General features: G+C 63.5%; 54 protein-coding genes and 1 pseudogene (1 of these 55 running past the window's edge). 46 read left to right on the plus strand and 9 right to left on the minus strand.

Annotation, left to right across the window (positions count from 1 at the left end; genetic code table 11):
• The 10 genes from ACEQXE_RS02975 to ACEQXE_RS03020 form a co-directional block, all read left to right on the plus strand.
• On the plus strand, window positions 1-1,214 hold a 1,214-nt coding region (locus tag ACEQXE_RS02975), incomplete at its 5' end, for a chain-length determining protein (protein WP_370177425.1).
• Between the two features lie 10 nt (window positions 1,215-1,224).
• Entirely contained in the window at window positions 1,225-2,283 is a 1,059-nt protein-coding gene (locus ACEQXE_RS02980) for a capsular biosynthesis protein (protein ID WP_370177426.1), read from the plus strand.
• An 11-nt stretch (window positions 2,284-2,294) separates the two neighbouring features.
• Window positions 2,295-4,112, plus strand: coding sequence for a preprotein translocase subunit YajC (locus ACEQXE_RS02985; RefSeq protein WP_370177427.1), 1,818 nt, complete (start codon window positions 2,295-2,297; stop codon window positions 4,110-4,112).
• A 23-nt stretch (window positions 4,113-4,135) separates the two neighbouring features.
• A complete protein-coding gene (locus ACEQXE_RS02990; RefSeq protein WP_370177429.1) occupies window positions 4,136-5,320 on the plus strand; it encodes an XrtA/PEP-CTERM system-associated ATPase in 1,185 nt (394 codons plus the stop codon).
• 2 nt (window positions 5,321-5,322) lie between these two features.
• The gene (locus tag ACEQXE_RS02995) at window positions 5,323-6,225 is read left to right on the plus strand and encodes an XrtA system polysaccharide deacetylase (RefSeq protein ID WP_370177430.1); all 903 of its coding nucleotides are present in this window, start codon (window positions 5,323-5,325) and stop codon (window positions 6,223-6,225) included.
• A complete protein-coding gene (locus tag ACEQXE_RS03000) occupies window positions 6,222-7,298 on the plus strand; it encodes a FemAB family XrtA/PEP-CTERM system-associated protein (RefSeq protein WP_370177431.1) in 1,077 nt (358 codons plus the stop codon). The genes ACEQXE_RS02995 and ACEQXE_RS03000 overlap by 4 nt, the downstream gene beginning before the upstream one ends.
• Complete coding sequence (locus ACEQXE_RS03005) at window positions 7,298-8,521, plus strand: TIGR03087 family PEP-CTERM/XrtA system glycosyltransferase (protein WP_370177432.1); 1,224 nt, start codon at window positions 7,298-7,300, stop codon at window positions 8,519-8,521. Before ACEQXE_RS03000 ends, ACEQXE_RS03005 begins: the two co-directional genes overlap by 1 nt.
• Window positions 8,511-10,064: an exosortase A gene (gene xrtA / locus ACEQXE_RS03010; RefSeq protein WP_370177433.1), complete on the plus strand. Its 1,554-nt coding sequence runs from the start codon at window positions 8,511-8,513 to the stop codon at window positions 10,062-10,064. Before ACEQXE_RS03005 ends, xrtA begins: the two co-directional genes overlap by 11 nt.
• A 12-nt stretch (window positions 10,065-10,076) precedes the next feature.
• On the plus strand, window positions 10,077-11,975 hold the full coding sequence (locus ACEQXE_RS03015; RefSeq protein ID WP_370177434.1) for an XrtA/PEP-CTERM system amidotransferase: 1,899 nt from the start codon (window positions 10,077-10,079) through the stop codon (window positions 11,973-11,975).
• Window positions 11,976-12,110: 135 nt separating this feature from the next.
• The gene (locus tag ACEQXE_RS03020; protein ID WP_370183187.1) at window positions 12,111-13,055 is read left to right on the plus strand and encodes a crotonase/enoyl-CoA hydratase family protein; all 945 of its coding nucleotides are present in this window, start codon (window positions 12,111-12,113) and stop codon (window positions 13,053-13,055) included.
• 6 nt (window positions 13,056-13,061) lie between these two features.
• Here the strand turns inward: ACEQXE_RS03020 and ACEQXE_RS03025 are convergent, their stop codons facing one another.
• From ACEQXE_RS03025 to ACEQXE_RS03040, 4 genes are all read right to left on the minus strand, one after another.
• Window positions 13,062-13,760 carry a pirin family protein gene (locus tag ACEQXE_RS03025; RefSeq protein ID WP_370177436.1) on the minus strand — a complete coding sequence of 233 codons (699 nt, stop codon included), beginning with the start codon at window positions 13,758-13,760 and terminating at the stop codon, window positions 13,062-13,064.
• Between the two features lie 70 nt (window positions 13,761-13,830).
• A complete protein-coding gene (gene zapE / locus ACEQXE_RS03030; protein WP_370177437.1) occupies window positions 13,831-14,946 on the minus strand; it encodes a cell division protein ZapE in 1,116 nt (371 codons plus the stop codon).
• Window positions 14,943-15,413, minus strand: coding sequence for a PaaI family thioesterase (locus ACEQXE_RS03035; protein ID WP_370177438.1), 471 nt, complete (start codon window positions 15,411-15,413; stop codon window positions 14,943-14,945). Before ACEQXE_RS03035 ends, zapE begins: the two co-directional genes overlap by 4 nt.
• An 18-nt stretch (window positions 15,414-15,431) precedes the next feature.
• Window positions 15,432-16,214 carry a succinate dehydrogenase iron-sulfur subunit gene (locus tag ACEQXE_RS03040; RefSeq protein WP_370177439.1) on the minus strand — a complete coding sequence of 261 codons (783 nt, stop codon included), beginning with the start codon at window positions 16,212-16,214 and terminating at the stop codon, window positions 15,432-15,434.
• Window positions 16,215-16,388: 174 nt separating this feature from the next.
• Between ACEQXE_RS03040 and ACEQXE_RS03045 the strand changes: the two genes are divergently transcribed.
• The gene (locus ACEQXE_RS03045) at window positions 16,389-17,120 is read left to right on the plus strand and encodes an SDR family NAD(P)-dependent oxidoreductase (RefSeq protein ID WP_370177440.1); all 732 of its coding nucleotides are present in this window, start codon (window positions 16,389-16,391) and stop codon (window positions 17,118-17,120) included.
• Between the two features lie 143 nt (window positions 17,121-17,263).
• Here ACEQXE_RS03045 and ACEQXE_RS03050 read toward each other — a convergent pair whose 3' ends face one another.
• Together ACEQXE_RS03050 and ACEQXE_RS03055 are read right to left on the minus strand one after the other, a co-directional pair.
• Window positions 17,264-18,160 carry a haloalkane dehalogenase gene (locus ACEQXE_RS03050; protein ID WP_370177441.1) on the minus strand — a complete coding sequence of 299 codons (897 nt, stop codon included), beginning with the start codon at window positions 18,158-18,160 and terminating at the stop codon, window positions 17,264-17,266.
• Window positions 18,161-18,215: 55 nt separating this feature from the next.
• Window positions 18,216-20,981, minus strand: coding sequence for a ribonuclease E/G (locus ACEQXE_RS03055; protein WP_370177443.1), 2,766 nt, complete (start codon window positions 20,979-20,981; stop codon window positions 18,216-18,218).
• Window positions 20,982-21,459: 478 nt separating this feature from the next.
• On the opposite strand from ACEQXE_RS03055, the gene ACEQXE_RS03060 reads away from it, so the two are divergent.
• The 8 genes from ACEQXE_RS03060 to ACEQXE_RS03095 all read left to right on the plus strand — a co-directional run bounded on the left by ACEQXE_RS03060 (window position 21,460) and on the right by ACEQXE_RS03095 (window position 30,666).
• Window positions 21,460-22,335: an N-acetylmuramoyl-L-alanine amidase gene (locus ACEQXE_RS03060; RefSeq protein WP_370177487.1), complete on the plus strand. Its 876-nt coding sequence runs from the start codon at window positions 21,460-21,462 to the stop codon at window positions 22,333-22,335.
• Window positions 22,336-22,403: 68 nt separating this feature from the next.
• Window positions 22,404-24,896 (plus strand): penicillin-binding protein 1A, encoded by a 2,493-nt coding sequence (locus tag ACEQXE_RS03065; RefSeq protein WP_370177444.1) that lies wholly within the window; start codon window positions 22,404-22,406, stop codon window positions 24,894-24,896.
• A gap of 88 nt (window positions 24,897-24,984) precedes the next feature.
• Window positions 24,985-26,112, plus strand: coding sequence for a peptide chain release factor 2 (prfB, locus tag ACEQXE_RS03070; RefSeq protein ID WP_370177445.1), 1,128 nt, complete (start codon window positions 24,985-24,987; stop codon window positions 26,110-26,112).
• A gap of 54 nt (window positions 26,113-26,166) precedes the next feature.
• On the plus strand, window positions 26,167-26,895 hold the full coding sequence (locus ACEQXE_RS03075) for a class I SAM-dependent methyltransferase (protein ID WP_370177447.1): 729 nt from the start codon (window positions 26,167-26,169) through the stop codon (window positions 26,893-26,895).
• Between the two features lie 207 nt (window positions 26,896-27,102).
• Window positions 27,103-27,612 carry a bifunctional 3-hydroxydecanoyl-ACP dehydratase/trans-2-decenoyl-ACP isomerase gene (gene fabA, locus ACEQXE_RS03080; protein WP_370177448.1) on the plus strand — a complete coding sequence of 170 codons (510 nt, stop codon included), beginning with the start codon at window positions 27,103-27,105 and terminating at the stop codon, window positions 27,610-27,612.
• Between the two features lie 26 nt (window positions 27,613-27,638).
• Window positions 27,639-28,868, plus strand: a complete 1,230-nt coding sequence (locus ACEQXE_RS03085) for a beta-ketoacyl-ACP synthase II (protein WP_370177449.1) — start codon at window positions 27,639-27,641, stop codon at window positions 28,866-28,868.
• Window positions 28,869-28,912: 44 nt separating this feature from the next.
• A complete protein-coding gene (locus ACEQXE_RS03090; RefSeq protein WP_370177450.1) occupies window positions 28,913-29,713 on the plus strand; it encodes an enoyl-ACP reductase in 801 nt (266 codons plus the stop codon).
• A gap of 197 nt (window positions 29,714-29,910) precedes the next feature.
• The gene (locus ACEQXE_RS03095; protein WP_370177451.1) at window positions 29,911-30,666 is read left to right on the plus strand and encodes an alpha/beta fold hydrolase; all 756 of its coding nucleotides are present in this window, start codon (window positions 29,911-29,913) and stop codon (window positions 30,664-30,666) included.
• On the opposite strand, the gene ACEQXE_RS03100 is transcribed toward ACEQXE_RS03095, so the two are convergent.
• Both ACEQXE_RS03100 and ACEQXE_RS03105 read right to left on the minus strand, forming a co-directional pair.
• Complete coding sequence (locus tag ACEQXE_RS03100) at window positions 30,663-31,964, minus strand: ammonium transporter (protein ID WP_370177453.1); 1,302 nt, start codon at window positions 31,962-31,964, stop codon at window positions 30,663-30,665. The two genes, ACEQXE_RS03095 and ACEQXE_RS03100, sit on opposite strands and share 4 nt — an antisense overlap.
• 98 nt (window positions 31,965-32,062) lie before the next feature.
• Window positions 32,063-33,079: a 2-hydroxyacid dehydrogenase gene (locus ACEQXE_RS03105; protein ID WP_370177454.1), complete on the minus strand. Its 1,017-nt coding sequence runs from the start codon at window positions 33,077-33,079 to the stop codon at window positions 32,063-32,065.
• A 94-nt stretch (window positions 33,080-33,173) separates the two neighbouring features.
• Here ACEQXE_RS03105 and ACEQXE_RS03110 point away from each other — a divergent pair, with 94 nt between their 5' ends.
• Entirely contained in the window at window positions 33,174-33,644 is a 471-nt protein-coding gene (locus ACEQXE_RS03110) for an SH3 domain-containing protein (protein WP_370177455.1), read from the plus strand.
• A gap of 133 nt (window positions 33,645-33,777) precedes the next feature.
• Here ACEQXE_RS03110 and ACEQXE_RS03115 read toward each other — a convergent pair whose 3' ends face one another.
• Window positions 33,778-34,974, minus strand: coding sequence for an acetyl-CoA C-acyltransferase (locus ACEQXE_RS03115; RefSeq protein ID WP_370177457.1), 1,197 nt, complete (start codon window positions 34,972-34,974; stop codon window positions 33,778-33,780).
• Window positions 34,975-35,064: 90 nt separating this feature from the next.
• Here ACEQXE_RS03115 and ACEQXE_RS03120 point away from each other — a divergent pair.
• The 26 genes and pseudogenes from ACEQXE_RS03120 to ACEQXE_RS03245 all read left to right on the plus strand — a co-directional run.
• A pseudogene (locus ACEQXE_RS03120) lies at window positions 35,065-36,501 on the plus strand (coniferyl aldehyde dehydrogenase); the annotation flags it as partial.
• Window positions 36,502-36,627: 126 nt separating this feature from the next.
• Window positions 36,628-37,002, plus strand: a complete 375-nt coding sequence (gene ndhC / locus ACEQXE_RS03125) for an NADH-quinone oxidoreductase subunit A (RefSeq protein WP_370177458.1) — start codon at window positions 36,628-36,630, stop codon at window positions 37,000-37,002.
• Window positions 36,993-37,577 carry an NADH-quinone oxidoreductase subunit B family protein gene (locus tag ACEQXE_RS03130; protein WP_370177459.1) on the plus strand — a complete coding sequence of 195 codons (585 nt, stop codon included), beginning with the start codon at window positions 36,993-36,995 and terminating at the stop codon, window positions 37,575-37,577. Before ndhC ends, ACEQXE_RS03130 begins: the two co-directional genes overlap by 10 nt.
• A 1-nt stretch (window position 37,578) precedes the next feature.
• Window positions 37,579-38,436 (plus strand): NADH-quinone oxidoreductase subunit C, encoded by an 858-nt coding sequence (locus ACEQXE_RS03135; RefSeq protein ID WP_370177460.1) that lies wholly within the window; start codon window positions 37,579-37,581, stop codon window positions 38,434-38,436.
• Window positions 38,436-38,969: a hypothetical protein gene (locus tag ACEQXE_RS03140; protein ID WP_370177488.1), complete on the plus strand. Its 534-nt coding sequence runs from the start codon at window positions 38,436-38,438 to the stop codon at window positions 38,967-38,969. The genes ACEQXE_RS03135 and ACEQXE_RS03140 overlap by 1 nt, the downstream gene beginning before the upstream one ends.
• A gap of 17 nt (window positions 38,970-38,986) precedes the next feature.
• The gene (locus tag ACEQXE_RS03145; RefSeq protein WP_370183197.1) at window positions 38,987-40,204 is read left to right on the plus strand and encodes an NADH-quinone oxidoreductase subunit D; all 1,218 of its coding nucleotides are present in this window, start codon (window positions 38,987-38,989) and stop codon (window positions 40,202-40,204) included.
• On the plus strand, window positions 40,201-40,371 hold the full coding sequence (locus ACEQXE_RS03150) for a hypothetical protein (protein WP_370177462.1): 171 nt from the start codon (window positions 40,201-40,203) through the stop codon (window positions 40,369-40,371). Before ACEQXE_RS03145 ends, ACEQXE_RS03150 begins: the two co-directional genes overlap by 4 nt.
• A complete protein-coding gene (locus ACEQXE_RS03155) occupies window positions 40,364-41,032 on the plus strand; it encodes an NAD(P)H-dependent oxidoreductase subunit E (RefSeq protein WP_370177463.1) in 669 nt (222 codons plus the stop codon). The genes ACEQXE_RS03150 and ACEQXE_RS03155 overlap by 8 nt, the downstream gene beginning before the upstream one ends.
• Window positions 41,032-41,205, plus strand: coding sequence for a hypothetical protein (locus tag ACEQXE_RS03160; RefSeq protein WP_370177464.1), 174 nt, complete (start codon window positions 41,032-41,034; stop codon window positions 41,203-41,205). The genes ACEQXE_RS03155 and ACEQXE_RS03160 overlap by 1 nt, the downstream gene beginning before the upstream one ends.
• Complete coding sequence (locus ACEQXE_RS03165; RefSeq protein ID WP_370177465.1) at window positions 41,202-41,381, plus strand: hypothetical protein; 180 nt, start codon at window positions 41,202-41,204, stop codon at window positions 41,379-41,381. Before ACEQXE_RS03160 ends, ACEQXE_RS03165 begins: the two co-directional genes overlap by 4 nt.
• Window positions 41,378-41,566 carry a hypothetical protein gene (locus tag ACEQXE_RS03170; protein ID WP_370177466.1) on the plus strand — a complete coding sequence of 63 codons (189 nt, stop codon included), beginning with the start codon at window positions 41,378-41,380 and terminating at the stop codon, window positions 41,564-41,566. The genes ACEQXE_RS03165 and ACEQXE_RS03170 overlap by 4 nt, the downstream gene beginning before the upstream one ends.
• Window positions 41,566-41,709 carry a hypothetical protein gene (locus tag ACEQXE_RS03175; protein WP_370177467.1) on the plus strand — a complete coding sequence of 48 codons (144 nt, stop codon included), beginning with the start codon at window positions 41,566-41,568 and terminating at the stop codon, window positions 41,707-41,709. Before ACEQXE_RS03170 ends, ACEQXE_RS03175 begins: the two co-directional genes overlap by 1 nt.
• A gap of 34 nt (window positions 41,710-41,743) precedes the next feature.
• Window positions 41,744-43,036, plus strand: coding sequence for an NADH-quinone oxidoreductase subunit NuoF (nuoF, locus tag ACEQXE_RS03180; protein WP_370177469.1), 1,293 nt, complete (start codon window positions 41,744-41,746; stop codon window positions 43,034-43,036).
• 206 nt (window positions 43,037-43,242) lie between these two features.
• Entirely contained in the window at window positions 43,243-43,983 is a 741-nt protein-coding gene (locus ACEQXE_RS03185) for a hypothetical protein (protein WP_370177470.1), read from the plus strand.
• A gap of 256 nt (window positions 43,984-44,239) precedes the next feature.
• Entirely contained in the window at window positions 44,240-46,282 is a 2,043-nt protein-coding gene (nuoG, locus tag ACEQXE_RS03190; RefSeq protein ID WP_370177471.1) for an NADH-quinone oxidoreductase subunit NuoG, read from the plus strand.
• Entirely contained in the window at window positions 46,279-47,325 is a 1,047-nt protein-coding gene (nuoH, locus tag ACEQXE_RS03195) for an NADH-quinone oxidoreductase subunit NuoH (RefSeq protein ID WP_370177472.1), read from the plus strand. Before nuoG ends, nuoH begins: the two co-directional genes overlap by 4 nt.
• Entirely contained in the window at window positions 47,322-47,747 is a 426-nt protein-coding gene (locus tag ACEQXE_RS03200) for a hypothetical protein (protein WP_370177473.1), read from the plus strand. The genes nuoH and ACEQXE_RS03200 overlap by 4 nt, the downstream gene beginning before the upstream one ends.
• On the plus strand, window positions 47,744-48,229 hold the full coding sequence (nuoI, locus tag ACEQXE_RS03205) for an NADH-quinone oxidoreductase subunit NuoI (RefSeq protein WP_370177475.1): 486 nt from the start codon (window positions 47,744-47,746) through the stop codon (window positions 48,227-48,229). Before ACEQXE_RS03200 ends, nuoI begins: the two co-directional genes overlap by 4 nt.
• Before the next feature lie 39 nt (window positions 48,230-48,268).
• Window positions 48,269-48,889 (plus strand): NADH-quinone oxidoreductase subunit J, encoded by a 621-nt coding sequence (locus tag ACEQXE_RS03210; RefSeq protein WP_370177476.1) that lies wholly within the window; start codon window positions 48,269-48,271, stop codon window positions 48,887-48,889.
• The gene (gene nuoK, locus ACEQXE_RS03215; RefSeq protein ID WP_115492329.1) at window positions 48,886-49,191 is read left to right on the plus strand and encodes an NADH-quinone oxidoreductase subunit NuoK; all 306 of its coding nucleotides are present in this window, start codon (window positions 48,886-48,888) and stop codon (window positions 49,189-49,191) included. The genes ACEQXE_RS03210 and nuoK overlap by 4 nt, the downstream gene beginning before the upstream one ends.
• A gap of 7 nt (window positions 49,192-49,198) precedes the next feature.
• Window positions 49,199-51,259 (plus strand): NADH-quinone oxidoreductase subunit L, encoded by a 2,061-nt coding sequence (gene nuoL, locus ACEQXE_RS03220; protein ID WP_370177478.1) that lies wholly within the window; start codon window positions 49,199-49,201, stop codon window positions 51,257-51,259.
• Window positions 51,259-52,890 carry an NADH-quinone oxidoreductase subunit M gene (locus tag ACEQXE_RS03225; RefSeq protein WP_370177490.1) on the plus strand — a complete coding sequence of 544 codons (1,632 nt, stop codon included), beginning with the start codon at window positions 51,259-51,261 and terminating at the stop codon, window positions 52,888-52,890. The genes nuoL and ACEQXE_RS03225 overlap by 1 nt, the downstream gene beginning before the upstream one ends.
• Window positions 52,890-54,353, plus strand: a complete 1,464-nt coding sequence (gene nuoN, locus ACEQXE_RS03230) for an NADH-quinone oxidoreductase subunit NuoN (RefSeq protein ID WP_370177480.1) — start codon at window positions 52,890-52,892, stop codon at window positions 54,351-54,353. The genes ACEQXE_RS03225 and nuoN overlap by 1 nt, the downstream gene beginning before the upstream one ends.
• A 22-nt stretch (window positions 54,354-54,375) precedes the next feature.
• Window positions 54,376-55,089, plus strand: coding sequence for a biotin--[acetyl-CoA-carboxylase] ligase (locus ACEQXE_RS03235; protein ID WP_370177482.1), 714 nt, complete (start codon window positions 54,376-54,378; stop codon window positions 55,087-55,089).
• 19 nt (window positions 55,090-55,108) lie between these two features.
• On the plus strand, window positions 55,109-55,891 hold the full coding sequence (locus tag ACEQXE_RS03240) for a type III pantothenate kinase (RefSeq protein WP_370177484.1): 783 nt from the start codon (window positions 55,109-55,111) through the stop codon (window positions 55,889-55,891).
• 1 nt (window position 55,892) lies between these two features.
• Window positions 55,893-56,861, plus strand: the 5' portion of a protein-coding gene (locus tag ACEQXE_RS03245; protein ID WP_370177486.1) for a ribonuclease J. The gene runs 681 nt beyond the window's last position; only the first 969 of its 1,650 coding nucleotides appear in the window; its start codon is at window positions 55,893-55,895; its stop codon lies off the right edge, out of view.

A 56,861-nucleotide genomic window follows, 5' to 3' on the forward strand; every position in this document is an offset into this window, starting at 1 on the left:
CGCCACGCGATATGGAAGGTGCGATCACCGCGCTGGCCGAAAACGTGAAGGTGAAGAGCGAGGAGGACAATCTCTTCGAAATCACCGCGGAGATGGGCCGCAGCGAGTATACCGACGCAGAGAATGCCAAGCTGGCGCAGGATGTCGTGCTCAAGCTGCTGGAGATTTTCGAGCAGGCCAATGTCGAGGGGACCCGCGGCGAAGTAAGCGATGCAGTCGCGCTGCTCGACCAGCAGCTCGACGCCCGCGCCAAGGAACTGGAAGAAGCCGAAGCACGGCGTACCGCGTTCGAGGCAGAGCATCCAGAACTGATCGGCGGGGCCACCGCCATCTCGTCCAGGTTGCAATCCGCGCGCACCGAAATGCGCGGTGTGGAAGCCGATCTGGCTGCGGCGCAAAGCGCGCTGGCTGCTATCAATGGCCAGCTTGCCGGGACACCGCAGACTATCGCGGGAGTCAGCGGCGGTGGCAGCGCGCTGGACCAGGCAGAAGCGCAGGTCGCGCAATTGCGCGCGCGCGGGCTCAAGAACAATCATCCGGACATGCAGACCGCGCTGCGGCAGGTGCAGATGCTGCGCCAGATGGGCGGCGGCGGTGCCACGGCGGGTGGCATGCCTAACCCTGCTTACAGTTCGCTCGTTTCGATCCGCGCCGAACGGCAGGCGAATGTGCAGGCGCTGTTGGCGCGCAAGGCTGCGCTGCAGGCCGATATATCGATGATCATTGCCGACCAGGCGAGCGAGCCGCAGCTGGCTGCCGAAGCCCAGCGCATCGGGCGCGATTACGAGGTGCTCAAGAACAAGTACGACGAGCTGCTGCAGGACCGCGAGGAGATGGAACTGCGCAGCCAAGTGGAGAGCGAGCGTAGCTCTTTCCGGTTCGACATAATCGACGCGCCGGGCGTTTCGACGCGGCCTGCCGCACCCAACCGCCCGATCCTGCTGCTGGCAGTGATGGTGCTGGGCGTCGGGGCAGGGCTGGGCAGTGCGATCGCGCTGACCATGCTGCGTTCCACCTTCTCGACCGCCGCCGGGCTCAAGAAATCGCTCGGCCTGCCGGTGATCGGGACCATCACCAAAATCGTGCCGCCTTCGCGCCAGGCGAAGGAAGAGCGCCAGTTGCGCCTGTTCTACGCCAGTTCCGGCGCACTGGCCGGATTGCTGGTCGTGTTGCTGGGCATCGAATTTGTCCAGGTTGGCCAGGTGATGGCGTGAGGGAGCAGCAATGACCGAACATCGCCCCATCAAGCCTCCCCAAGAGGAAAAGAGCAGTTCTTTGCTGGAACGCGCCAGTGGTGCGTTCGGCCTGAACGATCTGGGCGCAGCGCCGATGCCGAAAAGCTTCGACGATGTTCCGATGAAGCGCGCGCGTCCGCTGCGTAAATCCGGCAGCGATCAGGCGCCAGCGCCAGCGCCAGCGCCGGCTCCTGCGCCTGCACCCGAACCTGAGCCGACACCGGCCGAAATTTCCGTCGAGGCCCCGGCCGCCGAAGCACAGCTTCCCGTGCCGAGCCAGTCGGCGCCGCCTCCTGCCGTGATCGAGGGTAGCGCCAATGCGATCGCACTCGCCGGAGAACCGGTCGATGTCGATTTCGATCGCTTGCGCAAGAGCGGCTTCGTCGATCCGACGGGGCAGGCTTCCGCGCTGGCCGAGGAATTCCGCATCGTGAAGCGGCAGGTACTGGAGGCCGCTCGCCATGCTGGCACCGGCCTGTCGCGCCGCATCCTTGTTACCTCGCCCCACCAGGATGAGGGCAAGACATTCTGCGCGGTCAATCTGGCATTGTCGCTGGCTGCAGAACGCGATCTGGAGGTCGTGTTGGTCGATGCCGATTTCGCCAATCCGTCGGTCAAGGACGCTTTCGGCCTGCCCGAGCGTGCGGGCCTTATGGATGTGCTCGGCGATGCCGAAAGCGGCGTCGAAGCGCATGTGCTCCAGACCGATATCGATGGCCTGTGGATCCTGCCGCCCGGCCGTCAGGCGAGCCACGCGAGCGAGGCGCTTTCCAGCCGCCGGACCGCCGAAATGTTCGAGCGGCTGACCGCGCAGGCACCCAACCGGATCGTGCTGATCGACAGCCCGCCCGCGCTCGCCGCATCGCCTGCGGCAGAGCTGGCCAAGCATGTCGGCCAGACGATCCTCGTCGCGCGTGCCGATCGCACCGGCAAGAGCGCGCTGGAAGATGCCGCACAGTTGCTGGCTGCCTGCCCCGACATCAAGCTCGTGCTCAATGGCGCGAATTTCAGCCCGAGCGGGCGCCGCTTCGGGAGTTATTACGGATGAGGACCGCCTCCATGACCCGCCTGCCCCACTCGGTATCGGCTCTTGCCACGGTGCTTTGTGCCAGCGCATTCCTGCCTGCCGCGCCTGCTTTCGCCCAATACCAGTGGAGCGATGACGAGGTAAGCTCGAGCAGTGCGAGCAGCAGCCTGCCGCCTGCCCCCAGCACGCCCTACGGCTATCCCGGCGATAGCAGTTCGCAATCGAGCGACGGCTATGGCGATGGTGGCGGCTATGGCGATGGCAATGGCTCGCGGCCATCGGGTGCACCCGTGCGCCAGCGCCTGCGCATCGATCCCTATATCGAGGCCAACCAGGTCGTGACTCAGCGGATCGAGCCGGATAGCGAAACCGCAGTTTATGGAGCGGTTGCCGCCGGTGTCGATGCATCGGTTCAGGGGCGTCGCGGGGGCGGCTCCGTCTCTCTGCGCTATGACCGCGTCATCAGCTATGGCGACGATCTTTCGAACGGTGTTTCGGGTGGCGACAGTGTTTCGGGCATTGCACGCGGCTATGCTGCGCTCACGCGGGGCGTCACGGTGGAAGCGGGCGGCCTTGCCGCGCGCACGCGGGTCGATTCAGGCGGCGGTACCACACTTGCCAGCGGCCAGCCGATCGACGCCGACAGCGAGGCGCGCGTCTACTCGGCCTATGCCGGGCCCAACATCTCGACACAGGTCGGCGTGGCGAACGTCTCTGCCAACTACCGCTTCGGGTATAACCGCGTTGAAGAGCCTGCCGTGGGTGTGGTCGACAACGCGGTGACGATCAGCGACGTGGCGCAGGAAAGCATCGTGCATTCCGCCAGTGCGCGCATCGGAGTCGATCCCGGGAAGGTCCTGCCCGTGGGCGTTGCCGTGGGTGCCGGGGCGTTTCAGGAAGAGGTTTCCAATTCCGACCAGCGTGTGCGCGATTTTTATGGTCGCGGCGATATCACCGTGCCTATCGCTCCCGGTTTTGCGGTGGTCGGCGGGGTCGGCTACGAAAAGGTCGAGGTTTCCAACCGCGACGTCGTGCGCGACGGATCGGGCGATCCCGTCGTCGGTGCCGACGGACGTTACCAGACCGATACCAGCGGCCCGCGCCGGATCGCCTTCGAGACCGAGGGGCTGATCTGGGATGCAGGCGTGGTGTGGAAGCCTTCGCGCCGCACCCAGCTGGAGGCGCATTACGGGCGCCGGTACGACAGCGATTCCTATTATGGCAGCTTCAGCTGGCAGGCATCGTCGCGCACGGCCGTCAATGCCTCCGTCTACAAGGGCATCAGCGGGTTTGGCGGTGTGCTGACCAATTCGCTGGCCAACCTGCCGGTTGGCTTTGTCGCCTCGCGTAATGCGCTGACCGGCGATTTCAGCGGCTGTGTGACCGGCACCGGCACGCAAGGCTCGGCAGACTGCCTGGGCGGTGCGCTGTCTTCGGTGCGCAGTTCGGTGTTCAAGAACCAGGGCGTCAACCTTGCCTACTCGACCACCGAAGGCCGCCTGACGACGGGTATAGCCATCGGCTACGACCGTCGCCGCTATTACGGTGCGCCTGGAACGCAGCTCGCTGCTGCCGATGGGCAGGTGGACGAAAGCTTCTACGGCAATGTCAGCATGGGCGGCCCGCTGGGCTCGCTCGCAGCGTTCAATATCAACGGATATGCAAGCTATCTCAGGCAAGGCTCTACAGCAGTCGAAGACGCGCTGCTGCTGGGGGCTTCGGCCGCCTATAGCCGCACGCTGTTCGGCAAGCTTTCCGCCCGTGCCGCGGTTTCGGTCGATGCGATCGAGAGCGATGCGGTGGACGAAACCAATGCGTCGGCCCTTGTCGGCCTGCGGTACGATTTCTGATCGCCTGAGGGACCAGACCACTTATGTTTGACCAGTATTACGGTTTCTCGGGCCGACCCTTCCAGCTTACGCCGGACCCGAACTTCTATTTCGAGAGCATTACGCATCGAAAGGCACTGAGCTATCTCGGGTACGGAATGGCGCAGGGCGAGGGCTTTATCGTCATCACCGGCGAGATCGGATCGGGCAAGTCGACCATGGTCGCGCACCTGATGCGCAAGGTCGATCCCGAACAGATGACCGTGGGCCAGGTGGTGACCAGCAACCTCGACGGGTCGGAACTGGTGCACCTGGTGGCACAGAGTTTTGGCCTCGATGTCGCGGGGCAGGACAAGGCGAGCGCATTGTCGGCGATCGAGGCTTTCCTGCACGAGGAAGCGCGCGAAGGCCGCCGCTGCCTGCTGGTGGTCGACGAGGCGCAGAACTTGAGCTTCGAAGCGCTGGAAGAAATGCGGATGATGAGCAATTTCCAGCTCGGTTCGCATCCGCTGCTGCAGCAATTGCTGCTCGGCCAGCCGGAATTCAAGCAGACGCTCGCCCAGCATGACCGGCTGGAGCAGCTGCGCCAGCGCGTTATCGCCGCCCATCACCTGACCGGGATGGAGCCGCAGGAAGTGCGGCCTTACATCGAGCATCGCCTCCAGCTGGTCGGCTGGTATGGCAATCCGCGCTTCGAACCGCAGATCCATACCGCAATCCACGAGGCCAGCGGCGGCATCCCGCGCCGGATCAACCAGATCGTCACCCGCCTCTTGCTGATGGGTGCGGTGGAACAGCGCAGCGAAATCGACCGCGTCATGCTGACCGCGGTGATCGACGAGATGGCGAACGACAGCCGTGCGCAATCGGCGGAGAGTGCCCACAAGCCCGATGCCGGTCCGTCTGCCAACTATGCCCAGACGCAGGCTCCTCCGGCGGCGTCTTCGCCTGCGCCCGTACACGCACCTGCACCCACTGCAGCAGCACAGCCGACGGCGGCGCCTTCGTCTGGTTCGAACGAGGGCGAGATGTCCGATCTGCGCGCCGCGATTGCTACACTGTCACGCGCTATCGAGGGCTCGCCCAAGACCGATGGCGATCTGGCCGCGCGCGTCGCTGCGCTCGAAACGCGGCTGGAAGACCAGGAACAGAGCGTGCGCTATGTGCTGCAATTGCTCATCGAATGGCTCGACAAGGAAGGCCGCCAGAAAGAGAACAGGGCCGCGTAGTCATGGACTTCGCGCCGGCACACCAGAAATTCCCCCCCGAACCGAAGGTCGTGAACGGCCTGTCGGTCGATGTGGAAGACTGGTTCCAGGTCGGTGCGTTCGAAAACACGATTGCCCGCGCCGACTGGGATGGGTGCGAGCTGCGCGTCGAGCGCAATGTCGAGGCCATGCTGGCACTGTTCGACCGGGCCGGAGTGAAGGCGACGTTCTTCACGCTCGGCTGGGTGGCGGAGCGCGTGCCGCAGTCTATCCGCGCTATCGTTGAAGCCGGCCACGAACTTGCCAGCCACGGTTACGATCACCAGCGCGTGTTCACCTTCGACCGTGTGCAATTTGCCGAGGACCTGCGCAAATCGCGCGGCATTCTGGAAGACCTGGGCGGCGTAAAAGTGACCGGCTATCGCGCGCCAAGCTTTTCGATCGATGCGCGCACGCCGTGGGCGCATGAGGAACTGGCTGCGCAAGGCTATTCCTACAGCTCCAGTGTCGCGCCCATCGCGCATGATCACTACGGCTGGAGGGACGCTCCGCGTTTCGCCTTCCGCCCCGTCGAAGACAGCGATCTTGTCGAACTGCCAGTGACGACGGCGATGCTGGGCGAGAGGCGGCTGGCGGCTGGCGGGGGAGGGTTCTTCCGCACGCTGCCCTACCATTTCTCGAAATGGGCGATTGCGCAGGTCAACCGCGAAGAGATGCGGCCCGCAATATTCTATTGCCACCCGTGGGAGGTCGATCCGGGCCAGCCGCGAGTTGCGGGCGCCCCGCTGCGCTCTCGCCTGCGTCATTACACCAACCTTTCGCGCATGGAGCGTAAGCTCGAACGATTGCTGGGCGAATTCTCGTGGGGCCGGGTCGACGAGATCGCCCGGATCGAGGCGCTGAAGATCGAAGGCGAAGCGCGATGAATGCACCTTTCGCCCTGGAGCGCTCCGAACCGACCGAGATTGCCGTGGCCGACCTGCGCGATCCTGCGCAGGCTTCCCGGATCGCTGCATTCGTCGACGAACAGGATGGCAGTCCGTTCCACCTGCCCGAATGGCTGGCCGCGATAGAGCGCGGCACGGGGCAGAAGGCGCATGGCATCCTCGCCGAACGGGCAGGGCGCATTGTCGGCTGGCTCCCGCTAACGCTGGTGCACTCGCCGCTATTCGGGCGGGCGCTTGTATCGAGCGGTTTCGCGGTCGATGGTGGCGCACTGGCACGCGAACGCAATGTTGCCCAGCGCCTTGCCGACGCAGCGTGCGAGCTTGCGTTGCGTAACTCCTGCAATGAAGTGGAATTGCGGGGCGGGGAAACCCCGGCTGGCTGGCAGGCGATTTCCGGCAAGCATAGCGGGTTCGTCACCGAACTCGCGCCCGACGACGATGCGCAATTGCTTGCGATCCCGCGCAAACAGCGTGCGGAAGTGCGCAAGAGCCTGAAAAATCCGCTGACGGTTACTGTTGGCACGGGGGAAAACCACCGCGCCGCGCACTATGCCTGCTACGCGGCAAGCGTACACAACCTCGGCACTCCGGTGTTCCCGCGCAGCCTGTTCGATGCAGTGCTGCGCTATTTCGACGAGCGGGCCGACATCCTGACCGTGTGGGAAGGCGAAGAACCGCTCGCCAGCGTGCTGACGCTCTATCATCAGGGTACCGCCTACCCGTTCTGGGGCGGGGGCGTGTGGCGCGCCCGCGAGACCCGCGCGAACGAGCGGATGTATTACGCGCTAATGTGCCATGCCCGCGGTGCGAAGGCGTGCACGCATTTCGATTTCGGCCGTTCGAAGACAGGCAGTGGGCCCTGCCACTACAAGAAAAACTGGGGTTTCGATCCGCAGCCGCTCACCTATTCGCGCTGGATAGCGGATGGCACGCAGGCGCGCGATATCGACCCGACCAGCGATGCTTACGCGCGCAAGATTGCGCTGTGGAAGGCTTTGCCGTTGCCCGTTGCGAACCGCATCGGCCCGCACATCGCGCGGGGGCTGGGCTGATGGGCGAAACCCTTTTCCTTGCGCACCGCGTACCATTCCCGCCCGATCGCGGCGACAAGATCCGATCGTTCCATGTGCTGAGGGCGCTCGCCAAGCTCGGCCCGGTCCATGTCGGCACGTTCGACGACCGTGCGGGCTATGGCGAGCAGTTCCTCTCCGGCATAGCGGCCAGCCACCATCTGGTGCCATGCCGCAAGCCGGACATGCTCGCCGCCGCCGAAGCGATGGCCAAGGGTCGGCCCGTCAGCCTGTCCGCATTCGCCAATGATCGCTTGCACGAATGGGTCGCGCAGGTGCTGCATTATCGCCCGATCGACGCGATCTACGTGTTCTCCGGGCAGATGGCGCAATATATTCCGCCGCATTTCCCGGGGCGGACCGTGCTTGACCTGTGCGATGTCGATAGCGCCAAGTTCGAGGCTTATGGCGAGGCAGGGCATGGGCCCAAGGCGTGGGTTCACGCGCGCGAAGGGCGGTTGCTGGCGGCGGCGGAGGAGCGCTTTGCCCGCGCCGCGGATACGACGCTGCTGATCAGCGAGAACGAAGCAAACCTTTTCCGCACGCGGGTCTCGAACATGCACCAGATCGACCTGCGGGTGATGCGCAACGGGATCGACGCAAAGTTCTTCGCCCCCGGCGCCATTCCCCCCGAGCCGACGCTTTATGGTTCGGGGCCGAACTTCGTCTTCACCGGGCAGATGGACTACGCGCCCAACGTCGCTGCGGTCGAGCGGATGGTGCATCGCATCCTCCCGGGAATTCGCGAAGTGCACGGGGATGCGGAATTCCACATCGTCGGCCGTGCACCCACGCAGGCGGTGAAAGCGCTCGGTAAGCAGGCTGGCGTCACCGTGTGGGGCGAAGTGCCCGACGTGCGACCCTATATTGCGGAAGCGGATGTCGTCGTTGCGCCGCTGACGATTGCGCGCGGCATCCAGAACAAGGTGCTCGAAGCGATGGCTATGGCCATGCCCGTGCTCCTTTCGCCCGAAGCCGCAACCGGCATCGATGGCGAGGACGGGGTGCATTTCACCATTGCCGAAGGCGACCGGACGATGATCGGGCGCGCGCTTGCGCTGCTGGAGGATCGCGACCGGTCGCTCGAAATGGGCGAGGCGGCGCGTGCCTTCGTTCTCGAACACCAGAGCTGGCGTGCGATGCTGGCCGGGCTTGGCGCGCTGCTCCGCCCGCCTGCCGCGGATCCGGTGCGCGATGCCGCGTGACGCGCTGCATCCCCCGCGCAGTCTCGCTCTGACGGCCAGGCTCCAGGCCCTTCCTGCCGCATGGGCGCGTGCGCTTGGGTGGTTGGCCTTCCTGTGGGCATGCGCTTTCCTGCTGACCGCGCCGCAATGGGTGGACATGGCGCGCCAATGGCTGACCGTTTCGGCCTACCAGCATATCCTGTTCGTGCCGCCGATCATCGGCTGGCTGGTGTGGAACCGGCGCGGGGCGCTTGCGGACCTGACGCCGCATGCGTGGTGGCCCGGAATGTTCGCGTTGCTTGGCGCGCTGGCCGTCTGGCTGGTCGGCTCGCTCAGCTCCATCGATATCGTCGCGCAGGCTGGTGCCGTGCTGGTGCTGCAAGCCGTGACGATTGCCTTGCTCGGCCCGCGTGTGGGCGCCGTACTGGCCTTTCCCATCGCATTTGCGGCCTTCCTGGTGCCTTTTGGCGAGGAGATCGTGTTCCCCTTGCAGATGCTGACGGCGAAGATGGTGATCGCGCTCACGCATCTCAGCGGCATCCCTGCTGAGATCGACGGCGTGTTCATCGACACCCCGGCGGGCCTGTTCGAAGTTGCCGAGGCATGCGCGGGCGTCCAGTTCGTGGTCGCGATGCTGACGCTCGGGGTGCTTGCCGCAAAGGTCGGAATGACAGGTTGGCCGCGACGTGTAGCCTTCATGCTGCTCTGCCTCGTGGTGCCGATCCTCGCCAATGGAGTGCGCGCGTGGGGAACGATTGCCATCGCCCAGAAGGTCGGCGTCGAGCGCGCGGCAGGCTTCGACCATATCATCTATGGCTGGGTGTTCTTTGCGCTCGTGGTGGCGCTGGTGATGGCCGTTGCGTGGCGATGGTTCGATCGCGATCCGCTGGCCGAAGGTGCGGAGGCGGGCTCGCTGGCGCATTATCGCGCGGTCCTTGCGCTCAACCGTGGGACATTGCGGGCGAGTACGCTCGCACCCGCGATTGCTGCGATAATTTTGCTGGCAGGCCTGTGGGCCGGCCTTGCGCGAGGGTCGGAGACGCAGGCTCCAGTCCCGCATGCGCCAGAGATCGAGGGCTGGGTGCTCCTCGAAACGCCGGCAAAGCCCGCCTGGCAGCCCAAAGGCGCGCATGCGAGCGAGCGGCTGCACGCAATCTATCGCGACGAGCAGGGATACGAGGTCGATCTCTATCTTGCCGCCTATACCGGCATGGCCGACCCGACCGTGGAGAGCGAAGGGGCGGTGCCGCCCGACACACCGTGGCGGCTGGTGGCTTCTGCACCCGCGCCTGAAAACATAGCTGGAACCGAACTGCTGGCCTTTGGCGCCGAGCGGCGCCTTGCATGGTCTTCCTTCGTTGTGGGCGGGGAGGCGACTTCGAGCGCGCTCGGCTCCCGGCTCGCGGGGCTGGGCGACCGGCTTGCCCTACGCACGCACCCGCGCTGGCTGGTCATCCTTTCCACCTATGACGATGGCACCGATGCATCCGGGCAGGCGCTAGAGCGCTTTCATCGAGCGTCCGGCGGGCCCGCGGCGCTGGTGGAAGCCGCCGTAGCCCGCTAGGGGAGATCAGGCATGTGCGGCATTGCTGGCCTATTCGCGCGTGATCCGCACGCCTCAATCGATCGATCGGTCCTGACTGCCATGCGCGATGCCATGACGCATCGCGGCCCCGATGGGGAAGGCTTGTGGCTGGCCGACGGCGTGGGCCTCGCGCACCGGCGGCTTTCGGTAATCGACGTGGAGGGCTCACCGCAGCCGATGAGGTCTGCCGACGGACGTTCGGTGATCGTCTTCAACGGCGAAATCTACAATTACCGGGCTTTGCGGCACGAGCTGGGCCAGCTGGGCCATAGGTTTGCGACCGAGGGCGATACCGAAGTCATTCTCGCGGCGTACCAGGAATGGGGTGCCGATTGCCTTGCGCGCCTGAATGGCATGTTCGCCTTCGCGATCTACGACACGCATGCGCGCAGCTTTTTCCTCGCCCGCGACCGGTTTGGCGTAAAGCCGCTTTTCACCGCTATCCTGCCTGACGGCACATTCGCGTTCGCATCGGAACTCAAGGGCTTGCTTGCGCATCCTCGGATCGAACGGAAGATCGATCCGCTCGCCATAGAGGATTACTTCGCCTGGGGTTACGTGCCCGATCACCGGTCGATCCTGTTGGGTGTCGGTAAGCTTCCGGCAGGACATTACCAGGTTGTCGAACCCGGCAATGCGCCGCGTCCACCCGTCTGCTGGTATGACATCTCCTTCGCCGACCGGCATCACTTGAGCGAAGCGGACGAGCGCGAGGCGATCCGCGCACATCTGCATGATGCGGTGCAATCGCGCATGGTCAGCGATGTGCCGATCGGAGCATTCCTTTCGGGCGGCGTGGACAGCTCCACGGTGGTCGCGATGATGGCCGATATTGCGCAGCGGCAGGTCACCACTTGCTCGATCGGTTTCGACGTGGCCGATCTGGACGAGACCGAACATGCGCGCCTGATCGCAGACCGCTTCGGCACGATGCATCACGAGAAGATCGTCGATCCGGCCCTGTTCGGCCGCGTGGATCGCATCGCGGCCATGTTCGACGAACCCTTCGCCGATGCCTCCGCGTTACCCACGGCAGAAGTGTGCGCGTTGGCACGCCAGCATGTCACCGTGGCGCTGTCCGGCGACGGCGCGGACGAGGCCTTTGCCGGGTACCGCCGCCATGTTTTCCACGCTGCCGAACAGCGGGCTCGCGATATGGTGCCCGCCACCATTCGGAAGATGGGCTTCGGGCCGCTGGGCGCACTTTATCCCAAGGCGGACTGGGCTCCGCGCCCCTTGCGCGCCAAAAGCACGTTGCAGGCTCTCGCTCTATCCGGCGAAGAAGCTTACGCGAGGGCGCTGAGCATCATGGCACCGGAAGCGCGGAAGGCGCTGTTCTCGCCCGCGATGGTCCGGGAATTGGGTGGGTATCGTGCCGAGCAGCCCCTGGTCGAGCTGATGCGCCGCGCCCCGGCACGCAACGGGTTGGACCGCGCCCAATACGCCGATCTCAAATTCTGGCTCCCGGGGGATATCCTGACCAAGGTCGACCGGACGAGCATGGCCGCGAGCCTCGAAGCGCGCGAGCCATTGCTGGATCACACCCTGGTCGAGTTCGCTGCGCGCCTGCCGGTATCGCGGCGGATTACCGGGGGTGAGGGCAAATATGCCCTCAAACGCGCAATGGCTGGAGAACTGCCGCAGAATATTCTCCACCGACCCAAACAGGGATTCGTGCTGCCGATCGCGCATTGGTTCCGTCATGATCTGAAAGAAGGCGCGCGGGCAGTCGTCCGCAATCCGCGCCTGCTCGACACGGGCTGGTTCGATCGCGAGACCCTCGTGAATTTGGCGGAAAACCACATCTCCGGGCGGCGAGATCATGCGCGTGAACTGTGGCAATTGCTGATGCTGGACCGGAGCATGGCGTCGCTGGCCGAGAAAACGTGAGTCATTTGAGCAACATTTTGACTCGGCCCATCGCAAAAATGACTCAAAATTCGAGATTTGGTAAATAAATCGTTGCGGTCGAGTCCGGCCATCGCTTAGATTCACCCCAATTGCAGGGCTAATGCCCGCGCACAGGTGGCAACGGGGGTCGCATTGAACCGGGTGAGCACCAATTTCGAGCAACACATCATCCTCGACGAATCGGGTAACCCGATGCTCGTCGAAGGTGGGCCTGTCATCGCGCCCGAGCTGTTCGGTCTCGATGAATTGCGCGTCGAATATGATTCGGATACCAAGGCTCTCTGGACGCATATGGTCCCGAGCGGGCGACCTAGCTTCACGCCTTCGATGCTCGCCGATTTCGAGCGTTGGCAGGATCTGATCCAGGCCAATTTCGGTCGCGACGACCTGCGTTTCCTTATCCTCGGGAGCCACGCACCCGGTGTGTTCTGCTACGGCGGCGACCTCACGCTGTTCCGCAAACTGATCGTCGCGGGCGATCGCGCCGCGCTGGTCGATTACGGCCACCGCTGCTGCCGCATTCTCCATCGCAACATCAATACTCTGGGCCTGCCGATGCTCACCATCGGGCTGGCGCAAGGCGATGCGCTGGGCGGCGGGCTGGAAGCCTTGCTTTCGTTCGATTTCATTATTGCCGAAGAAAGCGCTGGCTTCGGCCTGCCAGAGATCATGTTCGGCCTCTTCCCCGGAATGGGCGCGCACGCATTTCTCAGCCGCCAGCTGGGCAGCGTGGCGGCCGAGAAACTCATCACCTCGGGCAAGACCATTTCCGCGCGCGAGATGCTGGCGCTGGGCCTTGTGCACGAGGTCGTGCCCGATGGCACCGGTGAGGAAGCCGTGCAGACCTTCATCGAGAAGAACGCACGTCGCCACGCGGGCCTGCTCGGCTCGCGCCGGGCGACAAAGCGTAGCTGGAACCTTTCGCTTGCCGAGTTGTCCGAGATTACCGAAATCTGGGCCGACACCGCGCTCAAACTGACCGAACGCGATCTCAAGCTGATGGGCCGGCTGGCCGACAAGCAGAGTCGCGTGATGCAGAAGGCCGCCGAACCGGCCTAGCCTCGCCTAGCGCGAGTCGACCAGCACGATTTCCGCTTCTTCGAGTGCTTCGACCCGAAGCACGCCTTCATCCTTCGTGGCGATGCCGTCGCGCGGGCCAGCTTCTTGTCCATTCACCCGGATGCGTCCGGTGGGTGCGACCAGGTACTGGTGGCGCCCCGGTGCTGCCTGCCACTCGGCGGTCTGTCCGGCCTTCAAGGTGGCTGCCGCAACCTTGGCATCGGCGCGGATCGACAATGCGCCATCAGCTTCGGGCGTGCCACTCGCCAGCACTTCGAACCCGCCATCGCGACTTGCCTTGGGGAATTCGCGCTGGTCCCAGCCGGGCGCTTCACCCTGGCTGTCGGGCAGAATCCAGATCTGGAACAGCGTCGTGGCTTCGTCTTCCACGTTATACTCGGCATGGGTGATGCCGGTGCCCGCGCTCATCACCTGCACGTCGCCAGCAGCTGTGCGGCCCTTGTTGCCGAGCGAATCCTGGTGTGTGATCGCGCCCGTTCGCACGAAGGTGACGATCTCCATATTGTCGTGTGGGTGGGGCGGAAATCCGCTTTTCGCCGCGATCGTGTCGTCGTTCCACACGCGGATGCGGCCCCAGCCCATGCGGGCAGGGTCGTAGTAACTCGCGAAACTGAAGTGGTGGCGGGCATCGAGCCAGCCATGGTCGGCGGAGCCGAGGCTCTCGAAAGGACGGATATCGATCATGTCGCTTCTCACATCGGCGGGGATGTCTGGCCGCCGGAACAGCTCTGAATTAGGGCGCCTTTGCGGGTATTCAATCCACCCCGTGGCCAAGCGCCATGTAGTCGGTGCTCTGCATTTCGCGCAGGCGGCTGACCGTGCGGGCGAACTCGAAGCTGCCATCGCCTGTAGGATACAACGACTCTGGCTCCGCAGCGGCGGTGGCGAAGAGCTTTACCTTGTGTTCGTACAGCGCGTCGATCAGCTTGGTGAAGCGGATTGCCTCGTTGCGGTTTTCGGGGCCGAGTATCGGTATCCCAACCACAATGACCGTATGGAACTCGCGGGCAAGCGTGAGGTAATCCGCGGCTCCGCGGTTTTCGCCGCACAGCCGTTTGAAGCTGAATACGGCCACGCCTTTGAGGCACTTGGGAACATGCAGTGTACGCCCGCCACCCAGCTCGAGTTCGCCCGAGGGGACATGCTGGGCGTCTTCCGGCTTGTAGTCGGTCAGGCGGAAGAAGGCTTCGCGCACCTGCTCCGTCGCATCATCGCCCAGCGGTGTATGCCAGGTTTCAAGATCGCCCAAACGATCGAGCCGGTAATCGGTCGGCCCATTGAGCGACAGCGTATCGAGCTTCCGCTCGACCAGTTCGATGAAGGGCACGAACAGCGACCGGTTGAGCCCGTCCTTGTAGAGATCGTGGGGAGGGCGGTTGCTGGTGGTGACGACGGTAACGCCGTGTTCCTCGATTAGCGGGGTGAACAGGCGTGCCATGATTGCCGCATCGGCAGTGTTGGTGACGACCATTTCGTCGAAGGCCAGGCAGCGCACATCCTCGGCAATACGCGCGGCGACCCGTCGCACCGGCCCCTCGGTCTTCTTCGCGCGCTCTTCCGCAATCATTGCGTCCACCTCCAGCATGAAGGCGTGGAAATGCACGCGGCGCTTTTTCCCGATGTCGAGGCATTCGAAGAAGAGGTCCATCAGCATGGACTTGCCGCGCCCTACGCCGCCCCACATGTAGAGCCCGCGCACCGGCTGCGGCCTCTTGCCTAACAGCCCGCCGAGCAGGCCCTTGCGCGGACTACCCGCCTCCAGTTCGGCCTGCACCCGGCCCAGCTGCTCAACCGCTGCGCGTTGATCGGCGTCGTCGCGCAACTCGCCTGCGGCAAGCAGTTCCTCGTAACGGGTGACAACTCCGGTCAAGCGGCCGTGCCACCGCGCGATGCAAGCTTGCGGATAATGCCGGAAAAGCTGGCGACCAGATGGTCTTCCTGGACCACCTGACCGCGCATGAACACCATGCGGCCCGTTTCGCGCACGATCTCGGTCAGCGCATCGAGCGGCTTGTCCGGAATGCCCGCGCCCACGAACTGGGTGGAGAGTTCCAGCGTGACCGAGGGGCCTGCCTCGGCCTCGCTCAAGACGTGAGCCGTCGCGAACAGCGCGATATCGATCAGGGCGAGTGTAGTCGCCCCGTGGATCATGTCCTGCAGATTGGTGTGCCGCAGTTCCGGCATCATGCGCAGGCGGCACTGGTCGCCCTCGCGCCGCACGGCAAGATCGCCCATCACCGCTGCGTTGAAGCGCGTGCGATCGTGCGGGTTCCAGCTGAACCAGCCTTCGCTGCCGGGCAGCTCCTGATAGTCGAAGAACGGGGTCGGCTTGTTCAACGTGCGGCAGGCGCTGGATCAGATCGCGCGTTCGGCGATCATCTTCTTGGTCTCGGCAATCGCCTTCGCGGGGCTGAGCCCCTTGGGGCACACGTTCGCGCAGTTCATGATCGTGTGGCAGCGATAGAGCCGGTACGGGTCTTCCAGCTGGTCGAGCCGTTCGCCGGTCATCTCGTCACGGCTGTCGGCCAGCCAGCGATAGGCCTGCAGCAGGATCGCCGGGCCGAGGAACTTGTCCGAATTCCACCAGTAGCTGGGGCACGCGGTGGAGCAGCAGGCGCACAGGATGCACTCGTAAAGGCCATCCAGGTTCTCGCGCTCTTCCGGGCTCTGCAGCCGCTCCTTGCCGCTCGGCGTCGGGCTGACGGTCTGAAGCCACGGGCGGATCGAGGCGTATTGCGCGTAGAAGTGCGTGAAATCGGGCACCAGGTCCTTCACCACTTCCATGTGCGGCAGCGGCGTGATGCGAACCTCGCCCTTCAGGTCTTCGATTGCGGTCGTGCAGGCGAGCGCGTTCTTGCCGTTAATGTTCATCGAGCACGACCCGCAGATCCCTTCGCGGCACGACCGGCGGAAGGTCAGCGTGGGGTCGACCTCGTTCTTGATCTTGAACAATGCGTCGAGGACCATCGGGCCGCACGCATCGAGATCGAGCTCGAACCGGTCGTAGTGCGGGTTTTCGCCGCTATCCGGGTTGTAGCGATAGATCTTGAACTTCTTGACCCTCGCCGCGCCTTTGGCCGAGTGCACTTCACCCTTGTCGCGGATCTTGGAGTTCTTGGGGAGGGTGAAGGTCGCCATCGTAAAGTCCTGAATTCTGCTTGCCTCTCACCTAGCGCCTGCTGCGCAAGGTGCAAGGGCGCAACCGCGCCAAATCCGGTACGCCTGACACACCTGACACAGTGTCTTAAGGCAGAAATCTCTCGCTCGCGAGGGAGGAGGGAACGTGCAAGCATCTCCGTGGGTCTATCCGACATGGGGCATGTAGGACAGCAGATCGAGCGAGCCGTTGTAATCGGCGCGAGTGGCGGGATTGGCGCGGCGCTCGTGCGAGGCCTGGTTGCGCGCGATGCAGAAGAGGTTTTCGCGGCTTCGCGTACACGCCCGGAAAGCCTGCCGGAGGGTGTCGAATGGCTCCCTCTCGATCTCGACGATGAGGCAAACATTGCAGGGGCGGCGCAAGCCGTGGGCAAACCGCTCGATTGCGTGATCGTGGCCAGCGGAGTGCTGAGCCTGCCGGACGGGACCGGGCCGGAGCGCAGCTACCGGCAGGTCGAGGCAGACGCGATGGCGCGCGTCTTCCACCTCAACACGATCGGCCCTGCGCTGATCGCCAAACATTTCCTGCCACTTTTGCCGCGCGACCGGCGCGCCGTGTTCGCCGCGCTATCGGCGCGGGTGGGCTCGATTTCGGATAACGGGATCGGCGGGTGGCATTCGTACCGGGCGAGCAAGGCGGCGCTCAACATGCTGATGCGCAATTACGCCATCGAGCTCGGCCGCGCGCACAGGCAGGCGATCTGTGTCGCACTGCACCCCGGCACGGTCGATACGGCTTTGTCCGAACCGTTCCAGGCCAACCTGCCAGACGGCCAGCTGACGCCGCCCGATCAGGCAGCGGGGAACCTGCTCGACGTGATCGATGGGCTGACGCCGGACGACAGTGGCTACTTGTTCGACTGGGCAGGGGCGCGGGTGGGGTTTTGAGCTGCCACGACCCCTCTTCGAGGGGGAGACTTGCCGCTGCCCTCTCCCGCTCGTCCTGAGCCTGTCGAAGGGCGAGCGCAGCGCGGACCATTCGCACTTCGACAAGCTCAGTACGAACGGTTGCTACACTATCCGCTGAAAGCCTAAACCTCCGCCCGCTTCGCCGTTTCGATCACCGCCGCAGCAAATCCCTCGGGGTCGTCTTCCTGGATGAAGTGGTGCCCGCGCAGCGTGCGGTGCAGCGGATTGTCCTTCGCGCCGGGCACGCGCGCGCGAAACTTTGCATCGCCGCCACGGGTGATGGGATCACGATCCGAAAAGGAGCAGGTGAACGGCTTGTCGAAGCCTTCGAGCACCTCCCATGCCTTCAGCTGGTCGGGCACGGCCTCGTTCGCTCCCAGTGGGACGAGCGAGGGGAAGATGCGCGCCCCCGCCTTGCTGGCGCGGGTCGGGAAGGGGGCATCGTAGGCTGCCACCTCGGCCTTGCTCAATTCGCGTACCGTGGCCTGCTGCAGGATCCTGCCAATCGGGAAGACCGGGCTGCGTTTGGAAAACGTCCGCCACTTCCTGAAAGCTTCGGGCGCAGGTTCGCCCGCCGGGAGTCCGCCATTGGCGAGCACCACTGCGGCGAACCGATCCGGCGTATCCGCAACCAGCCTGAGCCCGACGAGCGAACCCCAGTCCTGACAGGCCAGCACGATGTTCGACAGGTCCATCGCGTCGAGCCAGTCGCGCATCCACGCGACATGCAGCGCGTAAGAATATTCGGCCTTCTTCGTCAGCTTGTCCGACTTGCCGAAGCCGATCAGGTCGGGCGCCAGCACCCGGTATCCGGCTTCGACCACCGGCCCGATCATGTGGCGATAGAGGTAGCTCCAGCTCGGCTCGCCATGCATCATCAGCACCGGGGTGCCGTCGCGCGGCCCCTCGTCCAGATAATGCACCCGCAGGCCTTCGCGCAGCATGTGGTAATGCGGCTTGAAGGGATAGTCCGGCAGGTTTGCGAAGCGGCTGTCGGGCGTGCGGTAGGCGAGGGGCATCTTCGTGGTGTCCTTTGCTCGTCTCTACCGCACGCCGATAGTCAGGTGCTTCCGATTAGGCTCCGAAGGTGCGCTGCCACCAGCCGCCACGTTTTGGAGCACTGGCATCGCCGCCGTCATTGGCCGCAGCGGCAGGGGATTTCTCTTCCTTTTCCGCAGCTGCCTGAGGATCGGCGGGCGTGTCCTCAGGGCCGGAGACGACCGCGATATCGTCGGTCAACTGCTCCTTGGTAGCGGCCTTGGCGGGCTTTTTCGCCGCCGTCTTGCGGGGTGCGCGCGGCTTCTTGGCCGGTGCATCGCCTTCATCCGCTTCTGCCTTCTTTGTCGTGCGACGACGCGGCTTGGGTTTTTCCTCGGCCGCAACATCTGCCGCTTCGGTTTCACCTTCCGGAGCCTTCTTCGCGCGGCTGGCCCGCTTCTTGGGGGCAGGCTTTGCCTCGGCATCAACGGTTTCGGCGGTTTCATCCGCCTTCTTGGCGCGCGAGCGGCGCTTCGGCTTTTCCTCCGCAACGGCTTCGGCGGTTTCGGGCGAATCATCCGGCCCGGCGACTACGGCCATGTCTTCTACGACCTGTTCGGAAACCTCTTCCTGCGCCTCGGACGGTTCTGCATTGTCCTGCTTCTTGCGCCGACCGCGACCGCCGCGGCTACGACGGCGACGGGGTTTATCCTCGTCATCCCCGTCCTTGCGCGAGGATTCGTCGGTGCCGGACGCGTCGTCGCCATCGTCGGAATCGCTACCCGAGTCCGTGTTGCCATCCTCGTTATCGCGCCGCTTGTTGCGGTTGCGACCGCCCCGCCGCCGCCGCCGCTTCTTCTTCGGGCGATCGTCGGAATCGTGGGAGTTGTCGTTATCGTCGTCGCGATCCTCTACATCGTTCCCGTCTTCAATGTCGTCTTCCGAATCATCGACTACGATCGGATCGAATTTGGGTGCTTCGGTCGGCTTGGGGCCAGAGCTGGAGACGGCCATCTTGGCGCCTTCGTCTTCGCCCTCGGGCACGACCTCCACGGTCACGCCGTAGCGGCACTCGATCTCCTGCAGGTCGGCGCGCTTTTCGTTGAGGAGGTAGACCGCCGCTTCGGTGCTGGCGGACAGGCGGATTTGCGTGCCCTTGCCCTTGGCCGCCTCGTCCTCGATCAGGCGCAACGCCGAAAGCCCGGCAGAGGATGCAGTGCGCACCAGGCCGGTGCCGTCGCAATGTGGGCAGGGGCGCGTGGTCGCTTCGAGCACGCCGGTGCGCAACCGCTGGCGGCTCATTTCCATCAGGCCGAAGCCGGAAATGCGGCCCACCTGGATGCGCGCACGATCGGTCTTAAGCGCGTCCTTCATCGCGCGTTCGACCTTACGGACGTTGGAGTTGTACTCCATGTCGATGAAGTCGATCACGACCAGCCCGGCCATGTCGCGCAGGCGCAGCTGGCGTGCGATTTCCTTGGCCGCTTCCAGGTTGGTCGCGGTGGCGGTCTGCTCGATCCCGTGCTCCTTGGTGGAGCGGCCCGAGTTGATGTCGATAGAGACCAGCGCCTCGGTCGGGTTGATGACGAGGTAACCGCCCGATTTGAGCTGTACGACCGGTTCGTACATTGCGCGCAGCTGGTCTTCCGCGCCGTAGCGCTGGAACAGCGGCACCGGGTCCGAATAGGGTTTTACCCGCCGGGCGTGGCTGGGCATCAGCAGCTTCATGAAGGCCTTGGCGGACTTGTAGCCATCCTCACCCTCGACCACGACTTCCTCGATCTCGCGGTTGTAGATGTCGCGGATCGCGCGCTTGATCAGGTCGCTGTCCGAATGGATCAGCGATGGCGCGCTGGAGCCGAGCGTGCGTTCGCGAATCTCGTCCCACAGCCGGGCGAGGTAATCGAAGTCACGCTTGATCTCGGTCTTGGTGCGGCTGAGACCCGCGGTGCGCACGATCAGGCCCATGCTGCGTGGCAGGTTGAGGTCGCTGACGACGGTCTTCAGGCGCTTGCGGTCGCTCGCGGAAGAGATCTTGCGCGAAATGCCGCCGCCGTGGCTGCTGTTCGGCATCAGCACGGTGTAGCGACCGGCAAGGCTGAGATAGGTGGTCAGCGCCGCGCCCTTGTTGCCGCGCTCTTCCTTGACGACCTGCACCAGCAGCACCTGGCGCCGCTGGATGACGTCCTGGATCTTGTAGCGACGACGCAGCGCCTGTCGACGCGCGCGTGCTTCGTCGACTTCCTTGGCACGGCTGCGGCCCTTGCCACCCTGCCTGCGGGGGCCACCGCGACCGCGACGACCGCCCCGGCCACGCCGGTTGCCGTCGCCTTCGGACGATTCTTCCTCTTCATCGGAGTCATCATCGTCGTCGTCATCGTCGTCGGAAGAAAGCTGGCCTTCCTCGATCGTGGAGACCTTGTCTTTCTCCGACGTGTCGATTTCCTCCAGCCCGTCTTCGGCGAGGTCTTCGGCCAGTGCTTCGGCGGACTGGTCGTCTTCGGCGTCGTATTCGTCGCCCGGGACGTGGCCCGCCTCTTCCTCTTCGGCACGCAGGCGCTCTTCCTCGGCAGCCGCCTCGGCCTCTTCGGCCAGCAGCGCGTCGCGGTCTTCCTTGGGAATCTGGTAGTAATCGGGGTGGATTTCGCTGAACGCGAGGAACCCGTGGCGGTTGCCGCCGAAATCGACGAACGCCGCCTGCAGCGATGGCTCTACCCGCGTAACCTTGGCGAGGTAGATATTGCCCGTGATCTGTTTGTGTTCAGCCGACTCGAAGTCGAATTCTTCTATCCGGTTGCCTTTGAGAACGGCCACACGGGTTTCTTCCGTGTGGCGCGCATCGATGAGCATGCGCATTGCCATTGTAGTGTCTCCACGCGTTGCGCCTGCTCCAGCCCCCTGGGCCTGTCGCGGCGAAGCGCGCTATCTTTCGTGAAAAATTGCCTGGCCCTGCGGCCAGAGCGGGAAGGGACCTCCGCCGCGCATCCCGAAAGAGGGGCGCGGGGAACGAATGTGTCTGCGACCACGCGGACTGCTGCCCGAGTGTTTGGTACGCTCGCGGCCCGCGCCGGACGCTCTGCTGCAAGACCGTGCGGTCTGGCAGTTCGGAGCGGGCGGGGGGTGCGCATTGGTCGCATCAACCTGTAATCTTGCTTTGTCGCCGTGCGGACAATTAGCCGCGCGGCCATGTGATTGCCCCGTTTAGCAGTGCTTCCCGGCTCGAAAAATCGGTCCAGCAGAAGGGACTGTGCGTAACGTGACCCATATTGGCTAGCATCGCGGATGAAGCGCGGCAACTCTATTGCGAAAGCGATGCGTGGCATTTTACTATGCCGACCGGATGGGCCGCTTCTTTCAAATCCTCGCAATCTTCCTTCTGCCAGTGATCCTGGTGGGAGGATTGTTCGTGTTCGGGTTGACCCTGCCGGTCCCCCATCTGGGCCGGGACTACGTCATTTCGCTGACATTGCCGGAGTCCGGGCAGCCGGTCGACTTGCCCACGATCTACGGGCCGCCCGATAATTCGCGCCCGCTGGTGGTGATCGATCCCGGCCACGGCGGGAAGGACCCGGGCGCGGTATCGGGGGGCCGCAGGGAAAAAGACGTGGTGCTTGCGCTGGCGCATGCCGTGAAGGACCGGCTGATCGAGGAAGGCGGTATTCGTGTGGCACTGACGCGCGAAGACGACACATTCCTCGTCTTGCAGGAACGGCCCGAGATTGCCCGCCGGATGAATGCGGACCTCTTCATCTCTTTGCACGCCGACAGCGCGGGTGAAGTCGACACAGCCTATGGCGCCAGTGTCTATACCCTGTCGCGCGAAGCATCGAGCGAGGCGGCAGCGCGTTTCGCAAACCGTGAGAATAGTGCCGACCTGCTCAATGGCGTCGTCGTTAAGAACCAGAGCGACCCGGTGAACGATATCCTGGTCGAGCTGTCGCAGCGGCGCGTGCAGCAAACCAGCCGCGAATTCGGTGAGTTGATCGAGCGTGAAGGGAAGGGCAAACACCGCTTCCACTCGCAGACCCAGCGCTCTGCCGCCCTTGCGGTTCTACGTGCTCCCGATGTGCCTGCCGTGCTGTTCGAAGTCGGGTTCCTGACCAACGCGCAGGACGCGCAGCAGCTTTCCTCGCAAGAGGGGCAGGATCGGTTTGCGCAATTCCTGGCGCGCTCGATCCGTGTCTTTTTCGCCCGCCGCTCGACCGAAGAATCCTGATCCGCACCAATGTTCACCATTGGTTATGGCGGTCCGCGCAAAGCGCATGCTAAGGGGCCTCCCGCATTATGACCGAGATCGACATCGAACATCTGAGCTACCGGATCCGGCGCGGGTCGCAGGATGCCTATGCCGAGTTCAAGCAGACCTGGCGCGACAACTGGGCGATCCGCTGGATCTGCTACGGCTTCGCTGCCTTCGTGGTGCTGGTTGCGATCCTCTGGTTCTTCATCGGTCGCGACCTGCCCGATGCCACCGCACTGCAGGATTACGAAACTCCGCTGCCCACCGTGGTGCGCGGCAGCGATGGCGAGATCGTGGGCACCTACGCACGCGATCGGCGCGTGCAGCTCAACTTCGTCGACTTCCCGACGCCCCTGGTGAACGCTTTTCTCTCCGCCGAGGACGAGACTTTCTGGAGCCATAATGGCGTCGATGTAACCGGCACAGCCAACGCGGTGATCGACTATGCGCGCAAGGCCGGGACGGACGAGCGCGCTGTCGGCGGGTCGACGATCACCCAGCAGGTGGCCAAGAACGTCCTGCTGAGCGACGAATATTCGATCACCCGCAAGCTCAAGGAAATGCTGGTTGCACGGCGGATCGAGCAGACGCTCAGCAAGCAGGAAATCCTGACGCTTTATCTCAACGAAATCCCGCTTGGCCGGCGCAGTTTCGGCGTGCAGGCGGCCAGCCGTGCCTATTTCGGCAAGGATGTCGGCGATCTGGAATTGCAGGAAATGGCGTTCCTTGCGATCCTGCCCAAGGCGCCCGAGCGCTATGGCCGTAAACAGCACGAGGAAACAGCGGTGGCCCGGCGTAACTGGGTGCTCGACCAGATGGTCGACAATGGCTGGGCCCCAGCCGAAGCCGCGAACGAGGCCAAGGCGAAGCCGCTTGGCCTCACCACCGGCGCCATCTCGATCCGCAATGCCGATGCGGGTTATTACATCGAGGAAGTGCGCCGCCAGCTGCTGGACCGGTTCGGGGAGACGGCCGAGGATGGCCCCAACAGCGTTTATGCCGGCGGATTGTGGGTGCGCACCTCGCTCGACCTCGAATTGCAGGATGCGGCGCGCGATGCGCTGCGCAAGGGCATGCAGCGTTATCACGGATCGCGGGGATGGAGCGGGCCTGTCGCCACGCTCGATGCCAGCAAGGGCGATCTTTCCAGCCAGCTCGCCAGCGCCAATATCGGCATCAATTACCAGGACTGGCGGGTTGCGGTCTTCACCAGCCCCGGTGCGATTGCATTTTCCGATGGCGAAATGGGCTCCCTCACCGGAGCGCCCGGTTCGCTCCAGCCCGGCGATGTGATCGCGGTGCGTCCCGCAGGCAATGCCTGGCGCGTGGCGGTGATTCCGGAGGCTTCGGGTGGCATCGTAGTCGAAGACCCGCAGACGGGCCGCATCCTCGCCATGCAGGGCGGGTGGGACAGTCGGCTCGAAAGTTTCAACCGCGCCACGCAGGCACAACGCCAGCCGGGCTCGACCGTGAAGCCTTTCGTCTACGCCACCGGTCTCGATCAGGGGCTCACGCCTGCAAGCCAGGTCGATAACAGCAGCTTCTGTGCCTACCAGGGGCGGCAGTATGGCCAGAAGTGCATTCGCGGCGGTCGCGCAGGCACTTACACGCTGCGCTTCGGGCTGGAAAACTCGCAGAACGTGATGACCGCCAATATCGCAAACGATGCGGGCATGCCGAATGTGATCAAGACTTACGAACGGGTCGGGATCGGCTCCTACGATCCGTATATCGCCTTCGCGCTGGGCGCAGGCGAGACCACGGTCGAGAAGATGACCAACGCGTTCTCCACGCTGGCCAACCACGGCCTCTATAACGAGCCGAGCGTGATCGACTACGTGCAGGATCGCCGCGGCAAGGTGATCTGGCGCGCCGATAAGCGCGAGTGCGAAGGTTGTAACATGGCGGAGTGGGACGGATCCGCGATGCCGCGCCCGGGCCCGATGGGTCGCCAGATGATGGATGCGCGCACCGCTTTCCAGATCAGCCATATCCTCGAAGGCGTCATTACGCGCGGCACGGCCAAGACCCTGCGCGGCACCGGGCTGCCCCTGTTCGGCAAGACCGGCACGACCACCGGTCCGAAAGATGTCTGGTTCATCGGCGGTACGCAGCAGATGATGGTCGGCACCTATCTGGGCTTCGACCGGCCGCGCAACATGGGTGGTTATGCGCAGGGTGGCACGATTGCTGCGCCGATCGTGAAGGACTTCATCACCGCGACGCGCGACCGCTGGCGGTCCACGCCGCCGGTAGCGCCAGCGGGTGTCCGCATGGTCCGCGTGGACCGACGTACGGGCGGGCGCGTGTTCGACGAATGGCCCAGCAATTCGGAAAATGCTGCGGTCATCTGGGAGGCATTCAAGCCCGATACCGAGCCGCCACGATCCACGCTCGCCTCGGAAATCGCCGCACAGCGGCAGGAACTGCTCGATCTGATTCGCCGTGCACGCAGGGCGCAGGCCGAACTTTCGCGCCCCGTCGAGCCCGAGGAGCCGCCCGAGGACTTCGTCGAGGAGCAGGGCGGAATCTACTAGTCTTTGCGGACCATCGTGCGCCGCGCGCGGGTTGCCATCGGGGTGGCCCGGGCCTAGCGCTGCCCGCCCAATTTGCGGAGAGAATGCAATGCGTGCCGAAGGGCAGGCCCATATCGACCGGATCGAAGCTGCGCTGGCGCTGGTGCGACAGTCGCTGGACTGGGAACGCGCGCTGCGTCGGCTCGACGAGCTGAACGCGCGGGTGCAGGACCCGGACCTGTGGAACGATCCCAAGCAGGCGCAGGCCATCAGCCGCGAACAGAAGCAGCTGGAAAGCGCGGTCGACACCGTGCGCGAGATCTCGCAGGAAATGGCCGACGCGGTCGAGTTCATCGAAATGGGCGAGGCCGAGGGTGACGAGGAGGTCGTGAACGACGGCCTCGCCAGCCTCGAGAAGCTGGCCGAACGTGCCGATGCCGACAAGGTGCAGGCGCTGCTTTCGGGCGAGGCGGATGGCAACGACGCCTATCTGGAAGTGCATGCGGGTGCGGGCGGCACCGAAAGCCAGGACTGGGCGGAAATGCTCATGCGCATGTATGTACGCTGGGCGGAAAAGCGCGGTTTCAAGGTCGAAACGGTCGAATACCAGTCGGGCGAGCAGGCCGGGATCAAGTCGGTCACGCTGCATATCAAGGGCGAGAACGCCTATGGCTATGCCAAGACCGAAAGCGGCGTGCACCGGCTGGTACGGATCAGCCCGTATGACAGCAGCGCGCGGCGCCACACCTCGTTTTCGAGCGTGTGGGTCTATCCGGTGATCGACGACGATATCGAGATCGAGATCAACGAGAGCGACCTCAAGATCGATACCTACCGTGCTTCGGGCGCGGGCGGCCAGCACGTCAACACGACCGATTCCGCGGTGCGCATCACCCACCAGCCCACCGGGATCGTCGTGGCGAGCCAGAACGACCGCAGCCAGCACAAGAACCGCGCCACCGCGATGAACATGCTGAAGGCACGCCTGTTCGAGCGCGAGATGGCCGAACGCGAAGCAGCGGCATCGGGCGAATATGCGGAGAAGACCGAGATCGGCTGGGGCCACCAGATCCGCAGCTATGTCCTGCAGCCGTACCAGCTGGTAAAGGACCTGCGCACGGGGGAAACCTCGACTGCACCCGGCGACGTCCTGGACGGGGCGATCGATCCGTTCATCTCTGCTGCACTGGCGCAGCGCGTGACGGGCGAAGCTGTGGAAGTGGAAGACGTGGAGTAGGCAGGCGCGATTGGGCTTGGCCAACACCGTCGCTCCCGGCTAAGTGCGCGAAGGATGATGCGGGCACTATCACATCTGGCATTGGGATCGGCACTGGCGCTTGCCGCGTGCAGTGCGCCCGACGAATCGTCCGACCGGCCCGATACCGCGCGCGACTTCCCCGAGCCGCACCGGCCCGTGTCCGAGCTTGGTGCCAGCCAGTTCTCTACCGAAGACAAGCGCGACAGCCAGGGCGAGGCGCAGAAGGTGATGGACCTCGCCTCGATCGAACCGGGGATGACCATTGCCGATATCGGCGCGGGCGAGGGTTATTACACGGTCCGTCTTGCCGAGCGCGTAGGCAATCGTGGCCGCGTGCTGGCACAGGATATCGACCGCGGCGTGCTGGAAAGGCTGGGCCGCCGCGTGGATCGGGAACGGTTGGACAACGTCTCGATAGCGCTGGGCGCCGAAGACGACCCGCACCTGCCGCTCGAAAGCTTTGACCGCGTTTTCATGGTCCACATGTATCATGAGGTCGGCGAGCCCTACGCCTTCCTGTGGCGCCTGTGGCCCTCGCTCAAAGAGGGCGGCAAGGTGATCGTGGTCGATATGGACCGCCCGACCGATCGCCACGGTATCCCTCCCGGCCTGCTGGCCTGCGAGTTCGAGCGGGTCGGATATCGTCTTGAAAAGACCGAGCAGGCGCCCGAGCTTTCTGGATATTTTGCGCAGTTCAGTCGCGGTGCGATCCGGCCCGACCCGGAAGATATTGAGCCGTGTACGGCAGATGCCGCCGATTGACCGAATGGAAGTCCGAGGCTGATCGGAGGTCGCGGCAGCCGGCGGCAGGTTCGCATGCCAAACCTGTGCAAATTCGTCCTCCCGCGATCCGCTAGACCTCCGGCAATCAATCCGCAGCTCACGACCCGTGCACCCTTTCCAGCATGAATGCGGGGTGTTAGGCGCAAGGTCAGCCCAATGGTTGAAAATCGAGGAGAACCGCCGGGGATGACAGATTTCCCAACCAGTTTTGACCGTGACGATCTGCTGAAATGCGCGCGCGGCGAATTATTCGGCCCCGGCAATGCGCAATTGCCCGAACCCCCGATGCTGATGATGGACCGGATCACCGATATTTCCGGTGACCGCGGAGAGCATGGCAAGGGCCACGTGGTGGCGGAATTCGATATCAAGCCTGACCTTTGGTTTTTCGAATGCCATTTCCCCGGCAATCCGATCATGCCCGGGTGCCTCGGCCTCGATGGCCTGTGGCAACTGACCGGTTTCAACCTCGGCTGGCGCGGCTGGCAGGGGCGTGGCTATGCGCTGGGGGTCGGCGAAGTGAAGCTGACCGGCATGGTGCGGCCCGACCGCAAGAAGCTGACCTATTTCGTGGACTTCACCAAGGCGGTGCAGACGCGCCGCCTGACCATGGGCGTGGCCGATGGCCGGGTCGAAGCCGATGGTGAAGTCATCTATCAAGTCAAGGACATGAAAGTCGCCCTTTCCGATGCTTGATCGGTCAGAGGCGTGAGAGGAATTTGATGCGTCGCGTCGTCATAACCGGACTGGGGATCGTCTCCTCGATCGGCAATAATGCAGATGAAGTGCTTGCCTCGCTCAAGGCGGGCAAGTCCGGCATTACCTTTAATGAGGCCATGGCCGAACACGGGTTCCGATCCCAGATTGCGGGCGCGGTGGACCTCGACGTGGCGGAGCATGTCGACAAGCGCACCTTGCGCTTCATGGGCCCCGGCGCCGCCTATGCGCATATCGCGATGGGCCAGGCGATTGCCGATGCAGGGCTGGAAGAGAAGGACGTTATCAACCCGATGACGGGTGTGATTGCCGGGTCTGGCGGGCCTTCCACATCGGCCATGCTGGCCGCGCACCAGACTGTCCTCAAGACGGGCAATACCAAGCGCATCGGGCCGTTTGCGGTGCCAAAGTGCATGTCCTCTACCGTGAGTGCGAACCTTGCCACGGCCTACCAGATCAAGGGGGTGAACTTCTCGATCACGTCGGCCTGTTCCACCTCGCTGCATTGCATCGGCATGGCGGCACAGCAGATCGCGCTGGGCCAGCAGGATGTGATGTTCGGCGGCGGCGGCGAAGAACTGGACTGGACGCTGTCCTGCCTGTTCGACGCGATGGGTGCGATGTCGAGCAAGTATAATGATACGCCAGAGCGTGCCTCGCGCGCTTTCGATGCGGATCGCGATGGCTTCGTGATCGGCGGTGGCGGTGCCATCCTAGTTCTCGAAAGCCTCGAACATGCGCAGGCGCGCGGGGCGAAGATATATGCCGAAGTCACCGGTTTCGCCGCCACCTCCGACGGGGCGGACATGGTCGCGCCTTCGGGCGAGGGCGGGGAGCGCGCTATGCGCGGGGCGCTCCGCACGCTCGGCGAAGATCGCAAGGTTGGCTACATCAACGCGCACGGCACTTCGACCCCGGTGGGCGATGTGGGCGAGATCGAGGCGGTGCGCCGCGTCTTCGGCGAAGGCTCGACCCCGCCGGTCAGCTCGACCAAGTCGATGACCGGGCACAGCCAGGGCGCCACGGGCGCGCAGGAAGCAGTCTATTGCCTGCTCGCGCTGGAAAACGACTTCATCATCCCCTCGATCAATGTTGAGACGCTCGATCCGGCATTGAAGCCCGAGGAGATCGCTACCGAAATCGTAGAGAACGCGGGCCTCGATTCGGTGATGACCAATTCTTTCGGTTTCGGCGGGACCAATGGATCGATGGTCCTGTCGAAATTTCGCGATTGAGTCTCGGGCGCACCAAAAGCGCCGACAGGTGAGGGTGTTTGGAAATGCCGGAAAGTAAGGGCCTTCTCGCTGGGAAACGCGGCCTCGTGATGGGCGTCGCCAATGATCGATCAATCGCATGGGGCATCGCCAAGGCCTGTGCCGAGGCAGGGGCCCAGCTGGCCTTCACCTATCAGGGCGAAGCGTTCGGCAAGCGGCTGGAGCCGCTGGCGCAGAGCGTCGGATCGGACTTCATGCTGGATGTCGATGTGACCGACGATGCCTCGCTCGATGCCGCATTCGCCGCCCTGCAGGAACGCTGGGGCACGCTGGACTTCCTCGTCCACGCCATCGCATTTTCCGACAAGTCGGAACTGACGGGCCGCATCCTCAACACCTCGCGGCAGAACTTCAAGAACTCGATGGATATCTCCGCCTACAGCTTCATCGACGTCGCGCGCCGCGCGCACCCGATGATGGTAGAAAATGGCGGAACCCTGCTGACGATGAGCTACATGGGTTCGACCCGTGTCACGCCGAATTACAACGTGATGGGCGTGGCCAAGGCCGCGCTTGAAGCGGCGGTGCGCTACCTCGCCAACGATCTCGGCCCCGAAGGCATACGAGTGAATGCGCTCAGCCCCGGCCCGATGAAGACGCTCGCCGGATCGGCCATCGGCGGTGCCCGCAAGACCTGGAAGCATACCGAGACCAATGCGCCGCTGCGCGCCAACGCCACGCTGGAAGCGGTCGGCGGCACGGCGGTGTACCTGTGCTCGGATGCCGGAGCCTGCACCACGGGCGAAATCATCCGCGTGGATGGCGGTTTCCACGTGTTGGGAATGCCGCAGCACGACAATCTTTAAGGCCGGACTGTTCCGCAGCCTTGCATCGCTTTGCGGTCTGCATGACGTGCGGAATATCGCCCATGGTAGGCCGATCGACGAAAACCTGATGCTTGCAGGCCATGTAAGCGCTAGCTTGTAGCGCGAGCCACTCAAGACGCGCATGTGCCTTCAGATGACGCGAGGCGATGGCGGGATTTCGACCGGAGACCGACCCGATGGCACAGTACGCAAAAGGACAGCGCGATACCCGGCGTGACGATACGCTCGCGCCGTCTTTCGGCACCTGGCTGAAGGAACTGCCCAACCTGCCGATCATCTGGTCGAGCCCGGTGCGCCCCGTGCGGCTTGGGTCCGAGCAGCGCCCTGCGGATACCCCAGCGAACCGGGCGCCGGTGCTGGTCTTCCCCGGCATTCTTTCCAACGACGGGGCAACGTCGCTGATGCGGCGCACGCTCGGCGCCGCCGGGTTCGATGCCTATCCGGGCAAGCTGGGCGTGGTGACGGGTATAAAGGAAGCGGTCTTCGCCAAGGCACAGGCCCGACTGGAAGAAGTGCACGCGCGCCATGAAAAGCCCGTCACGCTGGTCGGGATCAGCCTCGGCGGCCTTTACGCCCGTGTGCTGGCGCAGCGACACCCGGAGATGGTCGCACGTGTGGTAACGCTCGGCACGCCGTTCTCGGGCGACCGGCGGGCGAATAATGCGTGGCGCCTGTACGAAGCGATCAACGATCACTCGGTCGACAATCCTCCGCTGCCCGACGACCCGCGCCAGAAGCCGCCGGTGCGCACGATTGCGATCTGGTCACCGCTGGATGGCGTGGTCGCTCCAGCCTGTTCGCGCGGCGAGGAGGGTGAGTGCGACCTCGCAATCGAGGTGCCGGACAAACATTTCCAGTTTTCCGCCAGCCGACGGTCGATCAACCACCTGGTCGAGCTGCTGATTGCGGAGGAAGAAGCGGGGCGGGACTAGTCGCCGAAATGCCAGCCGCGTTCGCCGTGGCTTGTAATGTCGAGCCCTTCGATCTCGTGCTTTTTCTTCACGCGCATCGGTGCGATGATCCCGATACCCAGCGCGAGGATCGCGGTCAGCACCGCGCTCCACAATGCGACTACCGCGATGCCGATGGCCTGGGCGCCGAGTTGGCCAAGCGGGGTCATGCCTTCCGCATACCCCGTGCCGCCAAGCGCGGAGGACAGGAACAGGCCGAGCAGGATCGTGCCGAGGATGCCGCCCACGCCGTGAACCGCAAACACATCGAGTGAATCGTCGATGCCCCAGTTCCTGATCTGCAGCACCGCGCCGTAACAAACGACGGCAGCAAGCGCGCCGAAGAAGATCGAGGCACCCGGCGAGATGAAACCGGCGGCAGGCGTGATCGTGGCGAGCCCGGCGATGGCTCCAGTCGCCCAGCCGACCATCGTGGTCTTGCCGAAACCGATCCGTTCTATCAGCAGCCACACGAGCGCCGCAGCGCTCGCCGCGACATGCGTGTTGATGATCGCACTCGATGCATCATCCGTGGCCGCGAGTGCCGATCCGCCATTGAAGCCGAACCACCCGACCCACAGCAGCGCGGCGCCAACCATCGTCAGCGCCGGGGAATGCGGGATCATCGGCTTGTCAGGAAAGCCCTGCCGCGCACCCATCATGATCGCGACGACCAGCGCCGAGACGCCTGCGGTCGTGTGCACCACGAGCCCGCCTGCGAAATCGAGCGTACCGAACGTGCTGGCGAGCCAGCCGCCGCCCCATATCCAGTGCGCGACCGGAGCGTAGACGGCCAGGCTCCACAGCGCGCAGAAGATCACCACCCAGGAAAAGCGTGCCCGGTCGACCCATGCGCCGATCATCAGCGCGGGCGTGATGATCGCGAAGGTCATCTGGAACAGCACGAAGGTGCTTTCGGGGATCGTGGTGCCGAGCCGGACATTGGTCAGCTCGATCAGCATCCATGCGCGGCCATTGCCGATCCAGCCATTCGCCACGTCGCCGAACGCGAGCGTGTATCCGGTCACGATCCAAAGCACGGAAACGATGGCGGCCACTGCGCCGGTTTGCAGCGCAACCGACAGCACATTCTTGGATCGGACCAGCCCGCCGTAGAACAGCGCGAGGCCCGGCAGGGTCATCAGCAGCACCAGCGCCGAGGATGTGAGGATCCACGCGGTATCGCCCGTGTCGTTCGCGACGATCTCCCCCACGTCCTGTGCCGAGGCCGGGGCGGCAAAAATTGCGGCAAGCAGCAGCGCCGGTGCGAATTTGGTCATCGGATGCGGGTCCCCAAGCTATACCGGGCGCGAGGATGCAGGATATGACGCGCCTTGAACAAGCCCCATAGGCCCGTCTTTCCGCATATGTGGTTAATCTAGAGAAGGGCGTCGAGCACCTGGTCGGGTGGACGGTGGCCATCGGCCCAGATGCGGATATTCGCGATCACCTTGTCCCCGGATGCCGCGCGGCCTTCCGCCGTGGCACTGCCGATATGCGGCAGTGTCATCACGTTGGGGTGCGCGAGGAGGCGTGGATCGACCTGCGGCTCGTCCGGATAGACATCGAGCCCGGCACCCGCGAGATGGCCGTTTTCCAGCGCTGCGACCAGCGCGTCCTGATCGACCAGGTCGCCGCGCGCGGTGTTGATCAGGCATGCGCCGTCCTTCATCGCGCGGATCGCGTCCGCATCGATCATGTGATGGCTTTCCGGGTTGGAGGGACAGTGCAGGGTGAGGATATCCGTCTGTGCCAGCAGTTCGTCCAGGCTCTCAATATAGGTGGCCGCAAACATCCTCTCGACCGCTTCGGGCAGGCGCTTGCGGTTGTGATAGATGATATCGAGCCCGAAGGCCTTGGCGCGGTGTGCCACGGCCTGCCCGATCCGGCCCATGCCGACGATGCCCAGCGTTTTACCCGCCAGCTTGCGGCCCAGCATGGCAGTAGGTGCCCAGCCGCTCCATTCGCCCTGCCGGACCAGCTCCACTCCTTCGCGAATCCTGCGCGGCACCCCGATGATCAGCGCCATCGCGAGGTCGGCAGTATCTTCGGTGAAAACGCTGGGTGTATTGGTAACGGTGATCTTGCGCGCGGCGGCTGCCTTCAGGTCGATATGATCGGTACCCGCGCCGAAACTGGCGATCAGCCGCATCCGCTCACCTGAGGCATCGAGCATTTCGGCATCGATCCGGTCGGTCACAGTCGGCACCAGCACGTCGCAATCGCGCATCGCGTCGATCAGTTCTTGGCGCGAAAGCGGCGTATCGCTGTCGTTGAACCGGCAATCGAACAACTCGTCCATTCGTGACTGGATGGAGGGCGACAAGGCGCGCGTCACGATGACTCGGGGCGAACCTTCGATGCGACGGGTGGGGGCTTCCTGGGTGCTGGCCATTATGCCTGCGTGCTTGGCGCGTGGTGCAAAACTGGTCAAGCGCAGCGCGTCCAAGCTTGTCAGCCGGGCGCCGGATGCAGTACCTCATAGCCCCATGCTGAGACGCGCCATTCCGCTCGCCATGGGCCTTGCCCTCATCACCGCCACGCCCGCCGGCGGGCAGAACGTCGAGACGCCCTATTGGGCGACAATCGACGTGACCGAGGCGAACATGCGCGTCGGGCCGAGTGCGGAATACCGGATCGAATGGGTCTATAAGCGCAAGGGCCTGCCGGTGAAGGTGCTGCGCGTGCGCGAGGGCTGGCGGCTGGTGCAGGACCCGGATGGCGACAAGGGCTGGATCGCTGCGCGCCTGCTAAGCAGAGATCGCGGCGCGATCGTAACCGGCACGGACCTCGCCGCCATGCGTGAGAGCGATGGCGCCGGGTCACCGGTCAAGTGGAAGCTCGAACCCGGAGTGGTCGGCAAGCTGGGCGATTGCGCCGACAGCTGGTGCGAATTCTCGGTCGGCAAGCGATCCGGCTTCGTCGAGGCAAGCCGCCTATGGGGTGCGGGCGAGATTTAGCCAATCGAGTGTACCGACCGCCACAGCCCGTTCGTCCTGAACTTGTCGAAGGGCGGGCGGACCCAGGAGAACGTCTGAAATCCGTTCGCACTTCGACAAGCTCAGCACGAACGGATTTTCTCAGCTCTCAGGACTAGACCATCTCCACCGCAACGGCAGTCGCTTCGCCGCCGCCGATGCACAGCGAGGCGATGCCGCGCTTCTTGCCCTGCTGCTTGAGCGCGTTGAGCAGCGTCACGCTGATCCGCGTGCCGCTGGCGCCGATGGGGTGACCCAGCGCGGTGCCGCCGCCATTCACATTGATCTTCTCGTGCGGGATGCCGATGTCGCGCATCGCGAACATGGCGACGCAGGCGAAGGCCTCGTTCACTTCCCACAGATCGACCTCGTCGGCCGACCAGCCAGCGCTTTCGAGCACCTTGTTGATCGCGCCGATCGGGGCGACGGTGAACTCGCTAGGCTCCTGCGCATGCGCGGCCAGCGCAACGATCTTCGCAACAGGTGTCTGGCCATTTTCCTTGGCGACGCTCTCGCGCGACAAGACCACGGCGGCAGCACCGTCGGAAATGCTCGACGAGGTCGCAGCGGTGATCGTCCCGTCCTTGGCGAAGGCAGGGCGCAGCTGCGGGATCTTGTCCGGCTTGCCCTTGCCGGGGGCCTCGTCATGCTCGACCGTGGTTTCGCCCCGCCGGGTGACAATCGCCACGGGGACGACCTCGCCATCGAAGGCGCCGCTTTCGATCGCGGCGTTCGCGCGGCGCAGCGATTCGATAGAGTATTCGTCCATTTCCTCGCGCGTCAGCTGGTACTCGTTGGCGGTATCCTGCGCGAATGTGCCCATCGCGCGGCCTTCTTCGTAGGCGTCTTCCAGCCCGTCGAGGAACATGTGGTCGTAGGCTGTATCATGGCCAAGGCGCGCGCCGCTGCGGTGCTTCTTGAGCAGGTAGGGCGCATTGGTCATGCTCTCCATGCCGCCCGAGACAACATAGTCCACCGTGCCGCTGGCGAGCGCTTCGGAGCCCATGATGACGGTCTGCATGCCGGAACCGCACACCTTGTTCACCGTGGTCGCCTGTACCGACTTGGGGAGGCCTGCCTTGATGCTCGCCTGCCGCGCGGGTGCCTGGCCCAGCCCGGCGGGCAGCACGCAGCCCATATAGGTGCGGTCGAACTTCTCGACCGGTACGCCCGAGCGGTCCACCGCAGCCTTCACCGCCGTTGCGCCCAGATCGGTTGCCGATGCGTCCGCAAGCGCGCCTTGCATGCTCCCCATCGGGGTACGTGCGTAGGAGAGGATGACGATGGGGTCTGCCGGGGAAAACTGGGCCATGAGAAACGTACGTGCCTTTCTGCTTGTGCAACACTTTGGCGGAATTCGCGTTCGATGTAATAGCCTAGCGAAGAAACACAATCGGAGAGCCGAGACATGAACGATAACGCCCCCCAGACCCTTGATCGCGTTCTGGAAGCCCAGCGAAGGGCGTTCATCGAGGCGCGGCCCGAGCCGCTCTCGGTTCGCCGCGACCGGATCAAGCGCGCGATGGCGCTGCTCTCGGAACATGGTGAGTCGCTGGCCGAGGCGATGAATTCCGACTTCGGCAGCCGCAGCTTCGAAGGCTCGATGATGACCGACATCGTCAGCACGATCGGCTTTGGCAAATATTGCCTCAAGAACCTCGACCACTGGGCCGCGCCGGACAAGCGCTCGGTCCGGTTCCCGTTGGGCCTGATGGGCGCCAAGGCGGAGGTGCGGTACGAGCCCAAGGGCGTGATCGGGATCATGAGCCCGTGGAATTTCCCGGTGAACCTGAGCTTCGGCCCGCTGATGCAAGTGCTCGCGGCGGGCAACCGCGCGATGATCAAGCCGAGCGAGTTCACCCCTGCAACCAGCGACCGGATGCGCGAACTGGTCTCGGATGCATTCGACGAGAGCGAAGTGGCTGTCATCACTGGCGGACCCGACGTGGCGCAGGCCTTCTCCTCGCTTCCCTTCGACCATCTCGTGTTCACCGGATCGACCGAAACGGGTCGCAAGGTGATGGAAGCAGCCGCGAAGAACCTTGTGCCGGTCACGCTGGAACTGGGCGGCAAGAGCCCGACGATCATCGGCAAGGGCGCGGACCTGACCCGTGCGGGCGAGCGAATCGCGCTGGGCAAGATGCTCAACGCAGGGCAAATCTGCCTCGCACCCGATTACCTGCTCGTGCCCGAGGATCAGGAGGAAGGCGTGGTCGCCGCCGTACAGCTGGGCGTGCACGAGATGTATCCCACGCTGCTCGACAACGAGGATTACACCGCGATCATCTCCGACAAGCATTTCGAGCGGCTGAAGGGCCTGGTCGAGGATGCGCGTTCGAAGGGCGCCGAGGTAATCGAGGTCAATCCCGGCAAGGAAAGCTTCTCGGGCGCGAACACGCGCAAGATGCCGCTGACCATCCTGCGCAATGTCACCGATGACATGCAGGCGATGCGCGAGGAAATCTTCGGCCCGGTCCTGCCGGTGAAGACCTACAAGGCGGTCGACGAAGCGATCGGGTACATCAACGATCACGACCGCCCGCTGGGCCTCTATTATTTCGGCAGCAGCGCGAAAGAGCAGGAAGAGGTGCTCGAAAAAACGATCTCGGGCGGGGTCACGGTGAACGACGTGATCTTCCACATTTCGGTCGACGACATGCCGTTCGGCGGCGTGGGCCCGTCGGGGATCGGCAGCTATCACGGGCCGGAAGGTTTCCGCGAATTCAGCCACGCGCGCAGCACGTACCAGCAGCCCAAGATCGACATTGCCAAGCTGGCTGGCCTCAAGCCGCCCTATGGCGATGCGGCGAAGAAGGCGATCGCGCGCGAGATGAAATAGGGGGGCAGGTATTTTTCTGCCCAAGCGAGCCTGTTTTCCAAGGCTGACGCCCTTGCGCCCCGCCAGGACGGGGCCTAGAGGCTGGCCCCGCAAACCAGACTCTTGCCCGGACTTTTGGAAACGCGCGTGATCGATCTCGAACAATATCTGCCCATACTGCTGTTTCTCGGCGTGGCGCTGGCCATTTCCTGCGTCTTCGTGTTCCTGCCGATGGGCGTTTCGCGCCTCACCGGCACGCACAATCCCACTGCGGAGAAGGTGAGCGAGTACGAATGCGGTTTTCCGGCCTTCGAAGAGCCGCGCAGCCAGTTCGACGTGCGGTTTTACCTGGTCGCGATCCTGTTCATCATCTTCGATCTGGAAGCGGCATTCCTGTTTCCGTGGGCGGTCAGCCTCGATTTCACCGGCTGGTCCGGCTGGACCACGATGATGATCTTCATCGGTGAACTGGCCATCGGCCTGATTTATGCCTGGAAGGTAGGAGCCCTCGAATGGGAGTAGATCACAGCCCTGCCAACCCGAAGCTCAATCCCGCGCTGCACGATTCACCGACGGCGCAGCCCGGCGAAGTGCGCGCACCCGATCAGGACTATTTCAACGCCCTGCAGACCGAGGTGAACGACAAGGGATTTCTCGTCACCAGCACCGAAGACCTGTTCCAGTGGGCGCGCACCGGATCGCTGTGGTGGATGACCTTCGGCCTTGCCTGCTGCGCGGTGGAGATGATCCACGTCAACATGCCGCGCTATGACATGGAGCGGTTTGGCGCCGCCCCGCGTGCATCGCCGCGTCAGTCCGACGTGATGATCGTCGCGGGCACGCTGTGCAACAAGATGGCGCCGGCACTGCGCAAGGTCTACGACCAGATGTCCAACCCGAAATACGTCATCTCGATGGGCAGCTGTGCCAATGGCGGCGGCTATTACCACTATAGCTATTCCGTCGTGCGCGGGTGCGACCGGATCGTGCCGGTCGATATCTATGTGCCCGGGTGCCCGCCGACAGCTGAGGCGCTGCTCTATGGCGTGATGCAGTTGCAGCGGAAGATCCGCCGTGCCGGGACGGTGGAGCGCTAGGATGGCGAGCGTCCTCCATTCCGCCCCCAAGGTCACCCGCATCGACGGGTTACAGGATACGCTATCCGGCGCGCTTGGCGACATGCTGGTCGAGGCCAAGGAAGAGCATGGCGAGCTGCTGCTGGCGGTCGAGCGTGTCTCGCTCGAAGATGCGCTGCGCACCCTGCGCGACCAGCACGGCTACCAGCAGCTGATGGAGATCGCCGGGGTCGACTATCCCGGCCGGCCCGAGCGGTTCGAAGTCGTATACATGCTGCTGAGCCTCACGAAAAACAGCCGCGTGATGGTGAAGGTCACCGCCAGCGAGACCACGCCTGTGCCCACCGCGACCACGCTGTGGCCCAATGCAGGCTGGCTGGAGCGCGAGGTGTTCGACCTCTACGGCGTCATCTTCGCGGGCAATGCGGACCTGCGCCGTATCCTGACGGACTATGGTTTCGAAGGGCATCCCTTCCGCAAGGACTTCCCGCTGACGGGCTATGTCGAACTGCGCTATTCGGAAGAAGAGCAGCGCGTCGTCTACGAACCGGTCGACCTGCCGCAGGACCTGCGCAGCTTCGATTTCCTCTCTCCCTGGGAAGGCGCGGACTACGTGCTGCCCGGCGACGAGAAGGCGCATACGCCGCCGGTCGACGAACCCAAGACGACCGACAGTACGAAGGATACCGGCGCGGGCGCCAAGACCGACAAGGAAGCCGTCGAAAAGGTCAGCAAGGGCGCACCTGCCGAGGAAGATGGCGGCAAGGATCGCACGCCTGCGCCGACCCCGACCGAAGATCGCAAGAAACGTCCTGCGCGCAAGGGCAAGACGAAAGACACGGCAGCTTCGACCGAACCGAAGAAGAAGGGCAAATCGTGATGCGCAATGTGCTGATCTTCTCCGTCGCGATTGTACTCGCGGCCTGTTCGCAGGGTGACGACGCGTCCGAAAGCGGCGACGATTTCGCTGCGCGCGTCGGCGGAGGCGAGGGCTCGGTCCAGGGCTCGGTTGCGGATCCCGAAAGCACCGAGGCGAAGGCATCCGCAGTGCCCGCAGGCGCGGACCCGCTCCAGCTCGAAAAGCTGGGCAATATTGCCCGCGTCGATCTGGGCCAGCGCGATGGCGGCTGCACCTTCTCGCATGAAGCCAACGAACTGCTGATCGCTGGCGCGCCCAACGATCCTGCCGTGATGGGCAAGGGCGTGGTCCGCATCGGCGGCGACCTGATCAACGTGACCGCCGACGAAGGCGGGCTCGATCCGATCTATGCCGGCCCGACCATGAGCGCGCAGGGCGTGACCGTGAAGGTCGTCCCCGCGGCAGGCAACCAGTCGACGCGAACCGCCGATCTTTACGTTGCCGCCGATGGCCAGCAGCGCAAGTTCGCCGGTGGGCAATGGGCGTGCGGATAGGCTAGGGTACGAAACGCATGGCACACGGAATGACGATCGAGCACTCGCCGACCACGGGCGATGAGCAGATCACGAACTACACGATCAACTTCGGTCCGCAGCACCCCGCAGCGCACGGCGTGCTGCGCATGGTGATGGAGCTGGACGGCGAAATCGTGGAGCGGGTGGACCCGCATGTCGGCCTGCTGCACCGCGGGACCGAAAAGCTGATCGAGCACAAGACGTACCTGCAGGCGCTGCCCTATTTCGACCGGCTCGATTACTGCTCCCCCTTGTGTCAGGAGCACTCCTACGTCCTCGCGATCGAGAAGCTGCTCAATCTCGAAGTGCCTGAGCGTGCGCAATACCTGCGCGTGCTGTTCGCGGAACTGACGCGCATTTCCAACCACATGCTCAATATCGGCAGCCACGTGATGGATGTCGGCGCGATGACCGCGAACTTGTGGGTGTTCGAGCTGCGCGAAGATTGCATGAATTTCTTCGAGCGCGCTTCGGGTGCGCGCATGCACTCCGCATGGTTCCGCCCCGGCGGCGTGCACCAGGATGTGCCCGAGAAGCTGCTGGTGGATATCGGCGAGTGGATCGACGATCGCCTGCCCGAACTGTTCGGCGATGCGATGAGCCTCGTCATGGACAACCGCATCTTCAAACAGCGCAATGTCGATATCGCGGTGGTGAGCCGTGACGACGCGATTGCATGGGGCTTCTCCGGCCCGATGCTGCGTGCTGCGGGCGTGCCGTGGGACCTGCGCAAGTCGCAGCCTTACGAGGTGTATGACCGGATGGAGTTCGACGTGCCGGTGGGCACCAACTCGGACTGCTACGACCGCTTCATGGTCCGCGTGCAGGAAGTCTACCAGAGCGCGAAGATCATCAAGCAGTGCCTGGCGGAAATGCCCTCTGGCCCCATCGCCAGCGACGACCGCAAGGTTTCCCCGCCCAAGCGTGGCGAGATGAAGCAGTCGATGGAAGCACTGATCCACCACTTCAAGCTCTATACCGAAGGCTTCCACGTGCCTGCGGGCGAGGTCTATGTCGCGACAGAGAGCCCCAAGGGCGAATTTGGCGTGTACCTGGTCAGCGACGGCACCAATAAGCCGTACCGCTGCAAGATCCGCCCGACCGCGTTTTCGCACCTGCAGGCGATGGACATGATGACCAAGGGCCACATGCTGCCCGATGCCACCGCCATCCTCGGCGCGATCGACGTGGTGTTCGGGGAGTGCGATCGGTGAATAGCAAGCTCTGGGGCATCGTGATCGTCATTCTCTCGGCAGTCATCCTGCTCGACGTATTCGATGTTATCGCAATAGATTCTGTGCTCGAAATCGTGCTGGTGGCTGGCCTAGTGGCCATGCTGTTCGCTTATGTTCGAGCGCGTGGAAAGAAGACCGATGGCTGACCGCACTCCCGCACCCGACACCCCCGAACTGCGCGAGCGGTGGGGTAATTTCGCCTTCAACGACGCCTACGAGGCGAAGGCGCAGAAGGCGCTTGCCCGCTATCCCGAAGGGCGCAAGAAGTCGGCGGTCATGCCCTTGCTCGACCTGGCCCAGCGGCAGGTCGGTGAGGAAACCGATACGCAGGGCTGGCTGCCGCTGCCGGTGATCGAATATGTCGCCGCCTATCTCGATATGCCGGTGATCCGCGTGCTCGAAGTCGCAACCTTCTATTTCATGTACAATATGAAGCCGGTGGGTAAGTACCACGTGCAGGTGTGCGGCACGACGCCGTGCATGCTGCGCGGCAGCGACGACATCATCGCCGCGTGCAAGGCGCGGGGCATGAAGAAGGGCCACGTTTCGGACGACGGGTTGTGGACGCTCACCGAAGTCGAATGCATGGGCAATTGCGCGACCGCGCCGATGGTCCAGATTAACGACGACAATTACGAAGACCTGACCGTGGAGCGGCTCGACGCCGTGCTCGATGCGCTGGCCAAGGGCGAGACGCCCAAGGCGGGCACGCAGGAGCCGGGCCGCCACACGTCCGAACCCAGCGGCGGGCCGACCACGCTGAAGGAAATGGTGACCGAGAACCACGATTACCGGGGCGAATGGTAATGTACGGCGCCGCCACCAAGGGACTGCCCATCGTAGGGATTATTTTCCTGGTGCTGGCGCTCGTCAAATTCCTGCAGGGCGACGACTGGATCGTATGGTTGCTGCTCGGCTTCCTGATGGGTGGCTTCGGTATCTTCGGACTGGGCAATGGCGGCAAGGGAGACGATGCGTGACCCCCAAGCGCATGTACCGGTTCGCCTCCGTGATGTTCTTCATCGCTGCGATGCTGTTCTTCTTCACGGACAAGACCGCGCTGGGAGCAACCTTCCTGGCGCTGGGCGCCGCATTCTACGCGATTTCGAACGGCAAGTTCGACGCGGGCGAGAAAGCGGGGAAGGACGGCGGATGACAGAGAAGAAGACCGATTATCGCACGCTCGGTATCTCTTTCCTCGTCATCGGAATCGGGGTTACCGTGTCGCTGTCGACTACGCTGGGCCCGGCATTCCTCGGTATCGGATTGCCGTTCGTCGTACTCGGGATCGTTTTCATGAGCCGCAGCAATACCGATGCCAGCGCCGAAGGGGACGAGTGATGGAATATAACATTGTCACGATCATCGTGGCGCTGGTGCTGGTTGCGCTGGCATGGAAGTTCTTCGCCGGGATTATCAAGACGATCGCGTTGCTCGTCATCCTCGCGGTTGCCGCCTGGCTTGTCTTTATCGGAATTCAGTGACGCACGCAGCGCGTCCAGCAAGGAAATCTCTCGAATGCTCGCGGACAAGGATCGCATCTTCACCAACCTTTACGGTTTTCAGGACTGGGGCCTGAAAGCTGCCGAGGCGCGTGGCGACTGGGACAATACCAAGGCGCTGCTCGCCAAGGGGCAGGACGCGATCATCGAGGATGTGAAGGCGAGCGGGCTGCGCGGGCGCGGCGGTGCGGGCTTCCCGACCGGCATGAAGTGGTCCTTCATGCCCAAGGAAAGCAAGGACGGGCGGCCCAGCTTCCTCGTCATCAATGCCGACGAATCCGAACCGGGCAGCTGCAAGGACCGCGAGATCATGCGGCACGATCCGCACAAGCTGATCGAAGGCGCGCTGGTCGCGGGCTTCGCGATGCGCGCGCGGGCTGCCTACATCTACATTCGCGGCGAATATATCCGCGAGGCAGAGACGCTGCAGAAGGCGATCGACGAGGCGTACGATGCGGGGCTGATCGGCAAGAATGCCTGTGGTTCGGGCTATGACTACGACGTGTTCCTGCATCGCGGTGCGGGCGCCTATATCTGCGGCGAAGAAACCGCGCTGATCGAAAGCCTCGAAGGTAAGAAGGGCCAGCCGCGCCTCAAGCCGCCATTCCCAGCCGGCGCAGGCCTTTATGGCTGCCCCACCACGGTCAATAATGTGGAGAGCATCGCGGTCGTCCCCACGATCCTGCGGCGCGGCCCTTCGTGGTTCGCCGGGATCGGGCGCGACAAGAACCAGGGCACCAAGCTGTTCCAGATCAGCGGGCATGTCGAAAAGCCCTGCGTGGTCGAGGAAGCGATGAGCATTCCGTTCCGCGAACTGATCGAGAAGCATTGTGGTGGCATTCGTGGCGGGTGGGACAACCTGCTGGCGGTGATCCCCGGCGGTTCCTCCGTCCCGCTGGTGCCTGCCGAACAGATCATGGATTGCCCGATGGACTTCGACGGGCTGAAGGAACTGGGCTCCGGTCTCGGCACGGCGGCGGTCATCGTGATGGACAAGTCGACCGATATCGTTCGCGCGATCAGCCGGATTTCGTACTTCTACAAGCATGAGAGCTGCGGCCAGTGCACGCCGTGCCGTGAGGGCACCGGGTGGATGTGGCGCGTTATGCAGCGACTGGAGACCGGCGATGCCGATGTCGAGGAGATCGACATGCTCCACACAGTGACCAAGCAGGTGGAAGGCCACACTATCTGCGCGCTGGGCGATGCCGCGGCATGGCCGATCCAGGGCCTGATCCGGCACTTCCGGCCCGAGCTTGAGCGGCGGATTGCCGAGCGTGGCAGCGAGCTGGCGCAAGCCGCCGAATAGTCGTTTCCGCAAGGGCGTTTGATGTGATAGCCTGCGCTAATGGAGCGGGTGTGACAGCCTGACGGCGTCCCGCCCGCATCGGGAGCGTCGATGATGTTGAAGCGCAGTCTCGCATTAGGCCGAGCCTGCGCCAAACATTTGATTGAAGGCGCAGGGATTCCAATTTCGGGCGCAAAAATGCGCCGATGACCGTGGGAGGAAGTATCGTGAAAAAATTTGCAGTCCTGGCACTGGTCGGATGTGCGAGCCTGGCTATGTCGAGCATGGCTGTCGCGCAATCGCAGCGCTTTCTCCAGCAACGCTCCAGCAACAACGGCAACCAGTCCGAAATCGAGAGCGAGCTGCGATACCAGGCAGCCGAGGAAGCGCGTGCCTCGCTGATGCAGGATCCGCAGGCCATGCGTACGAACTGGGATACCGCGCGCCGGTTTGCCAAATGTGCAAATTCGCTCAACCGGGACCGGTCGGAGCGGTTGCTCAAGCAGGACATGCCTTCGCTCAACGAACCGCGGTTGGACCTGGACAAGTATATTGCGCGAATGAGCAATTGTGCGCCGACGAACATCAGCATCGATCCCGCTTTCATGCGCGGCGCGCTGGCGGAGAACATCATGGTCGATGAAACGGCGGCGCCGGACATCCCGCAGGCAGGCGATAGCGCCAAGTTGACGGCGTTTATCTCCGCTATCGCGATCAGCGGTGACAAGACGGGCAATTTTGCCAAGACGCAGATGGCGGCCGAGTGCCGCACGGCGATCAATCCGATTGCCGTGCGCGGCCTGCTTGCGACCGAAGCAGGTTCGGAACTGGAGAAAGGGGCTTTCGCAGCTCTCAACGCCGCGACGAGCACATGCGACCAGCTGAAGCCTGCGGATGACATGCCGCTTTACTTCCAGCGGGCCTACCTGGCGCAGGCCCTTTATCACTGGACGAATTTCGAGGGGTGATGCCTCGTAGGTAGCTGGAACTGCTGCGGGTACGGGGGCGGGGAGGGGCATTCCCGGCCCTCGGGAGCGGGTAGGTATGTCCTGATCGAACCTATAGTCACTCTCAGTGTCCTCCGCCGCTCGATCGCCCCCTGATTTTTCTTCAATAGAGCCTGTATCTCCGTGGACTAAGCGCCTAGGGACGGGCCCAACGCGTGGGAATCACGCTCCTAGCCGGGCACTTTGGGCCGGGCGCCGATGGCGAATGTGAAGGACTATGCCGAAGGTCACCGTAGACGGACAGGAAATCGACGCGCCCGATGGCGCGACCGTGCTGCAGGCGTGCGAGCTGGCGGGCAAGGAAATCCCGCGCTTCTGCTATCACGAGCGGCTGAGCATTGCGGGCAATTGCCGCATGTGCCTGGTCGAGGTTAAGCCGGGGCCGCCCAAGCCGCAGGCGAGCTGTGCGCTTCCGGCGACCGAAGGGCAGGAAATTCGCACGGATAGTGAGATGGTGCGCGCCGCGCGCGAGGGCGTCATGGAATTCCTCCTCATCAACCATCCGCTCGATTGCCCGATCTGCGACCAGGGCGGTGAGTGCGACTTGCAGGATCAGGCAATGTCGTATGGCCGCGGCGCATCTCGCTATCACGAGAACAAGCGTGCGGTGACTGAGAAGTACATGGGCCCGCTGATCAAGACGATCATGACCCGCTGCATCCACTGCACCCGGTGCGTCAGGTTCAGCGAGGAAATCGCGGGCGTGGACGAGATTGGCGCGCTCTATCGCGGCGAGGACATGCAGATCACGACCTACCTCGAGCAGGCGGCGCAGCATGAGCTGAGTGCCAACGTGATTGACCTGTGCCCGGTGGGTGCGCTCACCAGTCGCCCATACGCCTATGAAGCGCGTCCGTGGGAGCTGAAGAAGACGCTCAGCATCGACGTGTCCGATGCTGTGGGCGCAAATATCCGCCTCGATAGCCGTGGGCGCGAGGTGATGCGCGCGCTTCCGCGGATCAACGACGACGTCAATGAAGAGTGGATTTCGGACAAGGCACGCTATCAGGTCGATGGCCTGACCAGTCGCCGTCTCGACAAGGTGTGGATGCGCGGCCTTGGTGGGAAGAAGGCGGGCAAGCTCGCTCCTGCCAGCTGGGAAGACGCGTTCGCCGCGATTGCGAAGGCGGCCAAGCGCGGCGGAAAGGGCTCCATCGCTGCCGTCGCGGGCGATCTTGTCGATTGCGAGACTATGTTCGCGGCCAAGCGCCTGCTGGAAGAGCTGGGCTCCGACAAGCTCGAAGGACGTCAGACCGGGCTGGATTACGACTGTTCCAGCCTTGCGGGCATCGCGTTCAACTCGACATTCGCCGGGATCGAGACCGCCGATGCGATCCTGATTGTCGGCAGCCAGGTGCGTCATGAGGCACCGCTGATCAATGTTCGACTGCGCAAGGCGGCGAAGCGCGGCGCGAAGATCTTCCTGATCGGGCCCGAGTGGGACACGACATTTGCCTGCGAATTCCTGGGCGAGGATGCGGGCCTGCTGCACAACCTGCCCGCTCATGTCGCCGATGCGTTCAAGGATGCCGCGCGGCCCGCGATCATCGTCGGTCCCGGCGGGCTCGCAGCCAATGCGCTGCACCCGGCGCTGGTGCTGGCCGACGAGTGGAAGCTGGTGCGCGACGTGGAAGGTGAAAGCTGGAACGGCTTCAACGTGATCCACACTGCCGCTGCCCGCATGGGCGCGGTGATGCTGGGCTATGCGCAGAAGGGCGGGATCAAGGACGTGGTCGATGCCGCGCCTGCCGTGTTGCTGTCCCTCGGCGCGGATTCGCTGGATTACAGCGCATTCGAAAAAAGCCTTAAGGTCTATATCGGCCATCACGGCGATGCAGGCGCGCATGCGGCGGATATCATCCTCCCCGCAGCCTCCTATGCCGAGAAGGACGGGACCTACGTCAATACCGAGGGCCGCGTGCAGTTCGCCGAAAAGGCTGTGTTCGCCCCCGGAGATGCGCGCGAGGACTGGACGATCCTGCGCGCGCTGGCCGATGCCATGGGTGTCACCGTGGGCTTCGACAGCTTTGCGCAGTTGCAATCTGCGATGATCGAAGCCGTACCCGCGCTGGGCGAAGAAGGCCTCGCGCCGCTGGGCAAGCTGCCGAAGGGCAAGAAAACGCCCAAGGCCAAGGGCGCGATTACCTATCCGATCACCGACCCGTACCTGACCAACCCCATCGCCCGCGCGAGCGAGGCGATGCAGCGCTGCTCGGCCGAGCTGGTCCACGGCGAAGAGCTGCTGGAGGCCGCGGAATGAGCGAAACTCTCCAATCCTGGGGCATGGCCTACGAATGGGCGTGGTTCATCGCGACCATCGTCGGCATCCTGCTGATCGCGCTGCCGCTGATGCTGGCGGTCGCCTACGTCATCCTGATCGACCGCAAGGTCTGGGCGGCCATCGCGCTGCGCAAGGGGCCCAACGTGGTCGGCCCGTTCGGGCTGCTGCAAAGCTTTGCCGATGGTTTGAAGGTCTTCCTGCAGGAAACCATCATCCCGAGCGCGGCGAACAAGGGCATCTTTATCATCGCGCCGATCATCACCTTCACCGTGGCGCTGGCCGCGTGGGCGGTGGTACCGTTTGCGGATGGCTGGGTGCTGGCGGATATCAATGTCGGCCTGCTGTACATCCTCGCGATCAGTTCTCTGTCGGTCTACGGCGTGGTGATGGCGGGCTGGGCCAGTAACTCGAAGTACCCGTTTTTCAGCGCCATGCGCGCTGCGGCGCAGATGATTTCCTATGAAGTCTCGATCGGCTTTATCCTGATCTGCGTCGTCCTGTGGGCCGGCACGTTCAACCTGACCGAGATCGTCGAGGCGCAACGCGGCCACGGCCTTGGCATCGTCAACGGCTATTACTTCAACCTGCTGCTGTTCCCGATGTGGGTGGTGTTCTTCATCAGCTCGCTGGCGGAAACGCAGCGCGTGCCGTTCGACCTGACCGAGGCGGAGAGCGAGCTGGTTGCCGGATACCAGACCGAATACAGCTCGATGAGCTTCGCGCTGTTCTGGCTGGGCGAATATGCCAACATCCTGCTGATGTGTTCGCTCAACACGCTGCTGTTCTTCGGCGGGTGGCTACCCCCGGTCGACTGGGCGCCGCTGTACTATGTGCCGGGCATCATCTGGTTCCTGCTCAAGACGCTGTTCTTCTTCTTCATGTTCAGCTGGGTGATGGCGACCGTACCGCGCTACCGCTACGACCAGCTGATGCGGTTGGGCTGGAAGGTCTTCCTGCCGATGAGCCTGATCTTCGTGTTCGTCATCAGCGGATATCTGATGGCGACGGGGCACTACGGATGATTTTTGCGCTCCTCCTGTCGACCGCGCCGATGCACGCGGTGCCAACGCTACCCGAGGATTATCGGCGGCTCGAATGCCGCTTCGATGGCATTGGGTCCGCTTTTCTGCTCGATATGCCGACCCCTGCTTTCCTGCGCCGTTATCGCGGCGACAACGCCGTGCTCTACGCGCTGGCAACCGATGCGGATTCGACGCTCGACGGAGTGCGGTTTCAAGAGGTTGAGGATCGCTGGCCGGAGAAGCTTTCGGGCGAATGGACCGACGGAAACGCCTCTGTCCACCGGTTTGATGTCGGACCGTTCGAACTGAAGACCAAGACCGCCCCTTTCGCCCTGAAATGGGACTCGACCCCCCGCCATGCGCGGGTGAACTGGGTCGAGACCGAGGGAACCTGCACGCTCGTCCACGAGGACACAGAATGAGTATCGCCCAGACCATCAAAGCCTTCACGCTGTTTGAGTTCGTGAAGGCGCACGCACTGACGCTGAAGTATCTCTTCAAGCCCAAGGCGACGATCAACTATCCTTTCGAGAAGAACCCGCTGAGCCCCCGCTTCCGCGGCGAACATGCGCTGCGCCGCTACCCCAACGGGGAAGAGCGCTGCATCGCCTGCAAGCTGTGCGAGGCGGTGTGCCCCGCGCAGGCGATCACCATCGAATCCGAACCGCGCGCCGACGGGTCGCGCCGCACCACGCGCTACGATATCGACATGACCAAGTGCATCTATTGCGGTTTCTGCCAGGAAGCGTGCCCGGTGGATGCGGTGGTCGAAGGGCCGAACTTCGAATATTCGACGGAAACGCGCGAGGAATTGCTCTACGACAAGGCAAAATTGCTCGCCAATGGTGACAAATGGGAACGCGCCATCGCGGCGAACCTTGAAGCCGACGCGCCCTACCGCTAGGCGCGCGTCAGACCACATTCGGGGCATCATTCTAAGCGCATGATTCAGGCCATCGCCTTCTACCTTTTCGCGTTTCTCGTGATCGCCAGCGCCGTGCTGGTCATCATGAGCCGTAATCCCGTGCATTCGGTGCTGTGGCTGATTCTCGCGTTCTTCAACGCGGCAGGGCTGATGGTGCTGCTGGGCGCGGAATTCATCGCGATGCTGCTGGTCGTCGTCTATGTCGGCGCGGTCGCTGTGCTGTTCCTGTTCGTGGTCATGATGCTCGACATCGACTTTGCCGAACTGCGTGCCGGGTTCATCAAGAACTTCCCGCTGGGGCTGGCGATTGCCGCGATATTGCTGGCCGAACTGGTGCTGGGCATCGGCGCGCTGAGCGCTGGGTCGCTGGAACTCGGCGCGGCCACGGGCGAGAACGCGCCCAACCTGGCCGAAAGCAATATCGCCAATGTCGGGCAGCTGCTCTATTCCAAATATATCTTCGTGTTCGAGGCAGCGGGCCTGATCCTGCTGGTGGCGATGATCGGCGCGATCGTGCTGACCCATCGCGAACTCAAGACCACGCGCGGTCACCAGAACATCACCAAGCAGGTCCGTCGCAACCCGAAGGATGCGACGCAGCTGAAGCAGCCCACCGTTGGTAAAGGGGTCGAGCTGTGATCGGCATCGAGCATTACATCATCGTCAGTGCGATCCTGTTCGTGCTCGGCGTGCTGGGCATTTTCCTCAACCGCAAGAACGTGATCGTTATCCTGATGGCGATCGAGCTGATCTTGCTGGCGGTGAACATAAACCTCGTCGCGTTCAGCGCGTTCCTTGGCGACCTTACCGGCCAGATCTTCGCGATGTTCGTGCTGACCGTGGCGGCGGGCGAAGCGGCCATCGGGCTTGCGATCCTCGTCATCTTCTTCCGTGATCGCGGTACCATCGCGGTCGACGATGTGAACCGGATGAAGGGCTGAACCACACGTGCAGACCTCTATCCTCCTTATCGTATTCCTGCCCCTGCTTGCGGCGATCATCGCCGGCTTGTTCGGCGCCGCCATCGGCAAGACCGGTTCCAAGGTCGTAACGACCGGCGCGCTGTTCGCCTCGTGCGCGCTAAGCTGGCCGATCTTCCTCGGTTTCCTCGGCGGTAGCGCCGAAGCGCAGGTCGTGCCGGTTCTCCAGTGGGTGCAGTCAGGCGATCTCAGTTTCGACTGGGCGTTGCGGGTCGACACGCTGACCGCAGTCATGCTGGTCGTAATCACCAGCGTTTCCGCGCTCGTGCACCTGTATAGCTGGGGATACATGGAAGAGGACCCGCACCAGGAGCGGTTCTTCGCTTACCTGAGCCTGTTCACCTTCGCGATGCTGATGCTGGTGACGGCGGACAACCTGGTGCAGATGTTCTTCGGCTGGGAAGGCGTGGGCCTCGCATCCTACCTGCTGATCGGTTTCTGGTACCGCAAGCCCAGCGCCAACGCCGCCGCGATCAAGGCTTTCGTGGTCAACCGCGTGGGCGACCTCGGCTTCATGCTCGGCATTTTCGGTACGTTCCTAGTGTTCGGCACGGTTTCGATCCCAGCAATCCTCGACGCAGCCCCTGCGATGAGCGGCAGCTCCATCACGTTCATGGGCATGCGCCTGATGACGATGGATATCCTGTGCCTGCTGCTGTTCGTAGGCGCGATGGGCAAGTCCGCGCAGCTGGGCCTGCACACGTGGTTGCCCGACGCAATGGAGGGCCCGACCCCGGTCTCCGCGCTGATCCACGCAGCCACCATGGTGACCGCAGGCGTGTTCATGCTCTGCCGCCTCTCGCCGATGTTCGAAACCGCGCCGCACGCGCTGACCTTCGTGACCTACGTGGGCGGGGCGACCGCGCTGTTCGCCGCCACGGTCGGCACGACGCAGTGGGACATCAAGCGGGTGATCGCTTACTCGACCTGCTCGCAGCTGGGTTACATGTTCTTTGCCGCCGGTGTGGGCGCCTATGGCGTTGCGATGTTCCACCTGTTCACGCACGCCTTCTTCAAGGCACTGCTGTTCCTCGGCGCGGGCGCGGTGATCCACGCGATGCACCACGAACAGGACATGCGCTATTACGGCAACTTGCGGAAGCATATCCCGATCACCTTCTGGGCGATGATGGCGGGCACGCTGGCGATCACCGGCGTCGGCATCGTGGGCGTGTTCGGTTTCGCCGGTTTCTATTCCAAGGATGCGATCCTCGAAGCGGCCTTCGCGCGCGGGACGGGCGCATCCAACTTCGCCTTCTGGGCGGGTGCGATCGCTGCGCTGCTGACCAGCTTCTATTCCTGGCGCCTGATGTTCCTGACCTTCTGGGGCAAGCCGCGCTGGGCCGACAGCGAGCATATCCAGCACGCCGTGCACTATGGCCATGACGAGCCGGACGAGCACAATCCTGCAGCGCAGGAACATGCGGGCGACAGCCCGACGCACCACGTGCCTTCGACCGAAGAGAACGACGGTACTGCGGGTTACCACCCGCACGAGGCGCCGTGGGTCATGCTGGTGCCGCTGATCGTGCTGAGCATTGGCGCAGTGGCCGCGGGCTTCGTGTTCTACGAGCCCTTCGTGGACGCCGAGGCGTTCTGGAAGGGATCGGTCTTCTTCAACGAGAACCTGATCCACTCCATTCACGGCGTTCCGCTGTGGGTGAAGCTGACCGCGACGGTGGCGATGCTTCTGGGTCTGCTGACTGCCTGGTACGCCTACATCCGCAACCCCAAGGTGCCGGAAGCTGCTGCCGACCAGCTGGGGCCGATCTATCGGTTCTTCCTCAACAAGTGGTACTTCGACGAGCTGTATAACTTCCTGTTCGTCAAACCTGCTTTCTGGTTCGGCCGGGTGTTCTGGAAACAGCTGGATATCGGCGTGGTCGACCGGTTCGGGCCCGATGGCGCGGCCTGGGTGGTCAAGCAGGGCGCGGCGGGTGCGAAACGCATCCAGTCGGGCATGCTCAACACCTATGCGTTGATCATGCTGCTGGGCCTTGTCGCCGCGATCACGTGGGTGCTGCTGTGATGGAGGGCCTGCCGATCCTTTCGCTGATGTTGCTCGTCCCGCTGGTTGCGGCGGTGCTGTGCATGGTTTCCAGCGCTTCGAATGCACGCTGGATCGCGCTGATCGCGACCCTGATCGACCTCGCACTGGGCATCGTCCTGTGGCTCAATTTCGACATCGGCGGTGCGCAGTGGCAGTTCACCGAGCGTGCGGACCTGTTTGCGGGCTTCCAGTACGCGCTCGGAATCGATGGCATTGCGCTGATGCTCATCATGCTCAGCGTGTTCCTGATGCCGATCTGCATCCTTGCCAGCTGGACCTCGATCACCAAGCGCGTGGGCGAATACATGGCTGCGTTCATGCTGGTCGAACTGCTGATGATCGGCACCTTCGCCGCGCAGGACATCCTGCTGTTCTACATCTTCTTCGAAGCCGGCCTGATCCCGATGTACCTGATCATCGGCATCTGGGGCGGGGCGGACCGCATCTACGCCAGCTTCAAGTTCTTCCTCTACACGCTGCTCGGCTCGGTCGTGATGCTGGTCGCCATGTTGTGGATGATCAACGAAGCGGGGACGAGCGATATTCCCACGCTGCTGCAGTACGATTTCGATCCGCAGGCGCAGACCTGGCTGTGGCTGGCCTTCTTCGCCAGCTTCGCGGTGAAGATGCCGATGTGGCCGGTCCACACCTGGCTGCCCGCCGCGCACGTGCAGGCGCCCACTGCGGGCTCGGTGATCCTGGCGGGCGTGCTTCTGAAGCTGGGCGGATATGGTTTCATCCGGTTCAGTCTCCCCATGTTCCCGGAAGCGAGCGCGCAATTCGTGTGGCTGGTCTTCGGCCTCTCGATGGTGGCAGTGGTAGTCACCAGCCTGATCGCGCTGGTGCAGCACGACATGAAGAAGCTGATCGCCTATTCCTCCGTCGCGCACATGGCGATCGTGACAGCAGGCCTCTTCGCCTTCAACTCGCAGGGTATCGAGGGCGCGATGGTGATGATGCTCTCGCACGGTCTCGTCTCGGGCGCGCTGTTCCTGTGCGTGGGCGTGATCTACGACCGGCTGCACACGCGTGAGATCGACCGTTACGGTGGGCTCGCCATCAACATGCCGCGTTACGCGCTGTTCTTCATGCTGTTCACCATGGCCAGCATCGGCCTGCCGGGGACGAGCGGCTTCGTGGCTGAGTTCATTAGCCTTGCAGGCGTGTATCAGATTTCGAGCACCACGACCTTCGTGCTGACCACGGGGATCATCCTGGGGGCGGGCTACATGCTCTATCTCTACCGCCGCGTCGTGTTCGGCGAGCAGAAGAACGAAGACGCTGCCGCCATGCCCGACCTGAATGCGCGTGAATGGCTGATGCTGGCCCCTGTCGCGGCGGCAGTGCTGTGGATGGGCGTTTATCCCGAAAGCTTCCTCGCCCCGATGCGCAGCGACATTGCCGCAATCGAGGCACGCATTGCACGGGCCGCGCCTGTCGCTGACGCGGATGTACAGATCGGTAGCCCGCGGGCGCACGAGGCAAACTATATCGAAGGCTCGCATGGCGGCGATCATGGCAATGGCCATGATGGCGGGGACAGCCACGGTGAGGCCGAAGGCGAAAATCACGACAGCAGCGACGGACACGGGTCCGAGGGCGAACACTAATGGACTACGCAACCTCTTTCGCGCTGATCGTTCCCGAGCTGGTCCTCACGGTCTCCGGGCTACTGCTGCTCATCATCGCGGCGTTCGCGGGTGAAAAGTCGAGCCGCCTTGTCTCGATCCTGGCCGTGACGGCAATTGCCGCTGCAGCCTTCCTTGTCGCCCCCGCGCTCATCAATGGCGCTGGAGGCGAGCCCGCGATGGCCTTCTACGGCCAGATCAGCGCGGACGCCTTTGCTGCTTTTGCCAAGCTGCTTACGTATTTTGCCGCAATCGGTTGCCTTGTGATCGCGCCCGGTTTCTTCGAGCATCGCCGGGCGATGAAGCCCGAATATCCGGTGCTGGTGGTGTTCGCGACCTTGGGCATGAGCATCATGGTTTCCGCAACGGACCTGATGACACTGTATATCGGGCTCGAGCTGAACAGCCTTGCAGCATACGTGCTCGCGAGTTTCCTGCGCAATGACAGCCGGTCTGCGGAAGCAGGCCTCAAATATTTCGTGCTCGGTGCGCTCGCCAGCGGTATCCTGCTCTACGGGATGAGCCTGACCTACGGGTTCACTGGCACGACCAGCTTTGCGGGCATCCGCGAAGCGCACGAGGCGGGCCTTTCGACCGGCGCGCTGTTCGGCCTGATCTTCGTTTTCGCGGGTCTCGCCTTCAAGGTCAGCGCTGTGCCGTTCCACATGTGGACGCCCGACGTGTACGAAGGTGCGCCCACCCCGGTGACGACCTTCTTCGCCACCGCACCAAAGGTTGCTGCGATTGCGCTGACTGCGCGCGTGGCGCTGGACGCTTTCGGATCGCAGCCCGACGCATGGCGCCAGATCGTGATTTTCGCCGCGCTCGCCTCGATCGTGGTCGGTGCGCTGGGCGCTATCGGGCAGAACAACCTGAAGCGCCTGCTCGCCTATTCCTCGATCAACAATGTCGGTTTCATCCTGATCGGGCTTGCCGCCGCCACGCCTGCGGGCGCGAGCGCGATGCTGTTCTATCTCGCGATCTATGTCGTGATGTCGCTCGGCAGCTTTGTGGCGGTCCTGATGCTGCGCAATGGCGAAGGCGAATACCTCGAAACGTTCGACGATATTGCAGGGCTGTCCAGCACCCGCCCCGGCATTGCTTGGTGCCTGCTGATCCTGATGTTCAGCCTCGCTGGCATCCCGCCGCTGATGGGCTTCTTCGCCAAGCTGGAAGTGTTCCGCGCCGTGGTCGAGGCAGGCCTGATTCCCCTCGCGGTGATCGGCATTGCGGCCAGCGTGATCGGTGCATTCTACTACATCAAGTTCGTCAAGGTGATGTTCTTCGACGAAGCGGTCGGGCGTGCCACGAAGAGTGCGAGTGCCTCGCAATGGGCAATCCTGGGTATCTGCACCCTGCTGATCTCTCCGCTGGGCTGGTTCCTGACGCGCGGCCTGGAGCTGATGACCGACACGGCGGCGGCGGGCCTGTTTGCGGGCGTGTGACGCTGCATGCACCCGTGACATCTTGATCCGCACAGTACCCGAAACCGGCTCCACCAACGCCGACCTGCTCGACGCACTGCGCAATGGTGAGCCCGTGCGCGAGGGCGATTGGCTTGTTGCCGACCGTCAGAGTGCGGGGCGCGGCAGGCAGGGCAGGAACTGGCGCGACGGGCTGCGCAATTTCATGGGCTCCACCATCGTGCGTATCCATCCGGGCCAACCGCCCGCGCACACGCTGTCTCTGCTCGCGGGCGTCGCCCTGTTCGACGCGGTCCAGGCGTTGGCGCCCAACCTGCATAGTCTGGCGCTCAAGTGGCCTAACGACCTGCTGGTTAGCGATGCGAAGGTCGCGGGGATATTGCTGGAGGGCGCGCAGGACGCGGTGGTGATCGGGATCGGGGTGAACCTGGTTTCTGCGCCCGAACTTCCCGACCGCAAGACTCTCGCTCTCACGGCATTCGGTCCGGCGCCGGATCGCGATGCCTTTGCCGAGAGCCTGGCAGCGCACTTCGCAACCGGGCTGGAACGCTGGCGCACTTACGGGATCGAACCACTACTTCGGAGCTGGAGTGCGGCGGGCACGCCAAACGGTACCCCAGTCAATGTTCACGAACCCGATGGCGGCACCGTGAGCGGCCGCTTCGACGGTCTAGAGCCCGATGGCTCGATGCGCCTTCGCTTGGCCGATGGGGCCATGCGTGTCATTCACGCAGGCGATGTGATGCTGGCGCCATGACTCAAACAGGGGATAGCTGATGCTTCTCGCAATCGATGTCGGGAATACGAACCTGGTGTTCGCGCTGTTCGACGGCGATGAACTGCGCGCGCGCTGGCGCATTTCCACCGACGGGCGCCGCACGGGTGACGAATACGCCGTATGGCTGTTCCAGCTGCTCGGCATCGAGGGCGTGGCGCGCGAGGATATCACGCACATCATCTTCGGTTCTGTCGTGCCGCGTGCGGACCATAACCTGGCCGTGTTGTGCGAAAAATATTTCGACCTCACACCGATCATCGCGGGGCAGGGCGATGCGGCGTGGAATTTCGAGATCGATGTCGACCTGCCCAGCACGCTGGGTGCGGACCGCGCGCTCAATTGCATTGCAGCGCACGAGATGATTGGCGGCGACATGATTGTGGTCGATTTCGGCACGGCAACCAAGTTCGAGGTCGTCGATTTCAATGGCGCTTACAAGGGCGGAATCATTGCGCCGGGCATCAATCTCTCGCTCGATGCATTGGTCGGCAAGACTGCCAAGCTTCCTCGTATCGCCATCCACGCGCCAGAGACCGACAGCGTGATCGGCCGCAATACCGAGGATCAAATGCTGATCGGCGTGTTCTGGGGCTATGTCGCGATGATGGAAGGCCTGATCGCCCGTATGAAGGCGGAGATCGGGCGCCCGGCAAAGGTTGTCGCCACCGGCGGCCTCTCGGTCTTGTTCGACGACCATACGGACATATTTGACGTGGTAGACACGGACCTGACGATCCGCGGGCTGCAATTGCTGGCCCAGCGGACCATCGACAAGGAATAGAATGAAGAAGAATTTCAAGCCGGAGAACGAACTCCTTTTCCTGGCACTTGGCGGTTCGGCCGAGATCGGGATGAACGTCAATCTCTACGGCTGCGACGGCAAATGGCTGATGGTCGATCTGGGGATGACCTTCGGCGCCAACGAATATCCCGGTATCGAACTGGTTTTCGCCGATCTCGAATTCATCGAGGACCGGCAGGAGGACTTGCTCGGCATCGTACTGACCCATGCGCACGAGGATCATATCGGCGCAGTCCCCTACTTCGCCGCCGATCTGGGCGTACCGCTCTACGCAACGCCGTTCACCGCAGAGCTGGTTCGCCGCAAGCTGGAGGAAGCGCAGCTCGAAAAGGAAGTGCCGCTGCATATCGTGCGTGAAGGCGACGAGGATATGCAGATCGGGCCGTTCGGGATCCGTTACCTGCCGCTGGCGCACTCGATTGCAGAGGGCAACGCGCTGCTGATCGACACGCCCTATGGCAAGGTGTTTCACACCGGTGACTGGAAGCTCGACGAAGACCCGATCATCGGCGAGCCGACGACCGAAGACGAGCTGCGCGAGATCGGCGAAGAAGGCGTGCTGGCGCTGGTGTGCGACAGCACCAACGTCTTCAATCCCGAACCGAGTGGTTCCGAAGGCGCGGTCTTCAAGGGCTTGCTGGAGGAAGTACAGAACTGGCCGGACCGGCGCGTAGTCGTCACCACCTTTGCGTCCAATGTCGCGCGCCTGCATACGCTGGGCGAAATCGCGCGTGAAACCGGGCGCGAGGTGGTGATTGCGGGGCGCTCGCTCGACCGTATCCTCGAAGTGTCTCAGGGTTGCGGTTATCTGACGGACTTCCCGAAGCCGGTCGACTGGGACACCGCGATGAACCTGCCGCGTGGCAAGGTGCTGATTCTCGCGACCGGCGGGCAGGGCGAGCCGCGTGCTGCGCTCAGCCGCATGGCGGATAACAACCATCCGCTGGAG

The organism is Alteriqipengyuania sp. (assembly GCF_964222115.1).
Lineage (GTDB): Bacteria > Pseudomonadota > Alphaproteobacteria > Sphingomonadales > Sphingomonadaceae > Alteriqipengyuania.

Excerpts from the sequence above, each read along its gene's own strand:
- ACEQXE_RS02980 (WP_370177426.1), top strand. The coding sequence starts at position 1,225 with ATGACCGAACATCGCCCCATCAAGCCTCCCCAAGAGGAAAAGAGCAGT.
- ACEQXE_RS02985 (WP_370177427.1), top strand. The coding sequence starts at position 2,295 with ATGACCCGCCTGCCCCACTCGGTATCGGCTCTTGCCACGGTGCTTTGT.
- ACEQXE_RS02990 (WP_370177429.1), top strand. The coding sequence starts at position 4,136 with ATGTTTGACCAGTATTACGGTTTCTCGGGCCGACCCTTCCAGCTTACG.
- ACEQXE_RS02995 (WP_370177430.1), top strand. The coding sequence starts at position 5,323 with ATGGACTTCGCGCCGGCACACCAGAAATTCCCCCCCGAACCGAAGGTC.
- ACEQXE_RS03000 (WP_370177431.1), top strand. The coding sequence starts at position 6,222 with ATGAATGCACCTTTCGCCCTGGAGCGCTCCGAACCGACCGAGATTGCC.
- ACEQXE_RS03005 (WP_370177432.1), top strand. The coding sequence starts at position 7,298 with ATGGGCGAAACCCTTTTCCTTGCGCACCGCGTACCATTCCCGCCCGAT.
- xrtA (WP_370177433.1), top strand. The coding sequence starts at position 8,511 with ATGCCGCGTGACGCGCTGCATCCCCCGCGCAGTCTCGCTCTGACGGCC.
- ACEQXE_RS03015 (WP_370177434.1), top strand. The coding sequence starts at position 10,077 with ATGTGCGGCATTGCTGGCCTATTCGCGCGTGATCCGCACGCCTCAATC.
- ACEQXE_RS03025 (WP_370177436.1), bottom strand. The coding sequence starts at position 13,760 with ATGATCGATATCCGTCCTTTCGAGAGCCTCGGCTCCGCCGACCATGGC.
- ACEQXE_RS03040 (WP_370177439.1), bottom strand. The coding sequence starts at position 16,214 with ATGGCGACCTTCACCCTCCCCAAGAACTCCAAGATCCGCGACAAGGGT.
- ACEQXE_RS03045 (WP_370177440.1), top strand. The coding sequence starts at position 16,389 with ATGGGGCATGTAGGACAGCAGATCGAGCGAGCCGTTGTAATCGGCGCG.
- ACEQXE_RS03050 (WP_370177441.1), bottom strand. The coding sequence starts at position 18,160 with ATGCCCCTCGCCTACCGCACGCCCGACAGCCGCTTCGCAAACCTGCCG.
- ACEQXE_RS03055 (WP_370177443.1), bottom strand. The coding sequence starts at position 20,981 with ATGGCAATGCGCATGCTCATCGATGCGCGCCACACGGAAGAAACCCGT.
- ACEQXE_RS03060 (WP_370177487.1), top strand. The coding sequence starts at position 21,460 with ATGGGCCGCTTCTTTCAAATCCTCGCAATCTTCCTTCTGCCAGTGATC.
- ACEQXE_RS03065 (WP_370177444.1), top strand. The coding sequence starts at position 22,404 with ATGACCGAGATCGACATCGAACATCTGAGCTACCGGATCCGGCGCGGG.
- prfB (WP_370177445.1), top strand. The coding sequence starts at position 24,985 with ATGCGTGCCGAAGGGCAGGCCCATATCGACCGGATCGAAGCTGCGCTG.
- ACEQXE_RS03075 (WP_370177447.1), top strand. The coding sequence starts at position 26,167 with ATGATGCGGGCACTATCACATCTGGCATTGGGATCGGCACTGGCGCTT.
- fabA (WP_370177448.1), top strand. The coding sequence starts at position 27,103 with ATGACAGATTTCCCAACCAGTTTTGACCGTGACGATCTGCTGAAATGC.
- ACEQXE_RS03085 (WP_370177449.1), top strand. The coding sequence starts at position 27,639 with ATGCGTCGCGTCGTCATAACCGGACTGGGGATCGTCTCCTCGATCGGC.
- ACEQXE_RS03090 (WP_370177450.1), top strand. The coding sequence starts at position 28,913 with ATGCCGGAAAGTAAGGGCCTTCTCGCTGGGAAACGCGGCCTCGTGATG.
- ACEQXE_RS03095 (WP_370177451.1), top strand. The coding sequence starts at position 29,911 with ATGGCACAGTACGCAAAAGGACAGCGCGATACCCGGCGTGACGATACG.
- ACEQXE_RS03100 (WP_370177453.1), bottom strand. The coding sequence starts at position 31,964 with ATGACCAAATTCGCACCGGCGCTGCTGCTTGCCGCAATTTTTGCCGCC.
- ACEQXE_RS03105 (WP_370177454.1), bottom strand. The coding sequence starts at position 33,079 with ATGGCCAGCACCCAGGAAGCCCCCACCCGTCGCATCGAAGGTTCGCCC.
- ACEQXE_RS03110 (WP_370177455.1), top strand. The coding sequence starts at position 33,174 with ATGCTGAGACGCGCCATTCCGCTCGCCATGGGCCTTGCCCTCATCACC.
- ACEQXE_RS03115 (WP_370177457.1), bottom strand. The coding sequence starts at position 34,974 with ATGGCCCAGTTTTCCCCGGCAGACCCCATCGTCATCCTCTCCTACGCA.
- ACEQXE_RS03130 (WP_370177459.1), top strand. The coding sequence starts at position 36,993 with ATGGGAGTAGATCACAGCCCTGCCAACCCGAAGCTCAATCCCGCGCTG.
- ACEQXE_RS03135 (WP_370177460.1), top strand. The coding sequence starts at position 37,579 with ATGGCGAGCGTCCTCCATTCCGCCCCCAAGGTCACCCGCATCGACGGG.
- ACEQXE_RS03140 (WP_370177488.1), top strand. The coding sequence starts at position 38,436 with ATGCGCAATGTGCTGATCTTCTCCGTCGCGATTGTACTCGCGGCCTGT.
- ACEQXE_RS03145 (WP_370183197.1), top strand. The coding sequence starts at position 38,987 with ATGGCACACGGAATGACGATCGAGCACTCGCCGACCACGGGCGATGAG.
- ACEQXE_RS03155 (WP_370177463.1), top strand. The coding sequence starts at position 40,364 with ATGGCTGACCGCACTCCCGCACCCGACACCCCCGAACTGCGCGAGCGG.
- ACEQXE_RS03160 (WP_370177464.1), top strand. The coding sequence starts at position 41,032 with ATGTACGGCGCCGCCACCAAGGGACTGCCCATCGTAGGGATTATTTTC.
- ACEQXE_RS03170 (WP_370177466.1), top strand. The coding sequence starts at position 41,378 with ATGACAGAGAAGAAGACCGATTATCGCACGCTCGGTATCTCTTTCCTC.
- ACEQXE_RS03175 (WP_370177467.1), top strand. The coding sequence starts at position 41,566 with ATGGAATATAACATTGTCACGATCATCGTGGCGCTGGTGCTGGTTGCG.
- nuoF (WP_370177469.1), top strand. The coding sequence starts at position 41,744 with ATGCTCGCGGACAAGGATCGCATCTTCACCAACCTTTACGGTTTTCAG.
- nuoG (WP_370177471.1), top strand. The coding sequence starts at position 44,240 with ATGCCGAAGGTCACCGTAGACGGACAGGAAATCGACGCGCCCGATGGC.
- nuoH (WP_370177472.1), top strand. The coding sequence starts at position 46,279 with ATGAGCGAAACTCTCCAATCCTGGGGCATGGCCTACGAATGGGCGTGG.
- ACEQXE_RS03200 (WP_370177473.1), top strand. The coding sequence starts at position 47,322 with ATGATTTTTGCGCTCCTCCTGTCGACCGCGCCGATGCACGCGGTGCCA.
- nuoI (WP_370177475.1), top strand. The coding sequence starts at position 47,744 with ATGAGTATCGCCCAGACCATCAAAGCCTTCACGCTGTTTGAGTTCGTG.
- ACEQXE_RS03210 (WP_370177476.1), top strand. The coding sequence starts at position 48,269 with ATGATTCAGGCCATCGCCTTCTACCTTTTCGCGTTTCTCGTGATCGCC.
- ACEQXE_RS03225 (WP_370177490.1), top strand. The coding sequence starts at position 51,259 with ATGGAGGGCCTGCCGATCCTTTCGCTGATGTTGCTCGTCCCGCTGGTT.
- nuoN (WP_370177480.1), top strand. The coding sequence starts at position 52,890 with ATGGACTACGCAACCTCTTTCGCGCTGATCGTTCCCGAGCTGGTCCTC.
- ACEQXE_RS03240 (WP_370177484.1), top strand. The coding sequence starts at position 55,109 with ATGCTTCTCGCAATCGATGTCGGGAATACGAACCTGGTGTTCGCGCTG.